We start from the raw sequence: 56,906 nt of genomic DNA on the forward strand, positions 1-56,906 counted from the left end.
TTCGCGATGAAACCCGATGCTCCGGTCGACGACGCCTGGATGACCGACAACATCAACCGCAACTCCCGCACACAGATGGCCCTCATCCGGGACCGCGTCGAGCAGGTCGCCCGCGACCGCCGGGGCGCCTCGGTCCTGCCCGGCTGAGCGCACTCGGCCCCGCACACCCGCACTCCCAGGAAGGAAGGTCCATGCACCACGCTCTGATCGTCGCCCGCATGGCGCCCGGTTCGGCGCCGGCGATCGCCGACGTGTTCGCCGCCTCCGACCGTGGCGAACTCCCCCATCTGGTCGGCGTCTCCCGGCGTCGCCTGTTCCAGTTCGGCGACGTGTACCTGCACCTCATCGAGTCGGAGCAGGACCCGGCGCCGGCCATCGCGAAGCTGACCGGACACCCCGAGTTCCGGGACGCGAGCGAGAAGCTGTCGGCGTTCGTCAGCGCGTACGACCCGAAGACGTGGCGGAGCCCCAAGGACGCCATGGCGCAGTGCTTCTACAGCTGGGAGCGGGACGCAGGTTCCTGATCTCCCGAGCAAACCCGAGGCCGCCCGCCCCGCGAACGACGCGGAGCGGGCGGCCTCGGGTTTCCCTCCTTCGCCTCCCGTCAGGCGGGAACGGTGCACTCGAACGCGTGGAGGTACGCGTTGACCGGCCGGATCTCGCCGATGACGAGACCCGCGTCCGTCAGCCGGTCGACCATGCTCTGCCGGGTGTGCTTCGCACCGCCGACATTGAGGAGCAGCAGCAGGTCCATGGCCGTCGTGAACCTCATCGAGGGCGTGTCGTCCACGAGGTTCTCGATCACGACGACCCGGGCGCCGGGACACGCCGCCTTGCGGACGTTGGCGAGCGCCCTGCGGGTGCTGTCGTCGTCCCACTCCAGGATGTTCTTGATGATGTACACATCCGCCTGGACCGGGATGTCCTCACGGCAGTCGCCTGCCACGACACGGACCCGGGGACTCAGCGCGCCGCCGTCCCGCAGGCGCGGGTCGGCGTTGTCCACCACCCCGGGAAGGTCGAGCAGCGTGCCGTTCAGGGTGGGGTGCCGCTCCAGCAGACTCGCCAGGACGTGCCCCTGTCCCCCTCCGATGTCCGCGACGGAGGAGGCCCCCTGCAGATCGAGCAGGTCGGCGACGTCCCGGGCGGACTGCCGGCTCGACGTGGTCATGGCCCGGTTGAACACGTACGCGGACTCGGGCGCCTCTTCGTTGAGGTAGGTGAAGAACTCCTTCTCGTACACGTCCTCGAAGACGGCGCGGCCCGAGCGCACCGCCTCGTCGAGCTTCGGCCAGACGTCCCACGTCCACGGCTCCGTGCACCACAGGGCGATGTACCGCAGGCTGTGCGGATCGTCCTCGCGCAGCAGTCGGGACATCTCGGTGTGGGCGAACGTGCCGTCGGGGTGCTCCGTGAAGACGCCCTGGCAGGTCAGCGCGCGCAGCAGCCGCCGCAGTGTGCCCGGCTGGGTCTTCACCGCGGCCGCCAGGTCCTCGACGGTCATGGGCGTGTCGGCCAGGGCGTCCGCCACACCGAGGCGGACGGCCGCGCGTACGGCGGCGGCGCGCGCCGCCCCGAATACGAGCTCCCTGAGCCGCATGGGCGGCGGAGGAGCCGGATCGACGGTCGGGGGAACCGGATCAACCGTCTGGGGAACCGGATCAACAGTCGTCATCTGTCGCCTTGTCTGTGCTGTGGTGCCGTGGCTGGGGAAGCGGAGCCGACCGTCAGCACATGCCCGCGGGCTCCGAGACCCCGCAGGTGTTGCCACGGAAGGTGTTGCCCTTGCCGGTGTCCCGGTTGGCGAGGTCGGCCGAGCCGTTGCGGAGTACGACGTTGTCGCGGATCTCGTTGCGCTCGTTGAGGGCGCCCACGAAGCTCTTGAACAGCACGATGCCGCCCGACAGCGGCGAGGCGCCGACGTTGTCCACGATCCTGTTCTCCGCCACCAGCGTCTCCTCGGCGCCGGTGAGGACGATTCCCGAGCCCTGCAGGAAGGGCAGCCGGGGGGTCTTGGGGCAGAGCTTGTTGTTGTCGTGGATGTGGTTCCGGCGCAGGGTCATCGCCCCGGCGCGCGGCGTGGACTCGTCGCCCACCACGAATACGGCGGCACAGTTCCCGGTCGCCTCGTTGCGCTCGACGGTCAGGTTCCGCAGGCGTCGCACGGTGACGCCGATCCGGTTGCCGGACATGCGGTTGTGGCTGATCACCGTCCCCTCGGCGTCGACGGCGCCCGCCTCCGTGTCGGTGGTGTTGGAGACGAACAGTCCGGCGTCGGCGTTGTCCCGGGCGACGCTGTGCGTCAGCACGCTGCGTACGGAGCGCTCCAGGGCGATGCCCCAGTTGCCGTTCTTCTCGGCGGTCACCCGGTGGACCTTCAGCCGGTCGGTCCGCGACGCCCACAGGCCGTTCTTGGTGAAGCTCCTGAGCGTCAGCGAGCGCACGGTGACGCCCTCGACGGGACTGCTGTCCGTGCCGGTCACGCAGATGCCGTGACCGGCCTTGGCGCACACGTCGTCGGCGGCGGCCTTGCCGGGCACGAGGACGGTGGGAAAGACGGTCGAACCCCGCAGGGTCAGGTTCGACGTGGTGATGCGGACGCTCTCACGGTAGGTGCCCGGGGAGAGCACGACGGTGTCCCCGGGCTTCGCGGCGTCCACTGCTTGCTGGATCGATTCGCCCGGCTTGACCCGGTGCACCGTCCGATGGCCGGCCGTCGGAACGGCGGCCCCCATCCCCGAGACCACGAGAGTCACGGTGCATGCCAGGTAGGCGATCTGTCGTCTGGTCATACGGCGAAGCTATGAGCGCGTGTTCCGACCTGCCACCGCTGATCCTCCAGGCGGCCCTGGGCATACCTCCCTGCGGTCCACTCGATGGGCGTGGCGCGCGGGTCCTGGGGGGGAATCGCCGCCGCGCCGTGGAGCATGGGGCCGCCGGGGGCACCTCTTCGGTGCAGCGGGCAGGGAAGAGGTTCGAATGCGTAAGTGGTGGCCCTTGGCGGCGATCTGTCTGGGCACCTTCATGCTTCTGCTGGACGTCACGATCGTGACCGTGGCGCTGCCCGCCATGGCCGCGGACCTCGGCACCACACTCCCCGATGTGGAGTGGGTGGTCGACATCTACGCCCTGGCACTGGCGTCGCTGTTGCTCGGCGTCGGTTCCCGGGCCGACCGGGTGGGCCGCAAGAAGGTGTATCTCGTCGGGCTGATCGTCTTCACCGCGGCTTCGCTGGTGTGCGCGGTCGCCCCGAACGTGGGTGTGCTGATCGGCGCCCGGGCGGTACAGGGACTGGGCGCCGCCGGGATGTTCGGTACGACGATCGCCCTGCTCGGCATGCACTACAGCGGCCGGGAGCGGGGTGTGGCCTTCGCCGTGTGGGGCGCCACCAACTCGGTCGCCGCAGCGGCCGGGCCGGTGGTCGGCGGACTCCTCACCCAGTACCTGGACTGGCGATGGATCTTCTTCGTCAACCTGCCGGTCTGCCTGGCCGCCGTCGTCATGACGCTGCGCTCGGTGCGAGAGGCCAAGGGCCAGGGCCGGCAGCGTGCGGACGTGCTCGGCATGGTCACCTTCACGGTGGCAAGCGGGGCCCTCACGTTCGGGCTGATCCGGGCCCACTCCGACGGCTGGGCGGCACCCTTCACGCTCGGCCTGTTCGCAACGGCGGCCGTCGCCCTCACCCTCTTCGTCGTGGTCGAGACGAGGCACGAGCACCCCGTCCTCGACCTGTCGCTGTTCCGCAGGCCGTCGTTCACCGGCATCATGATCAGCGCCCTGTTCCTGCAAGGCGCCGCGTTCGCCTATCTGTTGTTCGAGTCGCTGTGGATGCAGTCCGTACTGGGGTACGAGCCCGTCGAAGCAGGTCTCTACATCCTGCCCATGTGCGCCTCCGCGTTCGTCGTCTCGGCGCTCACAGGCCGCTTCGGTCCCTGGCCGCCCCGGGCGACCATCGGGGGAGGGCTTGCCCTCATCGCCCTGGGCTCCGGAATGCAGGCCACACTCGACGCGGGGTCTTCGGGGAGCAGCCTCGTGGCAGGGCTCGTCGTCGCAGGCCTGGGCGTCGGGCTCGTGACACCGAGCCTGTCGGCGGCGGCCCTGGCCACGGTACCGCCGGAGCGCGGAGGCATGGTGGGCGGTGCGGTCAACACCTTCCGCCAGTTGGGCTTCGCCTTGGGGATCGCCGGGTTCGGCCTGATCTTTCAGTCGCGGATCGAGAGTGTGCTGAAGGCCGACGGCAGTGTCCCGGACCCGCATGAGGCGGCCGTCGCTCTGAGCGGCGGACAAGCCCGGTCGATCGTCGCCGGCTGGCCGGAAGGTGAACGCGCCGAGATGGCGCACTTGGTGCGTGAGGCGTTCGCGTCCGGCCTGAACGCGGTGCTGGTCGTGGCGGCGGCCCTGGGGGCGGCGGCCTCACTGCTCGTCGTCGCGACGGTGCGCGTCCCCACGGGCGGCGCCGAGCAGCGGAAGCCGGAAGCGGGCGCGAGCCCACACGGACAGGAGACGCGAGCGGACGCCGCCCTGTAGCGGCGGCCCGGGTGTGGGCGGCGGAGTGGATCAGCCCGTCGGGTAGGCGACGGGGTACGGGACGAAGGTGCTGGTGTTCTGGTCGATCCGCAGCGGGCGGCCGAGGGGCGGTGCGGCGCGCTGGGGGCAGTCCAGGCGTTCGCAGACGCGGCATCCCATGCCGATCGGGGTGGCGGCGGCCGTGTTGTCCAGGTCGAGGCCGTCGGAGTACACCAGCCGGTGGGCGTGGCGGATCTCGCAGCCGAGGCCGATGGCGAAGGTCTTGCCGGGCCGGCCCCAGCCGCCGCGGTGCCGGGTGACGGCGCGTGCCGTCCAGAGGTAGCGCTGCCCGTCGGGCATGGCCGCGACCTGGACGTGGATGCGGCCGGGTGCGGCGAAGGCCTCGTACACGTTCCACAGGGGGCAGGTGCCGCCGGAGCGGGAGAAATGGAAGCCGGTGGCCGACTGCCGCTTCGACATGTTCCCCGCCCGGTCCACCCGGACGAAGGAGAAGGGGACACCCCGCAGGCGGGGGCGCTGGAGGGTGCTGAGGCGGTGGCAGACGGTCTCGTAGCCGAGCCCGAAGCGGTCGGTGAGCCGCTCGATGTCGTACCGGAACTCCTCCGCCGCCGCGTGGAACGGCTCGTACGGCAGGATCAGCGCGGCCGCGAAGTGGTTCGCGATGCCGATGCGGGCCAGCCGGTGCGCGGGGCCACCGGGCGGGAAGTCCTCGGCCGCCTGCCGGTCCAGGCCGTCCCCGTACTCCAGGAGCGCCAGCTGGGTGGCCATGCGGAAGGCCCGCTGGCCGGGGCGCAGGAGCGCCGACAGGTGCAGCGAACGGGTGGACTCGTCGTAGTGGTGCAGGCGTTCGCCGCTCTCAGAGGACAGGCGGACCCCGTGGGCGTCGGAGAGCCGGTCCGTCAGGGTCCTGACGACGTCCCCGGGCTTGATGCCGATCTCCGTCGCGAGGGCCTCGGCCGCGCGGTCGGTCTCGTCGAGGTAGTTCTGCCGGCGGTAGAAGAAGTCGCGGATCTCCTCGTGCGGGGAGCGCGGCAGCTCCGGGTCGGCGCCGCGGGGATCCGCGACGTCGGCAAGGCGTTCGCCCAGCTCGTGGTTGCGCCGGCCGAGAGCGACCAGGACCTGTGCGACCTCGGGCATCCGGGAGGCGAGGTCGGACAGGTCGGAGGCGGAGACCCGGGCGGCGGCGAGTTCACCGGCCAGGGCCTCCCGCAGGTCGGCGATGAGGCGGCTGGTGTCGCGCTCGGAGAAGAAGCCCGGGTCGACGCCGAAGGTCTCGGTCAGCCGGAGCAGTACGGGCACGGTGAGCGGTCTGGCGTCGTGCTCCATCTGGTTGAGGTAGCTCGGGGAGATGCCCAGGGACCGCGCCAGCTCGGCCTGGCTCATCCGGCGCTCCTCCCGCAGCCGTCGCAGCCGCGCTCCCGCGTAGGTCTTGCTCACCCGCGTCCTCCCGGTCGGTCCCCCGGCACCCCGGGCCGGATCGGTCCGCGCCCGGGTCAGCGTACGCGGACCCGGGTGCCTTCTTTCTCTTAACAAAGTTGGCAATTGCGGGCCGGAAGATTCGCGGAAGTTGGCAGACGTCCACGATTGATGACACCCCGTGCCGCTGCCAGAGTCTGAGTGCGGCCCGCCGGACGCAGTAGGTCCGGGCCCGGACCCGGGAACCAATTCATGCCCTGATCTCGGCCTTCCCGGTACGGCGCGACCTGGAGCGGCGGGATTGCTCACCTCCGCGTCATCCAGGCACGGGCGGGCCGCACCCCCTATCGAGACACGCAGTGCCACACCCTTCGCGGGCAACCGTTCGGGCTTGGCAAACGCGGCAGATCCAAGGAGACGGTGACGGTCATGGCAGCAGACGCGAGGACGCAGGCGGCCGAGGAGCTGGCCCGGCGCTGGGCGACGGACACGCGCTGGAAGGGGATCGAGCGCACCTACGGGGCCGAGGACGTGGTGCGTCTCTCGGGCAGCGTCCGCGAGGAGCACACCCTCGCCCGGCGCGGGGCCGAGCGGCTGTGGCGGCAGCTGCACGACCGGGACTACGTCCACGCCCTCGGCGCGCTGACCGGCGGGCAGGCGGTCCAGCAGGTCAGGGCCGGCCTCCAGGCGATCTACCTGTCGGGCTGGCAGGTCGCCGCCGACGCCAACCAGGCCGGGCACACGTACCCCGACCAGAGCCTCTACCCGGTCAACTCCGTTCCCCAGGTGGTCCGTCGGATCAACAACGCCCTCCTGCGCGCCGACCAGATCGCCACCGCCGAGGGCGGCACCGACACGACCGACTGGCTGGCCCCGATCGTCGCCGACGCCGAGGCCGGGTTCGGCGGCCCGCTGAACGCCTTCGAGCTGACCAAGGCGATGATCGCGGCCGGCGCGGCCGGCATCCACTACGAGGACCAGCTGGCCTCCGAGAAGAAGTGCGGACACCTCGGCGGCAAGGTCCTCGTGCCCACCGCCCAGCACATCCGCACCCTCAACGCGGCGCGGCTCGCGGCGGACATCGCCGACACCCCGACCGTGATCATCGCCCGTACGGACGCCCTCGCCGCGAACCTCATCACCAGCGACGTGGACGAGCGCGACGCGCGGTTCGTCACCGGCGAGCGCACCGCCGAAGGCTTCTACCGCGTCCGGAACGGCATGGCGCCGGTCATCGCCCGCGGCCTGGCCTACGCCCCGTACGCCGACCTCATCTGGGTCGAGACGGGCACTCCGGACCTCGCCCAGGCCCGGGAGTTCGCCGAGGCGATCCACGCCGAGCACCCGGACCGGATGCTGGCGTACAACTGCTCGCCGTCCTTCAACTGGAAGGCCGCCCTGGACGACGACCAGATCGCCAAGTTCCAGCGGGAGCTGGGCGCGATGGGCTACCGCTTCCAGTTCATCACCCTGGCCGGCTTCCACTCCCTCAACCACGGCATGTTCGACCTCGCCCGCGGCTACGCCGAGCACGGCATGACCGCGTACGTCGACCTCCAGGAGCGGGAGTTCGCCGCGCAGGCGCAGGGGTTCACCGCCGTGAAGCACCAACGCGAGGTCGGCACCGGCTACTTCGACCTCGTCTCCACCGCCGTCAACCCGGCCTCGTCCACCACCGCGCTCGCCGGCTCCACGGAGGAAGAGCAGTTCCACTAGGCCGCTTGACCGCTTGACCGCTTGACCGCCAGACCGCTTGACCGCCAGACCGCCGGTCCGGCGTCCCACCGGCTCGCGTCCCGGACGAACGGGGGGGCGGGCGACCGTCTCCGCCCGCCCTCCCGTTCCCCTCCCAGCTCAGGAGAGTTCGATGACCACCAGCGCACTGACCCGTCGGGTGCGTGTCCTCGCCGCACCGGGCGAGCGCCACGAGCAGATCCTCACGCCCGCCGCCCTCGACTTCGTCGCCCTGCTCGCCGACGCCTTCGCCGAGCGGCGGCAGTGGGTCCTCAAGGAGCGCCGCCGCCGGGCCATCCGCCTCGCGACGGGCACCCCGCTCGACTTCTCGCGCGCCACCTCCCGGATCCGGTCCGACGCGTCCTGGCGGGTCGCGCCGCCCGCCCCCGGACTCACCGACCGCCGCGTCGAGATCACCGGCCCGCCGGAGCGGCGCATGGCCGTCAACGCGCTGAACTCCAGTGCGCGGGTCTGGATGGCCGACTTCGAGGACGCCACCGCACCCACCTGGGAGAACGTCATCGGCGGCCAGCTGGTGCTGCTGGACGCCGTCGAGCGCCGGCTCGACTTCACGAGCCCGGAGGGCAAGGAGTACCGGCTGGGCCCGAATCCCGGCACCATCACGGTCCGGCCGCGCGGCTGGCACCTCGACGAACACCACCTGGAGCTCGGCGGCCGCCCCGCCCCCGCCTCCCTCGTCGACTTCGGCCTCTACTTCTTCCACTGCGCGCAGCGGCAGATCGACGCCGGACGCGGCCCGTACTTCTACCTCCCCAAGCTGGAGAACGCCTACGAGGCCCGCCTCTGGAACGACGTCTTCCTGCTGGCGCAGGACCTCCTCGGCATCCCCCGGGGCACGATCAGGGCCACCGTCCTCATCGAGACGATCACCGCCGCCTTCGAGATGGAGGAGATCCTCTACGAGCTGCGCGAGCACAGCTCCGGCCTCAACGCCGGGCGCTGGGACTACCTGTTCAGCCTCATCAAGACCTTCGGCCACCGCACCGACTTCCTGCTGCCCGACCGGGCCAAGGTCACCATGACCGCCCCCTTCATGCGCGCCTACACCGAACTGCTCGTCCGCACCTGCCACAAGCGCGGCGCCCACGCCATCGGCGGCATGGCCGCCCAGATCCCGAGCAGGGACCCGGAGGCCCGCGCCGCCGCACTGGCCACCGTGCGGCTCGACAAGGAACGCGAGGCCGAGGACGGCTTCGACGGCTCCTGGGTCGCCCACCCCGGACTCGTCCCGACCTGCCACGAGGTCTTCGACGCCGTGCTCGGCGACCGGCCCGACCAGATCCACCGGACCCGCGAGGACGTGGAGGTCACGGCGGCCGACCTGCTCTCCGTCCGCCGGATCAGCGGCCCGCCGACGGACGAGGGGCTGCGGACCAACATCGCCGTCACCCTGCGGTACTACGACGCCTGGCTTCGCGGCCAGGGCGCGGTGGCCCTCCACGGGCTCATGGAGGACGCCGCCACGGCGGAGATCGCCCGCGTCCAGATCTGGCAGTGGCTTCGCCATCGCGTCGTCGACCGCGAGACCGTCCTGCGTCTTCTGGACGCGGAACTGGCCGCGCTCGGGGACGAGTTCCCGCAGGCGGCCTTGGACGAGGTGCGGGAGTTGTTCGAGGAGACCGCGCTCGCGGCCGACCTCCCCTCCTTCTTCACCCCCTCCGCCTACGAGCGCCACCTCGTCCGGACCGCGGAGCCGCGGACATGAGGTCTGCAGACACGAGCGCCGTGGACACCAGCGCCGCGGACATCCGGCGCGTGGGCGTCGTCGGTGGCGGTCAGATGGGCGCCGGCGTCGCCGAGGTCTGCGCACGCGCCGGACTCGACACCATCCTGCGCGAGGTGAGCGGTCCGGCCGCCGCAGCCGCCCGCGAACGGATCGCGGTCTCCCTCGAACGGGCCGTCCAGCGGGGCAAGCTCGACCGGTCCTCCGCCGAGAGCGCGCTCGACCGGATCACCGTCACCTCCGACCTCGGAGACCTGGCGGACCGGCAGCTCGTGGTCGAGGCGGTCGTCGAGGACGCCGACGCCAAGACCGAGGTGTTCACGGCCCTCGACAAGGTCGTCGCCGATCCCGAGGCGATCCTCGCCACCAACACGTCCTCCCTCCCCGTCATGCGCCTGGGCATGGCCACGAGCCGCGCCGACCGGGTCGTGGGACTCCACTTCTTCAACCCGGTCCCGGTGCTCCCCCTCGTCGAGGTCGTGACCACCCTGCACACCGCCGAGACCACGCGGCGGACCGTCACCGACTTCGCCACGACCACCCTCGGCAAGACCGTCATCCGGTCCACCGACCGGGCCGGCTTCGTGGTCAACGCCCTGCTCGTGCCGTACCTCTTGTCCGCGATCCGGATGACCGAGTCGGGCTTCGCGTCGCCGGCCGACGTGGACCGGGGGATGGAACTGGGCTGCGCCCACCCGATGGGACCGCTCCGGCTCGCCGACCTGATCGGCCTCGACACCGTCGCCTCCATCGCCGGCTCGCTCTACGACGAGTTCAAGGAACCGCTGTACGCCCCGCCCCCACTGCTCCTGCGGATGGTCGAGGCGGGCCTCCTGGGGCGCAAGGCAGGACGCGGATTCCATGGATACGACCGGGAGGAGAGACCCGGTACCCCAGGCTGACGACCCTGGGTGGCAGCGCGGGGCACCGGGTGAGGGTCCGGTGCCCCGTGCGGAGGGCGGGTGGCGCTGTGGCGCTGCCCGCCCTCCCGTCATTTCGGGACCCCGTGTTTCTGATTTCATGAACCCGATCCCGCAAGTGGAACGAGAGTTCACCATCAGGCTTCTGGAATGGGAGCACGCCATCATCGCCATGGCGTTTCGAGTTTCGACGCATGAGGTGACCTCGCCTCGGTAGCCGCCGATCCACGGCCAGAGGCGAATCGGTCAATCGGGTCATCCATGTGACCGAAATCGGGTCCGGCACGCCTCGCCGGCTGATCCTGGATCCCGAATTCGGAATTCCGAATCCCGAATTCCGGGGAGGCGTGCCGGAGCGTCAGCGTCGTCCGTCAGGGCTTTCGTACCGCGGCGATGGCCACCGCTCCGATCACACACGCGACGGCCGCCGCGACGTAGGCCAGGTGGTAGCCCGTGAGCTGGTCACCGCTGGTCGCCGCGATCAGGACCATGACCGCCACACCGACGCTGGCGCCGATCTGCTGCGCCACGACGTTCACCGCGCCGGCGACCGCGTGTCGCTCCGGCGGCACGCCGGTGAGCGCGGCGGACGTCATCGAGGGGAAGTTCAGCCCCTGGCCGATGCCGCTGACGACCAGGCCGGGCAGCACGTGCAGCACGTAACTGCCGTCCTGCGGCGTGCTCAGCCACAGTCCCGTTCCCACGCCGATCAGGACGAGCCCGACGGCCATCAGCGTGCGCGGGGTGTGCCGGGCGAGCAGGCGCCCGGTCGCGAAGTTGGCGGTGAGGAACACGGCCACCGACATCGGCACGAGCGCGAGACCGGACTCGAGCGGGGAGTAGTCCAGCATGCCCTGCAGATACAGCGGCGCGAAGAACAACATCCCGACCGAGCCCATGTACTGGAGGAACGCCGCCAGGCTCGCGGCCCGTACCGACGCGATCCGGAAGAGGCCGAGAGGGAGGACCGGGTCGGCGGTGCGGTGCTCGCGCACCACGAAGAACACCAGGAACGCCACCGCGGCGGAGAGCGCGATCCAGGCCGCCGCGCCGCCGGTGCTCACGCCGACGATCAGCAGGGTGAGGCCGAGCGTGCCGGTGATCGCACCGGGCAGGTCCAGGCTGCCGCCGCGCCCGACACCGCCGGGCAGCCCGGCGCGCGTCGCGGCCAGCACGACGAGACCCAGGGCCACCGAGAACCACAACACCGACCGCCAGCCGAAGAACTGGGTCAGCACGCCGCCCAGCAGCACCCCGCCGCTGAAGCTCGCGGCGCCGACCGCCGCGTACACGCTGAATGCCCGGTTGCGCTCCGGGCCGGCCGGGAACACCTCGGTCAGCAGGGCCAGTGCGGCCGGACCCGACAGGGCCGCGCCGATGCCCTGGACCGCCCGCGCGCCGAGCAGCACCGCGGTGTCCGGCGCCACGGCCCCGACCAGCGCGGCCGCCGTGAACAGGGCGACCCCGAACTCGAACACGCGCCGGCGGCCCAGCACGTCGGCCAGGCGGCCGCCCACCAACAGGAAGCCGGCGAACGTCACGGCGTAGGCGATCATGACCCACTGGAGCGTGCTGTCGTCCAGGCCGAAACGCGCTCCGACCGACGGAAGCGCGGCGTTGAGCACCCCGAGACCGCTCACGTCCAGCGCGAGCGCTCCGGCCAGTACGCCGAGTGCCAGGCCCGGCCTGTGCCGTGGCATCACCTCGATACCGGTCATGCGTCACCCGCAACCGTGACAGGCGTGTGCGGGGGACGCCTGAATAAAGCAATGTCGACATCGGCCGAAAACACTTGCCGCACGGTGGCAAGTTCCTTTCGGTGGTTCATGTATTTCATGCCGAGCAGCTTGCAAGGTCGTCCGCCCGCTGTCCAGTCCGCCTCGAATCCCAGGAACTTCCGAACCACTCCACACGCATTGATCGAGTCGATCCGGTCAGCCGGGGCCCAAATCACGCCAGCGCACCATCCGACCCCGGAGGCACCCTTGTCTCGCCTTTCCCAGAGTGGCAGTCTGATGTTGGTCGATCGGGGCAACTACTTCGTCATACGGGCCATTTAAGCCCGCTGGTTCTAGACCTGGGATCGCCGTCGCGGAGCGACGCGACCAGGAGCGCGCGGATGACTCGACATGAGTCATTTCGAGACCGCAGGCCGCGGCCGTGTCCACCGACGCGGCCCGTACGTGCGCCGCAGCCCTCTCCATCGTCCTGCCACGACACAGCTCTGTCGGCCCATACCACCCGCCCTGCTGAGGAGCCGTAATGCCCCAAAAGCATGCAGAACGAGATCGGCATGCCTTAACGGAGTTTCTTCTTTCTCGCATTGTCGAGCTGATGGATCTGCCCAAGGGCTCGGTGGACCGCTGGACACCGATGCACCGATACGGTCTCGATTCACTTAAATTCACCCATCTCGCCACCTCCTTATCCGAATTCGTCGGCTGGAAGGTTCCCGTCACCTGGATGTGGCAATACCCCTCCGTCGACGAGCTGTGCCGGGCTCTCGTGGACGGCCCGCGGGCGGCGGAGCCCACGCCCGGCACCGAGCGCCGTACGGCCTCGCACGAGCCCGTCGCGATCGTGGGCATCGGCTGCCGCTTCCCCGGCGGGCCCGACCCGTCCTCCTTCTGGACGTTCCTGTCCGAGGGCCGCGACGCCGTCGGTCCGGTACCGGCCGCCCGCCGCGACCTGCTGCGCGGCTCGGCTCGCTGGGGCGGGTTCATCGACGGCATCGACCAGTTCGATCCGCTGTTCTTCGGCATCTCCCCCCGCGAAGCCGTCCAGATGGATCCACAGCAGCGCCTGATCCTGGAGCTCGCCTGGGAGGCGCTGGAGGACGCGGGCGTCGCGCCCGACAGCCTCGTCGGCACCGAGACCGGCGTGTTCATGGCCTCCTGCTGGGGCGACTACGCCGCGCTCGCGCACTACCGCGGGCCCGACGTCCAGATCACCCCGCACACCGCGACCGGCATGCACGACGGCATCATCGCCAACCGCGTCTCCTACGTCCTCGGCCTCCAGGGCCCGAGCATGGCCATCGACGCCGCCTGCGCCGGGTCGCTGGTCTCGGTGCACGCGGGTTGCCAGTCGATCTGGATGGGAGAGAGCGAGCTGGTCCTCGCCGGAGGCGTGAACCTGAGCTTCGTCTCCGACTACTACACCGCCATGGACGCGATGGGCGCGCTCGCCCCGGACGGCCGCTGCAAGTCGTTCGACGCCCGGGCCGACGGCTACGTCCGCGGCGAGGGCGCCGGAGTCGTCGTACTCGCCCCGCTGAGCGTGGCCCTCGAACGCGACCTGCCCGTCTACTGCGTGATCAAGGGCAGCTCCTCCCAGAACGACGGTCTGAGCAACGGCATGACCGCGCCGAACCCGCAGGCGCAGGAGCTGATGCTCCGCAACGCGTACCGGCGGGCCGGTATCGCGCCGTCCCTCGTGGACTACATCGAGTGCCACGGCTCCGCGACCCCCCTCGGCGACCCCATCGAGGCCAACGCCATCGGCGCGGTCCTGGGCGGCGACCGCGCCGAGCCGCTGCGGCTCGGCTCCGTCAAGTCCAACGTCGGACATCTGGAGGCGGCGGCCGGCATCGTCGGCCTGGTCAAGCTCGCGCTGTCGATCCGCAACCGCGTGCTGCCGCCCAGCCTGCACTACACCTCCCCGAACCCGCAGATCCTGTTCGACGAGTACAACCTCACCGTCCAGGACCGGCTCACGGCATGGCCCCGGCGGTCGGACGCGCGCCGCGGCGGCGTCAGCTCGTTCGGCTTCGGCGGCGCGATCTGTCACGTCGTCGTCGAGGAACTGCCGCAGCCCGAGGGCACGCTCCTCCTGCTGGCCGAGGACTCACCGGAGGCTCTGGCCGAACGGGCCGCGGCGCTGCGCGACGAGGACGACCTGCGAGCGGTCTGCCGGCGGACTCCCGGCGACGGAACGTTCCGGCTCGCCGCCGCCGCCCGTGACCTGACCGAACTCAGGACGCAGCTGGACGCCTTCACCGGCGGCACGCCGGCCGACGGGCTGAACGTCGGGGAAGCGACCGGACGCAGGCCCCGGGTGGCATTCCTCTTCTCGGGCAACGGCTCGCAGTGGGTGGGCATGGGCCGGCAACTCCTCGCCGGCATGCCCGTGTTCCGCCGGTCGATGATGCGCTCCGACAAGCGGATGCGGGAGCTGCTCGGCTTCTCGCTCGTCGACCAGATGCTGGCGGCCGACGGCCGCATCGACGACATGGACGTCTTCCAGCCGCTGCTGTTCTCGATCCAGGTCGCCCTGGCCGACGCCTGGCGCTCCCTGGGAGTGGAGCCGGACGTCGTCGTGGGACAGAGCGTCGGCGAGTTCGCCGCCTCCCACATCGCCGGCGCGCTCGACTTCGAGGACGCCTCCCGTCTTGCCGCCGGCCACGGCCGGCTGCTCCAGCAGCTCGCCGTCGGACGCGGCGACGGCATCGTGGTCACGACCGGTGCCGACGCCGTCAGGCCGTACCTGACCGGACAGCTCACGATCGCCGGCCACAACGGCCTGCACTCGACGCTGGTCACCGGCACACCGCAGGAGATCGACGGACTCGTCCAGCGGCTGACCGACGAGGGCGTCACGAGCCACCGGGTGCGGATGGGCCATGCACCGCACTCGCCGCTGGTCGACCACGTCCTCGCCCCGCTGAAGGTCGAACTCGACGGCATCACGCCCCGGAGCACCCGCGTCCCGATGGTCTCGACGGTCACCGGCGCACTCGTCGACGGTACGGAGCTCGGGCCGGACTACTGGGCGGACAACCTGCGCGGGGAGATCCGGGTGGTCGACGCCCTGACGGCCCTGCACGACCACGACGTCGACGCCGTCATCGAGCTCAGTCCGCATCCCGTCCTGCTCAAGTCCGTGGCCGAGATCCTGCCGGAGGCGACCACCCTGCCCTCGCTCCGGCGCGGCACCGACGAGGCCTGGACCCTGCTCGGCTCGCTCGGCGCGCTGCACGCCGCCGGCCACCCCGTCACGCCCGGCCCGTTCCTCGCGGGTGACCGGGGACGACACGTCACGCCGAGCCAGGGCGACGCCGCGCCCGACGGGCAGGTGCACCTCGTGCCCGTCACGGCGCGCACAGCGGACGCGCTGGCCGACACCTGCCGCGAGCTGTCCAACCACGTCGAACGCGACGCGGGCCTGCGGGTCTCCGACCTCGCGTACACGCTCGCGACCCGGCGTACCCACCACAACCAGCGGATCGCGCTGTTCGCCCGCAACCGTCAGGACGTCCTGGACGGACTCGCCCGGGTCGCCGCCGGCCGGCCGCACCCCGACGTCGTCACGGGCACGGTCGCCGGCAACAGCGACCGGCGGGTGGCGCTGGTGTTCTCCGGCGGCGGGACGCAGTGGGTCGGCATGGGACGGGAGCTCCTGCGTTCGCACGCCGGCTTCCGTACGTGGATGAACGCCTGCGACGCCGCCGTGCGGGCGGCCGGCGGCTGCTCGGTGCTCGACCAGCTCGACGCCCCGGCCGACGAGGCCCGGTTCGAGGAGATGGACTTCCAGCAGCCCGTGCTGTTCGCCTTGCAGGTCTCGCTGGCGAAGGTCTGGCTCGGACTCGGCATCCAGCCGGCCGCCGTCGTCGGGCACAGCCTGGGCGAGGTCGCGGCCGCCTGTGTCGCCGGGTCGCTGTCGCTGGACGACGCCGCCCGTGTCGTGGTCGCCCGGTCGCACCTGCTCGAACGGAAGGCGGCCGCCGGGGCCATGATCTCGGTCGACCTGCCGGAGCAGGAGCTGCTGCCGAGGATCGCCCCGTACGCGGAGCACGTGGCCATCGCCGTGGTGAACAGCCCCACCAGCGCGGCGGTTTCGGGCTCGCCCGAGGGCATCAACGCCCTGGAGGCCGACCTGAAGCAAGCCGGGATCTCGACCAGGAGGATCCGGGTCGAGCGGCCGGTGCACAGCCCCGGCATGGATCCGCTGATCCAGCCGCTGCGCGAACGCATCGACGGGATCAGCCCGTTGACGAACACGATCGAGTTCCGTTCCACGGCACTGGCCGACACGGTGAACCCGGTCACGGACGTCGACTACTGGGTGCACAACCTGCGCAACCAGGTGCGGTTCGCCGAGACGATCGGTGCGCTGGTCGACGAGGGTGTCGGCACCTTCATCGAGATCGGCCCGCACGAGACGCTGCGCGGCGCGGTCGAGGAGATCGCGCTGACCCGTGGCGCCCGTGTGCACGCGATCAACTCCCTGCGGCGCGACGAGAGCGACGTCCGCTGCCTGCTGGGGGCGGCCGCTTCGCTGTACGTCCGGGGGCTGCCGCTGACCTTCGACTCGTTGTTCACCGACGACGTCGAGGTCGTGGAAACCCCGCTCGTGCAATGGCAGAAGGACCGCTACTGGCTGGACACCGCGCCTGTCCCCCACGTCGCGTCGACACCGACACCGACCGCCGAGAACGTGACCGATTCCGTGGCTGTCACTGTGGCCGGGTCCGTCGTCGAATCCGTGGCGGACAGGCCGCTGAAGGACGTCGTCCTCGGCGAGCTCGCCGACGCGCTGGGTGTGCCGGCCGGCACGCTCGACGCCGGCGCCGAACTGCGGGACTTCGGTCTCGACTCGATGCTGGCGATCCGCCTCGTCAACAGGCTGCAGTCGCTGTTCGGACAGCGCGTGTCGCCGGTGGTGTTCCTGGACGGCCGGACCATATCCGAGGTCGTCGACCACGTCGTCGAGACCATCGGGGGGACGCCGGAACCGCAGGCGAAGGCTGTGGCAAAGCCTGCACCGGCACCCGAGCCCCAGCCGGCCCGGTCGTTCCTCGACGACCTGTCCGAGGTGGACGCCGAGGAGCTGGTGGAGGAGCTGGTCGCTCGCGGGTTCCTGGATCCCGCCGACGCACCGGCGTCGGAGCGGCTGCGGGCCGGCGGTCTCGGTCTCGAACTGGCGCCGGCGTCCCACGGCCAGGCCTCGCTGTGGTTCATGCAGCAGGTCTCACCGGACGCCGTGCCCTACAACTTCATGGTGGCGGCCCGGATCCGTGCCGAGGTCGACGAGAAGGCGCTCGACCTCGCCGTACGGGCCGTGATGGAGCGGCATCCCGCGCTGCGCACGCTCTTCGTCGAGGCCGGCGGCCGGCCGCACCAGGTCATCCTGGACGAGCCGGTGTACGAGTTCCTCGTCGTGGACAGCACGGACCTGGACGACGAACAGGCGCGCGAGGAACTGGCCGAGTACGGGCACGAGCCGCTGGACCTGGACAACGGGCCGTTGGTGCGCGTGGTGTTGATGACACGCGGGCCCGCGGACCACTACCTGCTGGTGCTCGTGCACCACATCGCTTCGGACGCGGCCTCGGCGGACGTGATGATCCGGGAGCTCCAGGAGTTCTACGCGGGCGCCGACCCCGCCGCCCGTGAACCGGTCGCTCCCTACACGGAGTTCGTCGCCTGGGAGCGGGAGTGGCTGGCCGGCCCTGCGGCCGACGCGGCGCTGGAGTGGTGGTCGGGGAAGCTGGCCGACCCGCCCGCCCACCTCGACCTGTCCACCAGGGAGCGGCCCCCGGGCGTCACCTACGAAGGCCGCGACCTGACGCTCCGCTGGAGCGCCGAAGAGGCGCGGCTGCTCAGGGAGTTCGCGGTACGCGAGGGCGTGTCGATCAGCACCGTCGTCCTGGCCGGCTTCTTCGCGACCCTCAACCGCGCGGCCGGGGTCGAGGACTCCGTCCTGGCCACCGCCGTCGCCCAACGCGCCGAACCCGGCTGGGAGTCCGCGATCGGCTATTACCTCAACACGGTGCTGGTACGCGCGGAGCCGTCCGGCGACCGCAGTTTCCGGGACCTGCTGGGCGAGGTCCACGCCTTCTCGCTCGGCCTGGTCGAGCACATGAACTACCCGCTCGACCTGCTGGCATCCCATCTGAAGCCGCCCCGGGCCGAGGGCCGTTCCCCGTGGTTCGACGTGGTGGTGAACTGGCTGTCCTCCGACGCGTTCCCCCGGTCCGTGAAGCTCTTCCACGGCATCGGCGACACCCTCGCGCCCGACGGCGCCCTCCCGCTCGAACCGCTCCAGGTGCGCAGGCACCTCGCCAAGTTCGACCTGGAGATCTCCATGGCCGACATCGACGGCGAGGTCGTCGGCCACATCCAGTACAAGCCGAGCTACCTGGAAAGGGAGACCGTGACGGCCCTGCTCGCGCTCTACCGCACCGTGCTCTTCGCCTCGATGGCCCAACCCGACCTGGCCCTGCGGGACATCGCGGCGAGCGGCCTCCCCGAGGAGTCGGACCAGTGACCGAGACCCTGCACTCCGAGTTCATCGAGCAAGCGGTCAAGAACCCCGGCGCCCCCGCGGTCTACGCCGACGCAGGCGTCCTGACCTACGGCGACCTGGCCGAGCGGTCCCGGGTGCTTGCGGAGCGGCTCGTCGCCGACGGCGCCGGCCCCGGTGTCCCGGTCGGCATCTGTGTCGAGCGCACGCCCGACCTGCTCGTCGCCCTCCTGGCCGTCCTGCGCGCCGGCTCCTGCTACGTCCCGCTGGACCCGAAGTACCCGGCCGAGCGGCTGTCCTTCATGGTCCGGGACAGCGGGACGCGGCTGCTGCTGACCACGCCCGCGTCCCGGGCCAACTGCCCGGCCGGCCCGACCGTGGTCGTCCTGGGCGAGACCGTGACGACCGAGCCCGGCGAGAAGCCCGTACCGGTCGTGCCCGGCGACACGGCGTACATCATCTACACCTCGGGATCCACCGGCGTGCCGAAGGGCGTGGCCATCCACCACGGCGGCTGCGTCGCCATGCTGTCGGAGATGGACCGGATCTTCGACGGCCGCGACATGAGCGGCATCTCGGCGGCGAGCTCGGTCTGCTTCGACATGTCCGTGATGGAGATCTTCCCGGCGCTGTGCCGCGGCGGCGCCGTCGTCCTCGTGGAGAGCGCCGTCCACCTGCCGGACAGCCCGCACGCCGAAAGGATCACCCACCTCAACGTCGTCCCGTCGGTGATGAACAGCCTGCTCGACGCCGGCGCCCTGCCGCCGAACGTGCGCACGGTCGTGTTCGGCGGCGAGCCCCTGCGGCGCAAGCTGGTGGACCGGGCGTACCGGGAGACCGGCGCCGACCGGGTCTACAACGCCTACGGCCCCACCGAGGCGACCGTCTTCACCTCGCACAAGTGGGTGCCGGAGGACGGGACCGACGAGCCCTCGATCGGCACGCCGTCGGCCAGTGCCCGCGCCTACGTCCTCGACGAGAACCTGAAGCCGCTGCCGGCCGGCGTGCCGGGCGAGCTGTACGTCGGCGGCGTCGGCCTCGCCCACGGCTATGTGAACCGGCCGCGCACCACCGCCGAGCGGTTCGTGCCGGACCCGTTCCTGGACGGCGAGCGCATGTACCGCACGGGGGACGTCGTCACGTGCACCGACGACGGCGAGCTCCGGTTCGGCGGCCGTTCCGACCACCAGGTGAAGCTGCGCGGCTTCCGTGTCGAGCTGGAGGAGGTCGAGGCGCGGCTGACCGGCTGCCCAGGGGTGCGGGAGGCCGCCGCCGTCGTACGGGGGAACAAGCTCATCGGTTACGTCGTGCCGGAGAGCAGCTCACGGGACGGCGACTCCCCGGACGGCGACTCCAGGAACGGCGACTCCAGGAACGGCGAGTCCAGGGACGGCGACTCCCGGGACGGCGTCTGGCTGGACGCCGGACTCCAGACCGCCCTCACCGGCGAGCTCGCCGCCGAACTGCCCGACTACATGGTGCCGGGGACCCTCGTGTTCCTGACGGCGCTCCCGCTGGCGCCGGGCGGAAAGCTCGACCGCGCGGCGCTGCCCGATCCGCCGGCCGTCGCTTCCGGTCCTCCGCTGAGGGCCGCCAGTACGCCGACCGAGGTGGCGCTGGCGGAGATCTGGGGCCAGTTACTCGACCTCGAACCGGCGAGCATCGACGTCCAGGCCGCCTTCTACGACCTCGGCGGCGACTCGCTGCTGCTCGTCCGGCTGGCCAGGCTGATGACCCGGAGGTTCGACCGTCGCGTCCGCGTGCCCGACCTGTTCAGTTTCCGTGACATCGCCTCCCTGGCCCGCTGGCTCGACACCGAGACCGGCGCCACCCCCGAGGTGGTCGAGTCGGCCCGCCGCCGCGCCGGCGCCCGGCGCGCCGCGCTGCGCGGCCGCGCCGCCCCCACCGACAGCTGAGCCACGTCGCTCGCCACACGCCACTCGCCACTCGCCTCGAAGCAGGAGCGTTTCCATGACCGACAGCCCCGAGCAGGACTACGACCCGGGTGACGTGGCCGTCATCGGCATGTCCCTCCGGTCGCCCGGAGCCCGCACCAAGGAGCAGTTCTGGGACAACCTCGTCCACGGCAGGGAGTCCGTGTCGTTCCTGGAGAAGGACGACATCCACGTCGACGAGACCCTGATCCACAGCCCGTTCTACGTACGGGCCTGCGGTGTGCTCGACACGTACGACAAGTTCGATCCCTCGGTGTTCGGCATCAGCGACCGCATGGCGGCCGCGATGACCCCGGAGAACCGCCTGTTCCTGGAGAGCGCCTGGGAGACGCTCGAGGACGGCGGCTACGACCCGGACCGGGTCAGGGCCGAGATAGGCATGTACGGCGCCAACAACCCGCAGACCGCAGCCCTTTACAGCTCTCCGCCGGACCGGGTGTCGGTCGGCCCCGAGGCGATCGAGGCGAGTCTGGCGTGGTCGCCGGACACCATGACGTCCAACGCCCTGTACTACATGGGGCTGACCGGCGAGGCCGTCACCGTCGCCGCCGTCTGCGCCGGCTTCCACTACGCGGTGCACCTGGCCTGCCAGTCGCTGCTGCTCGGCCAGACCGACATGGCGATCGCCGGTGGCGCGATGGTCCGGCTGCCGCACCCCCGCGGTCACCTGTGGGAGGAGAACCGCATCCTCTCCAAGGACGGCCACTGCCGCCCGTTCGACGCCAACGGCACCGGCACCGCCCTGTCCAGCGGTGTCGTCACCGTCCTGCTGAAGCCGCTGGCCGAGGCCGTCGCCGACCGCGACCACATCTACGCCGTGGTCAAGGGCTCGGCCGTGAACAACAACGGTGTCAGCGCGATGGCCTACGGCCTGGCCCAGCCCGAGCGGCTGAGCGCGTGCATCGCCGCCGCCATGGAGGTCGGCGGCGTCACCCCGGACACCGTGTCCATGTACGAGGCCAACGGTCTCGGTCTGCCGATGACCGACGAGCTGGAGGTGCACGCGGCGAGCATGGCGTTCGGCAAGCAGACCGCCACCACGTCGATCGGCGGGGTCAAGGGCAACGTGGGTCACGGCGGCGTGGTGTCGGGCGGCTTCGGCGCGATGAAGGCCGCGCTGGCCCTCTTCCACAAGAAGCTGCCGGCGACGATCAACCTCACCGACGTCAACCAGGACCTCGACTTCCCCAGCACCCCGTTCGTACCGCAGCTGGAGACGACGGACTGGGCGGCGGAGTCCGGCATCCGCCGTGCGGGCATCACCTCGATCGGCGGCGGCGGCTACAACGCGCACCTGGTCCTCGAGGAGGCGCCGACAGTCGCCGAGCGGGCCCCCGAGGCCGACGGCAGGCCGCGGCTGGCCACGCTGTCCGCCCTGGACGACGAGGCGCTGGCCCGTCAGCGCGCCCGCCTGAGGGAGTGGCTGATCGCCCGCCCCGACCTGCGGCTTGACGACATCTGTTTCAGTCTCAACCTGGGCCGCAAGGTGATGGACCGCCGGTGGGCGGCCGTGGTCCGCAGCCGTACGGAGCTGATCGAGGTACTGGCCGCCGACTCCGCCGGGGGCCCGGCCGTCACGACGGGTGCGGCGCCGCGGGTGGACGTGGACTCCTTCCGCCGCAACGACAACGGCATCGTGGAGTCCGGCCGGGACCCGGAGGCGCTGGCCGATGTGGCCGCGGCCTGGGTGACCGGCCGGCGGGTGGACTTCGACTCCCTGCACCTCGGGGAGGCCAGCCGTCGCGTGCCCCTGCCCACGTACCCCTTCCGGCCGCGCCGCTTCTGGCGTACGGACTGGTGACCGTGAGCACGACGGCACGGGACACCGTGGACCTGGGCGACCCGGGCACCTTCGCAGACCAGGACCTCGGCGCGTTCTGGCGCACCCTGCGGGACACCGCACCGGTGCACTGGAACCCGCCGGCCGGCGGCCGCAAGGGCTTCTGGGTGCTCTCCCGGTACGACGACATCATGGCCACCTACCGCGACGACGTGAACTTCACGTCCGAGCGCGGCAATGTGCTCGTCACGCTGCTCGAGGGCGGCGACGCCGGGGCCGGCCGGATGCTGGCCGTCACCGACGGGCACCGGCACCACGAGCTGCGCAAGATCCTTCAGCGGGTGCTCTCGCCGAGGGTGCTCGACGAGGTCGCGCGGACGGTACGGGTCAACACCCGGCGGTGGATCCGCGAGGCGGTCGAAGGCGGCGGGTGCGACTTCGCCGAGGAGATCGCCGGCCGGATTCCGATGACGACGATCTCCAGCCTGCTCGGAGTACCCGAGGAGGACCGGGAGTTCCTGCTCTCGCTGACCAAGGCCGCACTGTCGACCGAAGACGAGGGCGCCGGCGAGGCCGACTCCGAGCTGGCCCGCAACGAGATCCTCATGTACTTCATGGACATCGTCGAGGAGCGGCGCGAGTCGCCGGGCGACGACGTGATCAGCATGCTGGTCGGCAGCTCCGTCGACGGTGTGCCGCTGTCCGACGAGGACGTCGTGCTCAACTGCTACAGCCTGATCATCGGCGGCGACGAGACCAGCCGGCTCACGATGATCGACTGTGTGCGCACGCTCGCGGCCCAGCCCGAGCAGTGGCGGCGACTCAAGGACGGCGAGGTCGCGATCGACACCGCCGTGGACGAGGTGCTGCGCTGGGCATCACCCACGATGCACTTCGGGCGCAGCGTCGTCCGCGAGACCGAACTGCACGGCGTACGGCTGCGGCCGGGCGAGATCGTCACCCTCTGGCACGCCTCCGGCAACCGGGACGAGCGGGTCTTCGACTCGCCGGGCACGTTCGACCTGGGCCGCACGCCCAACAAGCACCTGGCCTTCGGCTACGGCCCGCACTTCTGTGTCGGCTCGTACCTGGCCAAGGTGGAGATCGCCGAACTCCTCATGGCGTTGCGGGACTTCACCACCGGATTCGAGCAGACCGGCGAGGCGCTGCCCATCCGGTCCAACTTCCTGACCGGGTTCTCCACTCTGCCGGTGCGTTTCCGCCCCGATCCCTCCGGACCGAAAGAGGTCGAGCGCGCGTGAACATCTATCTGTCGGGACGAGGAGGCTTCGCGGTGCAGGTCGCGGACGCCCTGCTGGACGAAGGGCACAAGATCGTCGGCGCGGCCGCCCCCCGGCTGCGCAAGGGGCAGTCCGACGAGGGCAACGCGATGTGCTGGGACCGCCTTCGCTCCTGGGCGTTCCCCAGGAACGTCCCGTGGACGGACTCGGCCGAGCTCCGTGCGATGCACGTCCCGGACGGGGTGGACATCATCCTCGCCGCGCATTCGCACGCCTTCCTCGGCCGCCGTACGCGGGCCAGGGCGGGCGTCGCCACCATCGGCTACCACCCCAGCCTGCTGCCGTTGCACCGCGGCCGGGACGCGATCCGGTGGACGATCCGCGACGGCGACAAGGTGACGGGCGGGAGCGTCTACCACCTCACGGAGCGCACCGACGGCGGTCCGCTGGCCGCTCAGGAGCACCTGCTGGTGCCCCCGGGCTCGACGGCGCAGACCCTGTGGCGCGAGCATCTGGCGCCGCTCGGTGTGCGGTTGCTCCTGAAGGTGGTCGCCGACCTCGCCGCGGGCCGGCGGATCGAGGTCCCGCAGGACGAAAAGCTGGCGACCTGGGAACCGGCGATGGACACGCAGCCGCTGTTCAAGCCCGAACTGATCGCGTTGCCCGGATCGGTGGACGTCGACGGCAGCAAGTGGGCGCTGCACGCGGACTAGAACTGCCGGAGGGAACGTCAGAAGGGAACGACCCAGATCGGGTTGGAGTAGAACCACAGGTCCTGCCACGGATCGACGCCGCCCCGTACGTCCATGGCAGGGCCGTGGGGATCGACGGCCGCACCCCGGAGGCCCGTGGCGCCGCGGTTGCCGTCGGTCCCGCGCAGCCGTACGTACACGGGCCGGTCCAGGCGGCCGAGATCGTACGTCAGCCGCACCGTACGCGCGGAGCTGTCCACCTCGAAGGACCGGACCACCTTGGTGCCGGGTGCGCAGAAGGCGTCGGGATCGTCCGGAGTCCCGGTCACGTCACCCTGGACGACGTCCACGCGGGCCAGGCTCGGGATGCTCCCCGTCCAGTTGGGGGCGGTCGCCGGAGCGACGTCGACGACGAGCTCGACCCGGTCGCCCCGTCGCACGGTCAGCGTCTCGCCGAGGCCGGCCGTGCGGTCGTCCGCCCGGAGCCGCGCGTGGAGTCCGCTCAGCAGGCCGCCGTGGTCGACCCAGACCCGGCCGGCCCGGAGGCCGTCCATCACGGCCTGGTAGCAGAAGGCGTCCGCCCCGACGTGCGTACGGCTGTACTGGCCCGGCCAGTGGTCGCCGATCACCCGGTTCGGCTCTCCGCCGTAGACGGGATCGGCGTGGCGGCCGTCGCCGGCGAAGTCGCTGCCGGGACCCCGTACCGACGTGTCGCCGAAGACGTCGTGCGCGTCGGAGTTCACGGTGATCCACCAGGGCCGGCCCTCGGCGAGGAGGCTGTCCCACAGCCCGCCCACGGTCGCGGTCATCCAGTCGAATCCGCCGAACGTCCGGTAACTCTCCGGAGGGTAAAGGGGGTGGGAGTCCGGTCCCGGAGTCCGGCTGTAGTTGCCGCGGTACGCACCGGGCCCGCGCGACGCGGGCAGCCCGGCGGCCTGGTGGCCCGGCGCGCCCTCCATCCCCACGGCGATGTGCGGCTGGGCGTCGCGCCAGTTCCTGATGTCGTGTGGAGCGTCGAGGCCCCGGCGCGAGGGGTGGTTGGCGAGGAAGAGGGCGTCGTCGACGCGCCTGTCCGTCAACGCGTCCGCCAGGAAGCCGAGTCCGGAGAGGGCGAGCGCCTTGTGGGCGTCGGTGACGGCGGTGGAGCCCGTCACCCCGCCGTCGTAGCGCGACTCGAACTCCTTGAGGACGGCGACCTCGTCGCGCCCGGGATGGACGAAGACCGTGGCGTGTTCCGCGGCCGGGACGTTCCACTCCAGGCCCTGGAAGACCAGCATGTCCGGATGGGCCTCGCGGGCCTGGAGGATGTCCGGATTCACCTTCTCCACACCGAGCTTGGCGTGGGTGGTGCCGCCGTGGTCGGTGATGACGATCCAGCGCAGGCCGTGCGCCCGGGCCTGGTGTACCTGGTCGATGACCCGGTACTTGCCGTCGCCGCTGTACTGGGTGTGGACGTGATGGTCACCCGCCAGCCACATCGCGCAGCCCCCTTCCCCCGGCATGGAGTCCCGAAGCATATCCAGGAGGCGGACGGGTCAGGGGCTGGTCGTGGAAACCGCGTAGACGCGGGGGAACGCCGGGTCCGTGAGGTCGACCGTGATGTCGGTGGTCGGGCGGGGTTCCTCGCGCTTGACCGTGGTACCCGCCCAGGTCATTCCCTCGGCGAAGGACCAGCCGGCGATCTCGGCGTCGCGGTCGCCGACGGTGATCCGCCCGGACGTGAGCTGCGCCCGGGAGGTGCCGGAGTTGGCGAGGAAGGCATCAAGCCCGTAGGCGTCCGTCGTGAACTGGACGTAGAGCCTGCTGGTCTTCCAGTTGCTGGTCTCGTAGTACGCGACGTCCCAGGCCCCGCCGGGAATCGGGACCTCGAAGACCCGCCGCTTCATCTTGGAGGGCGGATTGGTCTGGAGGCCGGCCGCGGAGGACTCGCGTTCCTTGTCGCGGCCGCTGTCGCGGCTCTGGCCCGCGGAGACGACGAGGTATCCGGCCGGGATGCCGACGAGCAGCACGATGATGACGGCCGTGATCCAGCGGCGGCGGATCATGTGCCGGCGCTCCTCCGGCAGCTTTCCCTCGGGCGGATGAGGCGAGTGGGGCGGGCGGGACGGGTGGGGCAGGGTCATGAAGAGGGGTCCTCGGGAGTACGGGGGGCCCGGGCCGAGGTGCCGGTGCGCAGGGCCTGGGCGTACCGCTCGTAGCGTTCGTACCGCTCGACGCGGCGCCGGTTGGCGCGGCGGAAGCGGCGGGCGACGAGCCGGGCGAGGTCGGCGGCGCCGACCATGCCGGCCTCGGGGCCGAGCTGGGCGCGGACGATGCGGGCCTCGGGGCGGTAGCCGCGGCCGGTGAGGTGGCGGCGGAAGGCGTCGCGGGCGGGGCCGATGAGGAGGTCGTCGGCGGCGGAGACGCCTCCACCGATGACGAAGCAGGAGGGGTCGAGGGCGGCGGCGAGGTTGGCGATGCCGACGCCGAGCCACTGGCCGATGTCCTGGAGCAGCTCGATGCTCATGGCGTCGCCCTCGCGGGCGAGCTCGGTGATGAGCGGTCCGGTGATGTCGGGGATGTGGCCCTTGACCCGCTCGATGATCTCGTACGCCACCGGGGAGTCGGCGGCGGCCAGCTCGCGGGCCTCGCGGACGAGGGCGTTGCCCGAGCTGTACTGCTCCCAGCAGCCGCGGTTGCCGCAGGGGCAGCGGTGGCCGCCGGGGACGACCTGCATGTGCCCGAACTCGCCGGCGACGCCGTACTTGCCGCGCTTGACCTGGCCGTCCTCCAGGATCGCGCCGCCGATGCCCGTACCGAGGGTGATCATGACGAGGTGGTCCTCGCCGCGCCCGGCGCCGAAGCGCCATTCGGCCCAGGCGGCGGTGTTGGCGTCGTTGTCGACCATGACGGGGACGGCGAGCCGGCCCTGGAGGGCGTCCCGGAGGGGTTCGTTGCGCCAGGCGAGGTGCGGGGCGAAGAGGACCCGGGCCCGGTCGGCGTCGACCCAGCCGGCCGCGCCGATGCCGACGGCGTGCACGTCGTGCCGGTCGGCGAGGTCGAGGACGAGCTCGACGATGGTGTCCTCGACGACCTTGGGGCTCTTGGACTTGTCCGGCGTCTCGGTGCGGAGCTTCTCCAGGATGTTGCCGTCCGCGTCGACGACACCGGCCATCACCTTCGTACCGCCGATGTCGATGCCGACGGTCGGCACGCGGGGCGCGGTCAGGTGGGAGCGCCGCTCCCGGGTCCCGACGGTCCGCAGCACCGTGCCCCGGGCGTATCGGGGGGTCCCCCCTGCTCGGAGAGCCTGGGGGAGGGCGAGGTCGCGGTAGGTACTCATCGGCTCCGATTCTGCCAGGCGGGAGGTGAAGGGGCCGTTACGCTCCGGACGGCCGCTCCAGTTCGTGGCGGAGGTCCTCCAGCTCGGTGCCGCCGGCCATCTGGCGGGTCAACTCGTCGAGCGTGACGGAGCTCTTGGTGTGGCTGCCGGCCATCACGCCCCGCTTGAGCAGGACGAACCGGTCGCCGACGAGGTAGGCGTGGTGGGGGTTGTGGGTGATGAGGACCACGCCGAGGCCCTGGTCACGGGCGGCGGCCACGTACTTCAGGACGACCCCGGACTGCTTGACTCCTAGCGCGGCGGTCGGCTCGTCGAGGACGAGGACCTTGGCGCCGAAGTGGACGGCGCGGGCGATGGCCACGCACTGGCGCTCGCCGCCGGAGAGGGTGCCGATGGGCTGGTCGACGTCGCGCAGGTCGATGCCCATGCGGAGCAGCGCCTCGCGGGTGGTGGTCCGCATGAGGTCGACGTCGAGCCGCTTGAAGGGGCCGGAGCCCTTGGTGGGCTCGGAGCCGAGGAAGAAGTTCCGCCAGACCGGCATGAGGGGGACGACGGCGAGGTCCTGGTAGACGGTGGCGATGCCCCGGTCGAGGGCGTCGCGCGGGTTGGCGAGGGTGACCTCCTCGCCCTCGATGCGGAAGGTGCCGGCGTCGTGCCGGTGGAGTCCGGCGACGATCTTGATGAGGGTGGACTTGCCGGCGCCGTTGTCGCCGAGGACGCAGGTGATCTCGCCCGCGTCCACCCGCAGGGAGACCCCTTCGAGGGCGCGGATGTTGCCGTAGTACTTGCTGACGTCGTCGAGCTCGACCAGCGCGGTGGCTTCCGTCGTCACTTGGTGGCCTCCACACGCTTGCGGATCCAGGCGTTCAGCAGGGTCGCCAGGAGGAGCATCGCTCCCAGGAAGAACTTGAACCAGTCGGGGTTCCACTCGGCGTACACGATGCCCTTGCTCGTCATGCCGAAGATGAGGGCGCCGACGGCCGAGCCGATGGCGGAGCCGTATCCGCCGGTGATCAGGCAGCCGCCGATGACGGCCGCGATGATGTAGATCAGCTCGTTGCCGACGCCTTCGCCCGACTGGACGACGTCGAAGGAGAAGAGCAGGTGCTGGCCGGAGATCCAGGCGCAGAAGGCCACGCCCATGTAGAGGCCGATCTTCGTCCGGTAGACCGGGACGCCGACCGCGCGGGCGGCGTCGGCGCCGCCGCCGACGGCGAAGATCCAGTTGCCGAAGCGGGTGCGGAGCAGGATCCAGGTGGCGAGGGCGACGAGGCCGAGCCACCACAGGATGGTGACCTTGAGCTCGACGCCGCCGACGGTCACCTGGGAGGCGAAGAGCTTCCGGGCGGAGGGGAAACCCTCCATGTCGGCGATGGTCTTGGTGGAGACGGTGCCGCTGATCAGCTTGGTGAGGCCGAGGTTCAGGCCGGTCAGCATGAGGAAGGTGCCGAGCGTGATGATGAAGCTGGGCAGTTTGGTGCGGGTCAGCATGAAGCCGTTGAAGGCGCCGATCGCGAGGGTGACGAGCAGCGAGACGCCGACGCCGACCCAGACGTTCGCCGTCAGCTGGTAGCTGACCATCGAGGAGACGAGCGCGGAGCTCGTGACCATGACACCGGCGGAGAGGTCGAACTCGCCGCCGATCATCAGCATCGCGACGGGGACCGCCATGATGCCGATGGTGGAGGCCGCGTAGAGCACGGTGCCGAGGCTGGCGGGGCGCAGGAAGCTGTCGGCGGCGACGGAGAAGAAGACGAAGACGGCGATCGCGCCGACGACGGAGCCCAGCTCGGGCCGGGCGAGGAGCTTCTTCAGCGGGGTGGTGCGCAGGAGCCGTTCGTCGACGTGGTCGACGCCGTCGGACGGTGGGGCGGTGGAGCTCATCGGGTACCCCGCTCCGCGTACTGCTTGAGCGCGCCCGCCTGGTCCTTGGTGATGATCTGGGGGCCGGTGAGGACCGGCTTGCCGCCGCCGAGGACGTCGGCGTTGTAGCGGTACAGCCAGAGCAGGTCGACGGCCTCGTACCCCTGGAGGTAGGGCTGCTGGTCGACGGCGAAGCCGAGCGTGCCGTCCTGGAGGGCGGTCGCGACCTTGGCGTTCAGGTCGAAGGTGTCGATCTCGGCCTTGCTCCCGGCGCTCTTCGCGGCCTGGACGGCGGTGTCGGCGAAGGGTGCGCCGAGGGTGACGACGGCGTCGATGGCCTTGTCGGACTGGAGCTTGGCCTCGATGGAGGCCTTGACGTCGGGCATGTTGGTGCCGTCGACGTAGAGGTTCACGAGCTCGCCGCCGAAGGTCTTCTTCGCGCCGGCGCAGCGCTGCTCGTGGCCGATGTTGCCCTGCTCGTGCAGGACGCAGAGGGCCTTCTTCTTGCCGCGCTCGTCGAGCTCGTCGCCGACGGCCTCGCCGGCGACGGCCTCGTCCTGGCCGATGTGGGTGAGGGCGCCGTAGGCCTTGGACTGCTCGGCGCCGGAGTTCACGGTGATCACCGGGATGCCGGCCTTGACGGCCTTCTCGACGGAGGCCTTCATCGCGTCGGGCTTGGCGAGGGTGACGATCAGGCCGTCGACGCCCTTGGCGACGTACGAGTCGATGAGCTGGGCCTGCTGCTGGGCCTCGTCGCTGTGGGCGTAGAGGAAGTTGATGTTGTCCTTGACGGCGGCCTGCTTGGCGCCGTTCTGGACGATGTCCCAGAAGGTGTCGCCGTCACCGGAGTGGGTCACCATGGCGAAGGTCCAGCGGGGGGTGTCGACGGCCGCCCTGCCCTGCGCCGCCGCGGCCTTGCGGGCGTCCTCCGCCCGCTTCCCACCGGTGCTGCTGCACCCCGCGAGCGCTCCTGTGAGCGCGAGCGCGAGCACGGCGCCGATGACGGCCCGTACCCCTCCTGTCCGAAGCCTGGTCACGAGGCCGTGCCCTCCTTTGTGTCCTTCTGCGTGCATTGCAGTATCGGTCATGCGGGTCGTGGCACTGGTCAGCGGGGGCCTGTGTGGTCAGGTACGCGGTCAGGGGCGGACCATCAGCTGGAGCTCGAAGGAGTAGCGCGCGGCCCGGTAGAGGTGCGAGCCGTACTCGACGGCGCGGCCCGTGTCGTCGTAGGTGGTGCGTTCCATCGTGAGCAGCGGGGCACCCTCCCGCTCGTCCAGGAGCGCGGCCTCCTCGGCGGTCGCGGCGCGGGCGCCGATGGACTGGCGGGCGCTGTGCAGGGTGAGCGCGGCGGAGCGGAGCATGCGGTAGAGGCCGGTGGTCTCCAGGCGCTCGGTATCGGGGTCGACGAGCCCGGCGGGCAGGTGGTTGCGCAGGTACGCCATGGGCTCGCCGTACGCGGTGCGCAGCCGCTCCAGGTAGTGGACGTCGCTGCCCTCGGGCACGCCGAGCGCGGCCGCGACCGGTGCGGTGGCGGGTTCGAGGCGGTTGGTGAGGACGCGGGTGGCGGGGCGGCGGCCCGCGGCCTCCAGGTCGTCGTAGAGGCTGCTGAGCTCCAGCGGGCGGCGGACCCTGCTGTGGACGACCTGGGTGCCGACGCCCCGGCGGCGGACGAGGAGGCCCTTGTCGACGAGGGTCTGGATGGCCTGGCGGACGGTGGGGCGGGAGAGGCCGAGGCGGGCGGCGAGTTCGATCTCGTTGCCGAGGAGGGTGCCCGGGGGCAGCGTCCCGTTCTCCACCGCGCTCTCCAGCTGCCGGGCGAGCTGGAAGTAGAGCGGGACCGGGCTGGTGCGGTCCACGGAGAGCGGGGGCAGGGGTGAGCCGGACTGCTTGGACACGGGGGGAGCGTAACCGGGCGCGCTGATGACCGGAAGCCGACGGCGGGAAGCGGATGACGTGACGTCGTGACGTCCGGTTGTCCTGACACATCCTTGACACCGCGGTCGTCCGGATCCACGGTGGGGCCATGCGCATCGGACTCATCGGTACGGGACGGATCGGGAGCTTCCACGCGGGGGTGCTGGCCCGCCACCCGGAGGTCGAGTCGCTGGTCGTGGCGGACGCGGACGCGACCCGGGCGGCCGGGGTCGCGGGGGCGCTCGGGGCGGAGGCGGCGCCCGATGTGGCGGCACTGCTCGGGCACGCCCTGGACGCGGTGGTGATCGCCTCGGCGACGGCCGCGCACGCGGAGCTGATCGCCCGTGCCGCCGGCGCGGGTCTTCCGGTCTTCTGCGAGAAGCCGATCGCCCTGGACGTGCCCGGCACGCGGGCGGCGCTGGCGGCCGTGGCGGAGGCGGGCACCGCGCTCCAGCTGGGGTTCATGCGCCGCTTCGACACGGGTTACCGGGCGGCGCGCGAGGCGGTGCGGTCGGGGCGGCTCGGCCGGCTGCACACCGTACGGGCGGCGACGTCCGACCCGGAGCCGCCGCCCGCCGCGTACCTGCCGCTCTCCGGCGGACTCTTCCGGGACTGTCTGGTGCACGACTTCGACATCGTGCGCTGGGTGACCGGGCGGGAGGTCGTGGAGGTGTACGCGACAGGCTCGGACGCGGGTCCGGCGATGTTCCGGGAGGCGGGGGACGTGGACACGGCCGCCGCGCTCCTCACCCTGGACGACGGCACGCTGGTGACGGTGACCGGGACGCGGTGCAACGGCGCCGGGTACGACGTGCGGATGGAGCTGGCGGGCGACCGGGACCAGATCGCGGTGGGCCTGGACGACCGGACGCCGCTCACCTCGGTGGAGCCGCAGGGGCCGCCGGCGCCGGGGAAGCCCTGGCAGGGGTTCCTGGAGCGGTTCGCCCCCGCGTACGAGGCGGAGCTCGATGCCTTCGTCCGCCTGGTGCGCGGCGAGGCCGCCAATCCGTGCGACGGCGTCGAGGCGCTGGCGGCGCTCCGGATCGCGGAGGCGTGCGAGCGCTCGCGCGGAGAGCGGCGTCCGGTGCGGGTGGACGCTCTCTGAGGGGTGCGTGTTCACCACCGGACCGGGAGGTGGCGGACTCCGCGGATGAGGAGGCCGGGCACCCACTCCCAGGGGTCGCCCTCGGGGTCGAGTTCGAGCCGGGGGAAGCGGTCCAGGAGCGTACGGAGGGCGATCCGGCCCTCCAGGCGGGCGAGCGGCGCGCCCAGGCAGTAGTGGATGCCGTGGCCGAAGGCGAGGTGGCCGCGGGTGTCGCGGCGGATGTCGAAGCGGTCGGGGTCGGGGAAGCGGGCCGGGTCGCGGTCGAGCGCGCCGATCGCCACGAGGACGCTCGCGCCCGCCGGGATCTCGGTGCCGCCGAGGGTGAACGGCTCCCGGGTGAAGCGGAAGGTGCTGGTCTCGACCGGCCCGTCGTACCGCAGTGACTCCTCGATCGCACCGTCGAGGAGGCCGGGGTCGGCGCGCAGGGCGGCGAGCTGCTCGGGGTGGGTGAGCAGGTTGCGGACGGTGTTGGCGATGAGGTTGACGGTGGTCTCGTGGCCGGCGATGAGCAGCAGGTAGGCCATGGCGCGGAGTTCGGGGCCGGAGAGCCGGTCGCCGTCCTCGGCGCGGGCGGCGATGAGGCCGGAGAGCAGGTCGTCGGCGGGGCCCGCGGCGCGCTTGTCCTCGATGAGCGCGTCGAGGTAGCCGCCGAAGCCTTCCAGGGCGCCGAGGTAGCCGTCCTCGCCCGCGGGGGTGACGAGCTCGTTCGACCAGTTGCGGAAGGTGTCGCGGTCCTCGGCGGGGACCCCGAGGAGTTCGCAGATGACGGTGATCGGCACGGGGAAGGCGTACGCGTCGACGAGGTCGGCGCGGCCGGCCGGCTCCATCGCGTCGGCGAGTTCCCGGGTGAGCCGCTCGATGCGGGGGCGCAGGGCCTCGACCCGGCGGCCGGTGAACACGCCCGCGACCAGGCGGCGGAGCCGGGTGTGGTCGGGGGCGTCCGCCGCGAGGAGGTGGACGCCGATGACGTCCTCCTCCGGCGGCCGTACGCCGATGACGGACGGGGACTTGGCGAGCCGGGGGTCGGCGAGCGCGGCGCGCCCCTCCTCGTGGCCGACGACCAGCCAGAACTGGTAGCCGTCGGGCATGCGTACCTCGTGGACCGGGCCGGACGCGCGGAGCTTGGCGTAGTAGGGGTACGGGTTCGCGGTGAAGTCCGCGCCGTACTCCCCCAGTTCGATGACGGACATCCCGGCAGACTATCCGACTACTTCTCCTCGTCCAGGAGGCCCGCGTCGTGCACGAGGAGGGCGATCTGGACACGGTTGTTGAGGCCGAGCTTGGCGAGGACGCGCGAGACATGGGTCTTGACCGTGGGGACGCTCATGTACAGCTCGGCGGCGATCTCCGCGTTGGAGCGGCCCCGGCCGACGGAGACGGCCACTTCCCGTTCGCGTACGGCCAGTTCGGCGAGGCGCGTGGTGAGCGCGGCGCGCCGCGCCTCCTCCCGCCGGTCCGGCCGGTCCGCCTCCCCCGCGACATGGGTCATCAGCTGGCGGGTGACGGCCGGGGAGAGCACCGGGTCCCCGGCGGCGACCCGGCGGACGGCGGCGACGATCTCGGCGGGCGGGGTGTCCTTGAGGACGAAGCCGGCGGCGCCCGCCCGCAGGGCGCGCAGCACCTGCTCGTCGGCGTGGAAGGTGGTGAGGACGACGACCTCGGGGGCGCCGGGGAGCGCGCGGAGGCGTTCGGTGGCGGTGAGTCCGTCCACGTGGGGCATGCGGATGTCCATGAGGACGACGTCCGGGGCGAGCCGGTCGACGAGCTCGGGGACCTCGCGGCCGTCGGCGCCCTCGCCGACGATCTCCAGGTCGTCGGCGCCGCCGAGCATGAGGGTGAGGCCCGCGCGGACCAGGGGGTCGTCGTCGACGATGATCAGCCGGATGGTCATGCGGGCCACGGTAGCCAGGCGTGGAGGGCGAAGCCGCCGTCGGGGTCGGGGCCGTGCTCCATCCGGCCCCCGGCGAGGGCGGCGCGCTCGGTGAGCCCGATGAGGCCCTGGCCGGAGCCGGGGACGTGCGGGACGGGTCCGGCGGGGGCGGGGTTGCGGACGGTGACGTCGAGGCCGTCGCCGGGGCGGCCGCTCACGGTGACGGTGACCTTGGTGCCGGGGGCGTGCTTACGGGCGTTGGTCAGGCCCTCCTGGGCGATGCGGTAGGCGGTGCGGCCGGTGGAGGCGGGGACGGTGGGCGCGCCCTCGGCGGTGTCGACGTCGAGCTCCAGGACGACGTCGGCGCCGGCCTCGCGGGACTCGGCGACGAGCGCGTCCAGGGTGGCGAGGGTCGGCTGGGGCCGGTCGCCGCCGCCGTCGCCGTTCTCCCCGGGCGCGCGCAGGACGCCGATGATCTCGCGCAGGTCCTGGAGCGCCTCGTGGGCGCTGTCGCGGATGACACCGGCCGCGCGGGCGACCTGCTCGGGCGGGGCGTCGGGCCGGAATTCCAGGGCTCCCGCGTGGACGCTGAGCAGGGTCAGCCGGTGGGCGAGGACGTCGTGCATCTCGCGGGCGATGGCCTCGCGGGCGAGCCGCTGGGCCTGGGCGGCGCGGAGTTCGGCCTCGGCCTCGGCGCGGCGGGCCCGCTCGCGGAGGGCTTCGACGAGCTGGCGGCGGGAGCGGACGAGCATGCCCCAGGCGGTGACGAGCAGGATGAGGACGAAGCCGAGGAGGATCGCGATCCCGGCATTGAGGGTGGGGTCGGGGCGGACGAAGACCTGGACGGTGGAGGCGGCGACGGCGAGCGCGCCGAGCCAGGCGACCTCGCGGAAGGGACGGCGTACGGCGACGCTGAACAGGGCCGCGAGGACGGCACCGCCGGCGACCGGGGCGACGACGCTGACCAGGGAGAGGGCGACGGCCAGCCCGACGGGCCACCGGCGGCGGAGCCAGAGCGCGCAGCAGGCGGCGGCGCCGACGAGCTGGTCGAAGAGGATGACGGGCTCGCTGCTGTACTGCGCGCCGGCGTCGGCGGCGACGAGGCCGACGAGGGCCGCGAGGAGGAAGAGCGAGGTGTCGACGATCCAGTCGCGGACGGTACGGCGGGGCCTGCCCGTGCCGCTCTCGCCCGGTTCGACCAGGTGGGAGGGGAGCAGCCAGCGCTGCCGTTCCGTACGGGTCATGTCGGCAATGTACGCAGCCGGGGCCCCCGAGCGGGTGAGGGGCGGGCCGGGACGCTACCGAAGTCGCACGGGTCGATACTTCGGTAGCGGTGGGCATGGACCGGAGTCGGACGCGGCGGGAACCGCCACCCGCTCATGATCGAATCATGAAGAGATTCCTGGAGGTCACCGGTTTCCTGCTCGTCGTGTTCGGTGTCTGCGGGGTGATCCGCGAGCTGACGGACGGCTGGTTCAGGCTGATGGGCCTGACCCGCTTCCTGACCGAGAACGTCTGGTTCATGGAGGGCCGGGAGTTGTTCGTCAACATCGTGATCGCCGTGCTCGGCCTGGTCCTCCTGATCCTGTCGGACCGGGTGCGGAAGTCCTGACCGGGCGGGCGCCCCGGGCGGTCAGACGCTCGCGGCGTCCAGCCGGGTCCTCTCTGCGTGGTGCTCGGCCGCCCGGTGGGCGGAGGAGCCGATGGCGGTGAGGACGGAGCCCGCCACGGCGAACGGCAGCGAGGCGCCGAGGTAGCCGAGGAGCCTCGGCCAGTCGCGCGCCTCCGCGCAGACCCGCGAGGTGTCGTGGAGGTCGTCGGCGGTGATGCGGGCGTGGCACGTCGTCGTGACGTAGTTGTGCTCCACCTCGTACGGGGTGAGGAGCAGGACCGCGAACCCGATCCAGAGCAGGCCGGCCACCGTGAGGAGGCCGAGGCCCCAGCCCTGGGTGCGCCGGGCACGGGCGCGGAACCCGGCGTCATAGGCAAGTGAACTCATGATCGGAAAACCTACCGGGCGTCCTCGTCGGCCGTGCGGCGGCCCCAACTGGTGCCCGCCAGAACGAGGATCGCGCCCACGAGGCCGAGGACTCCGGGGCGGTCGCCGGCGAGGGCGATGCCCGCGGCGGCGGCCCAGAGGGGCTCCGTACCGAGGAGGAGGCTGACCCGGGACGGGGAGCTGCGGCGGACGGCCCACATCTGCACGAAGAAGGCGAACAGCGTGCAGAAGACGGAGAGGAACAGCAGCCCGGCCCATTCGCGGGGGCCGAAGTCGAGGGCCGTGGCCCACGGCGAGGCGCCCGTGCCGGGGAAGGCCGCGATGACGGCGAAGACGGCGACGGCGGAGCCGAGCTGCACGGTGGTGAGGGAGAGCGAGTCGGCCGACCGGACCGCCTTGATCCGGGACATGGCCAGGACGTGGACGGTACGGGCGACGGCGGCGAGCAGCATGAGGAGGTCGCCGAGGGAGGGGGCGGTGAAGCCACCGCCCTGGGTGAGCAGGACGACGCCCGCGACGGAGAGCGCGGCGGCGGCGAGGAAGGCGCGGGGCGGCCTGACCCGGGTGACGGCGGCCTCGGCCAGCGGGGTGAGGATCATGGTGAGGCTGATGATCAGGCCCGCGTTGGTGGCGGAGGTGTGGACGACGCCGTACGTCTCCAGGAGGAAGATCCCGCTGAGGATCAGCCCGAGGGTGGCGGCGCCGCGCCACTGGGGCGCGGTGAGCGCGCGCAGCTTGCGCCATCCGGCGACGACGAGGACGGGCAGCACCACCGCGAAGCGCAGCACGAGGACCGCGATGACGGTGTGGGTGGTGGTGATGCCCTTGGCCGCGAGATAGCTGGCGCCCCAGACGACGGCGACGAGCAGGACGGGCAGATCGGTGAGCCAGGCCCGGCGCGGGGCGCCGAGGGACACGGGTGCGGCGATCGAAGACGAAACCGACATTGCGGGCCGTTTCTCCAACTCTTGTGGCGGGGTGGAGACTTCAGTGGCTCGCACGCGGAGCGATCACCGTACCCGGACCGGCCGGTGGTGGCTACACCTTTCCGGGGCTTTTCCGCTGGTCAGTAGCTGCCGTAGGTGGGGCGCCCGCCGAGCTCGTACGTGAGGATCGCGACGCCCGAGCCGGTGGTGCGCGCATCGGTCTGCCGGAAGGCGGTGGGGCGCACCCCGTCGGTGAAGAGGCGGCGGCCGGTGCCGAGGATCACCGGGAAGACGAGCAGGCGGAGGGTGTCGATGAGGTCGTGGTCGAGCAGGGTCCGGGCGAGGCCGCCGCTGCCGTGCATCTGGATCTCCCCGTCGAGGCTCTCCTTGAGGTCGGCGACCTCCTTCACGACGTCACCGCGGAGCAGGGTGGTCCCGGCCCAGTCGGCGGTGTCGAGGGTGGTGGTGGCGACGTACTTGGGGAGGGCGTTGAGCTTGCCGGCGATGGGGTCGTCGGGGTCGGTGTGCTTCGGCCAGTAGCCCGCGAAGATGTCGTACGTGCGGCGCCCGAGGAGGAAGGCGGTCGGGCGGGTGAAGACCTCGTTCATGAACTGTCCGAAGTCCTCGTCGCCGTACGGCACGGACCAGCCTCCGTGCTCGAACCCGCCGCTGGGGTCCTCCTGCGGGCCGCCGGGCGCCTGGTGGACGCCGTCGAGGGTGAGGAACTGGGTGAGGCTGAGCGTGGCCATGACGAGTGCCTTTCTGGTCCTGTCCATCGTGTCTCAGAAGCTCGGATCCATCGTGTCTCAGAAGCTCGGACCGCACCGCTCGACGGAACTCATCGGCGATCGGGTCGCCGTCCGATTCCCGCCGGTGCCCGACCGCCCTGCCGAGTTTCATTGAACCCGCAACGACCAAGCATTTCTGACGGAGGTTTCGGGATGTCCACGATGAACGGCACGGCGGTTCTGGTGACGGGCGGCAGCCGCGGGATCGGCGCGGCCACGGCCGTCCGCCTGGCGCGGGAGGGCGCCGATGTGGCCTTCACCTACGTACGGGACGAGGCGGCGGCCAAGGAGGTCGCCGCGCGGATCGAGGCGGCGGGACGCAAGGCGCTGCCGCTGCGCGCCGACGCGGCCGACGCCGGGGACGCGGCGGGCGCGGTGGAGTGGGCGGCGGACGCCCTGGGCCGGCTCGACGTCCTCGTGAACAGTGTGGGCGCCGGGGTCCTCGGCCCGCTGGAGTCGCTGACCCTGGCGGACGTGGACCGGGTCCTCGCGGTGAACGTCCGCGCGGCCTTCCTCGCCTCGCAGGCGGCGGCCGCGCGGCTGCCGGAGGGCGGGCGGATCGTCACGATCGGCACCTGCATGACGCAGCGGGTCCCCGGGCCGGGAGGCACGCTGTACGCGACGAGCAAGGCGGCGCTGATCGGGCTGACGAAGGCGCTCGCCCGGGAGCTGGGCGGGCGCGGCATCACGGCGAACATCGTCCACCCCGGTCCGATCGACACCGACATGAACCCGGCGGACGGCCCGTACGCGGAGGGCCAGGCGGCGATGACGGCCCTGGGCCGCTTCGGCACGGCGGACGAGGTGGCGGCGATGGTCACCTTCCTCGCGGGGCCGGAGGGCCGGTACGTGACGGGGGCGGAGTTCGCGGTGGACGGCGGCCACGCCGCGTAACCGCGGGGAGAGAGGCCGTCACCCACGGGACCGGCGAGTGAGCCGAAGGGGCGCGGCCGGGGGAACAGCGCCGAGCGCGCGGAGGCCCCGACGAAGGAGGGGTCGAGCACGGTCGGGGCTGTGAGCCCGGCTTGAGCGCCCCGTGGGGGTCCCCCCGGCGAAGGTAGGGGGAGAACCGAGCCCAAAAAAAAGGGGGCGCGAGGGCGCACCGGTGCTGTCGGTCGGTGCGCCCTCGCGGGCCGGGCGGGGTGTCGTGCCCGCCCAGTTCAGGGGGAGGGGCGGCCGTCAGCCGCCCAGGTCCCGGTCGTGGGCCGTCAGCCGCCCAGCTCCTGGTGGCGGGCGGTCAGCCGTGCCGCGCCGGCCTCGGTGAGGGAGCCGAAGAGGCGGAGGCGGGAGATGCCGCCGTCCGGGTAGATGTCGATCCGGATCCGGGAGCCGACGGCCGGGGTGTCGAGGACGAACCGGTGGTTGGTGTCGGGCTGGAGGCGGGTCCGGGGCAGGATCTCGGCCCAGTCCTCGGAGCCTTCGGCGGCGACCGAGAGCGCGGCCCAGCCCGCGCTGTTGCCCTTGAGGTACGCGGTGTCGATCTCGACGGCGCGGATCTCGGACTCGGCGACGAGCTGGTAGCGGATCCAGTCGTTGCCCTTGTCGCGGCGGCGGCGGGTCTCCCAGCCGTCGTCCATCTTGCGGGAGCGGCCCGGCTGGATGGTGTTGGTGGCCGGGGAGTAGAAGCGGTCGGAGGCGTCCTCGACCTGGCCGCCGTTCTCCAGGGCCGCGAGGTCGAAGGTGCCGAGGACGGCGAGCCAGCGCGGGTCGGGGGCGACTTCGCCGTAGACGCGGAGGCGGGCGATGCCGCCGTCGGGGTGCTGGTTGACGCGCAGGTGGGTGAAGCGCTGCTCGACGTCGACGGCGAAGCCGTTGGCGGCGTGGCCGCCGACGGCGGTGCGCGGGACGAGCGTCGTCCACTTGACGTCGTCGGCGAGGAGCTCCTCGGGCGAGGGCGAGCCGGCGACGGAGGTCGCCTCGACGGAGACGGCCTGCGGGTAGTTGCCGCGGAAGTGGGCGGTGTCGAGGACGATGCCGCGGACGACGCCGGGGGCGCCGAGGCGTACGAGCGCCCAGTCGTGGTCGTCGTCGGTGGGGTGCGGCTGCTGGGCGGAGATGCCACGGCGGCGGCGGGTCTCCCAGCCGTCCATGATCTTGCCCTTGTGGCCGAAGTGCTCGGGGTCGAACTCGGCGGCCTCGGGCTTCAGCAGGTTCTCGCGCTCGGCGAAGAACTCGTCGTTGGCCGCGACCACGCCCGCGCCGAGACGTCGGTCGGCGAGGTCGGCGTACTGGGTGAAGGGGAAGTCGGCGGTCCGGTAGTCGGCGTACGGGTCGCCGCCGCCGTAGGGGCTCGCGTCACCGGTGAAGCTCGGTATGGCGGAGGACACGTCAGTTGTTCCTTTCGAGGAGGCGGCCGGAGGGCTCGGCGAGGGTGCCGTGGTCGACGATCCGCTCTCCGCGCAGCCAGGTGGAGGCGACGACGCCGCTGAGGGTCTTGCCCGCGTAGGCGGTGATGCGGTTGCGGTGCTGGAGTTCGGCCGGGTCGACGGTGAAGGTCGCGTCCGGGTCGATGACGGCGAAGTCGGCGTCACGGCCGGCCTCGATGGCGCCCTTCCGCGACAGGCCCGCGAGTCGTGCGGGGGCCTCGGACATCCAGCGGACCACGTCCTCCAGGGAGTGGCCGCGGCGCCGGGCCTCGGTCCAGATCGCGGGGAGGCCGAGCTGGAGGGAGGAGATGCCGCCCCAGGCGGAGGAGAAGTCGGGGGTCTTCAGGTCCGCGGTCGACGGCGAGTGGTCGGAGACGATGCAGTCGATGACGCCGTCGGCGAGCCCCTGCCACAGGGCGTCCTGGTTGGAGGCCTCACGGATGGGCGGGCAGCACTTGAACTCGGTCGCGCCGTCCGGGATCTCCTCCGCGGTGAGCGTGAGGAAGTGCGGACACGACTCGACGGTGACCTTGACGCCGTCCGCCTTCGCGGCGGCGATCAGCGGCAGCGCGTCGGAGGAGGACAGGTGCAGGACGTGGACGCGGGCGTTCAGCCGTCGGGCCTGGTTGACCAGGTTCTCGATCGCCGTGTTCTCGGCGTCCCGGGGACGGGAGGCGAGGAAGTCGGCGTACTCGGCGGAGGACTTCTGCGGCGCGGCCGCGAGGTGGTGGGGGTCCTCGGCGTGCACGATCATCAGACCGTCGAAGCCCGCGATCTCGGCGAGAGAGTTCGCCAGCTCCTCCTGGTCCAGCGACGGGAACTCGTCCACGCCGGACGGCGACAGGAAGCACTTGAATCCGTAGACCCCGGCGTCGTGCAGCGGGCGCAGGTCCTTGACGTTGTCGGGCAGCGCGCCGCCCCAGAAGCCGACGTCGATGTGCGCCTTCGGGCGGGCGACGTCCTGCTTCACCCGCAGGTTCTCCACCGTCGTGGTCGGCGGGATGGAGTTCAGCGGCATGTCGAGCAGCGTGGTGATGCCGCCGGCGGCCGCCGCGCGGGTGGCGGTCCAGAAGCCCTCCCACTCGGTGCGGCCCGGGTCGTTCACGTGCACGTGGGTGTCGACGAGGCCCGGCAGGACGACGTCGTCGCCGACGTCCTCCAGGCGAGCGCCGGCCGGTACCTCGGCGTCGTACGGCAGCACGGCCGCGATCGTCCCGCCGGAGACGGCGATCGACGCCGGGCGGGTCCCCTCGGGGGTGATCACGCGAGTCGAGCGCAGGACCAGGTTGACGTCCACCCGTACCCCTTCTTCAAGCGATTCACTGAGGAACCGGGAAATTCAACGAACTGTTGAAGGAGTCTTCACTTCCGGACGACATGTCGTCAAGGGCACACTTCCAGCATCGACCCTCGACGAACCCGACTTAGATGTTTCCACAAAGTGGAATGGAAATTCCGTACAGTAGAACGTAGCTCCACACATGTGGGGCGGAGCCGGACCACGCCGAGCCCTCCCCGACACCGGACAAACACCCCCTGACCGGCCCGTACGCCGGTACCGGCACCAGGTGTCCCGGCCGGTGGCCCGGTAGGCTGCTGACTTGCCCGCCTGCCTCGAAAGGACCGTTGACGTGCCGACGTCCAGCGCCAGCACCACCGACGCCGCCAAGCCCGCAGCCGCGAGCGGTGGCGTCCAGTCCCTTGAGCGTGCCTTCGACCTCCTTGAGCGGATGGCCGACGCCGGGGGCGAGGTCGGGCTGAGCGAGCTCTCCGCCAGCAGCGGACTGCCGCTCCCCACCATCCACCGTCTGATGCGCACCCTCGTCGCCTGCGGCTACGTGCGCCAGCAGCCCAACCGGCGGTACGCGCTCGGCCCCCGCCTCATCCGGCTCGGCGAGTCCTCCTCCCGCCTCCTCGGCACCTGGGCCCGCCCCTACCTGGCGCGGCTCGTCGAGGAGACCGGCGAGACGGCCAACATGGCGCTGCTCGACGGGGACGAGATCGTGTACGTCGCCCAGGTGCCGTCCAAGCACTCGATGCGCATGTTCACCGAGGTCGGCCGGCGGGTCCTGCCGCACTCGACCGGTGTGGGCAAGGCGCTCCTCGCCGACACCCCGGCGGAGGAGGTGCGCGCGCTGCTCGCCCGCACCGGCATGCCGGCGGCCACCGAGAAGACCATCACCACGCCGGACGGCTTCCTCGACGCGCTCGAAGCGGTCCGCGCGACGGGGTACGCGGTCGACGACAACGAGCAGGAGATAGGAGTCCGCTGCCTCGCGGTGCCGGTCCCCGACTCCCCCACCGCCGCGGCGATCTCGATCTCGGGCCCGGCGGGCCGGGTCACCGAGGCGGCCACGGAGAAGATCGTCCCGATCCTCCAGCAGGTCGCCCGCGAACTGTCGGCGGCCCTCGCCAACACGACGGGCAACGGCCAGGGCTGACACCGTCGTGGGGGCCGACATCGACGGGCTGATCGAAGTGCGCGGGCCCGGTGGCCGCTGGGAGTTCTCGCTCGGCCTGCCGGACTCCGCGCTCCGGCGCGACCGGCACGCCCGGGAGTGCCTCTTCGGCTACGGCGGAGCCCTCCAGGTGGAACGGCCCCTGTTCGACCTCCGAGGCGTCCCGGACGACGCCTCGGACCCGGTCCCGAGCACGTACGACGAACACCACCACGGCCACTCGTACGCCACCTGGGCCGAGATCGCGGCGGTCGACTGGGACGCGCCGCTCTGCGACGGTCCCGACGGCAACCACATCGGCGCATGGCGGCCCGGCCCGGACGGCGTGCTCGTCCTCCACGACGTGCTCTGGACCCCGATCGAGGTACTCGACGCGGCGGAGAAGCTCTTCGGCGAGGACCTGATGCCACCGGAGTGGCCACCCGGCGGCGAGGTCCACCGGAACGGGGCCGTGTACCGCCCGGTGACCTTCACGCCCGGCATGTTCGTCCCGCCGGACGGTGACTGGGGCCCGGTGTGGGCGGCGATGCGCGACCGGGCGGCCGTCCACGGGGGAGAGAACGTCCGCCTGGTCGTCTGGTTCGGCTGACCCCCCGACAGCGGGCCGCCCGACCCGGGGCTCAGGCCGTCACCGACTCCGTCAGCCGGCCGTCCCGGACCGTCACCGTGCGGTCCGTGCGGGCCAGATGGGTCCTGTCGTGGGTCACGAGCACCGTCGCCGTGCCCCGCTCGGCCGTCAGGCCGGCGAGCAGGTCCATGACCGCCGCCCCCCGCTCGTGGTCCAGGGCGCTCGTCGGCTCGTCGACCAGGAGCACGGACGGCTCGTTCATCAGGGCCCGCGCGATGTTGATCCGCTGCCGCTGACCGCCCGACAGCTGGTGCGGGCGGCGGTGCGCCTGGTCCGCGAGGCCCACCGCGTCGAGCAGCTCCATCGCCCGGCCCCGTACCGACTTCGGCGCGCGCCCCGACAGGTGCGCCATCACCTGGAGCTGTTCCGCCGCGCTCAGCGAGGGCAGCAGGTTGGGCTGCTGGAAGACGATCCCGATGTGCTCGCGCCGCAGCTCGGCGCGGGCGGCGGGGGTGAGCGGCCCCGTGTCCGTACCGGCGACGACGACCTGGCCCCGGTCCGGGGTCACCAGGGTCGCGGCCACGGCCAGCAGGCTGGACTTGCCGGAGCCGGAGGGGCCGACGACGGCCGTGAGGGTGCCCGCGGGGACGGTCAGGGAGACGGCGTCGAGCGCGGTGAGCCGGCCGTCTCCGTCGGGGTAGGTCAGGGTGACGGCGTCGAGGACGAGGCTCATCGGGCGCTCCCGAGGGCGGTGAGGGGGTCGACGGCGGTGATCCGCCGGATGGACAGGGCGGCGCCGAGCACCCCGAGCACGATGATCACGGCGGCGGGCCCGAGCACGGTGAGCGGCTCCAGGACGAAGGGCACGTTCCCGCCGCTGACCAGCGCGCCGATGCCGACCGCGAGGGCGGTGCCGAGCAGGGTGCCCGCGGTGAGCATGAGGACGGCCTGCCCGAGGGCGTCCTTGAGGAGGTACGGCGTGGAGGCGCCGAGAGCCTTGAGGACGGCGACGTCGCCGCTGCGCTGGATCGTCCAGACGGTGAAGAACGCTCCTATGACGAGCGCGGAGATCGCGAAGAGGAAGCCGCGCATGAGCTGGAGCGAGCCGTTCTCGGCCTGGTAGGACCCTATGGCGGTGAGCGCGCCGTCGATGGTCCGCGCCTCGGTCCCGGCGGCCTTGTCGCCGGCCGCCCAATCAGCCGCGTCACCGCTGAGCGCGATCACGGTCGCCTGCTCTTCCGGGGTGGTGCCGCTGTGCCCGAGCTTCTGCCAGTCGTCGAGGGAGGTCCACACGACCGGGGTGTGGCTGTACGAGGCGTCGCCGGAGACGGCCGTGACGGTGGCCTCCAGGGGGCCGAGGCGCAGCGCGTCGCCGACGCCCACGCCCAGTTCCTCCGCCGCGGACTCGGAGAGGACCGCCTTGCCGGCGCCGAGCCGGCCGCTCTCCGGCGCGAGTCCCGTCCCCGGCTCCGTACCGAAGGCGGAGACGGCGGCGGTACGGTCCCCGGCGGCGGCGTTCAGCGTACGGATGCCGAGCGGCGCGGCCTCGGTCACGCCGGGCTGCTCCGCCCACTCGTTCCACTGCTCTTCCGTCACCGTCGAGTTGGTGAAGGACGCCGACTGCCCGGACGGCGGCGCCGCGAAGGCCAGCCGGTCGGCGGGCAGGCCGGTGATCGCGGAGATGTTCTCTCGCGCGAGCCCGGCCGTCAGCCCGGACAGCAGCCCCACGAGCAGGGTGATCAGGACGATCACGGTGCCCATGAGGGCGAACCGCCCCTTGGCGAATCTCAGGTCTCTCCATGCCACGAACATGCTGACCAGGGTGGTCCGAGGGGGGCCGTCCGGGCATCGCGCCACGGATGGCTCCACAATCAAACTTTCGGTTGAGTCCGGATTGTCCGATCCCCGTCAGCCCGCTGTCTACGCTGGAGGGGACATGGATCCCCGCACTCTCACCCCCGCCCTGCGCGTACTGCGCCTCTGCCTGCATCTGCTGATGGCGGGCCTGCTCGTCCTCGCGGCGGTACGGGCCGACTCGGCCGCCGGGACGGCGATGGCGGTGGTCGTGGGCGCGGTCTACGCGGCCGGCTCGCTGCTCCCGTCCGTGGGCCGCTCGCAGCGGGCCGCCGCCGTCTGGCTGGGCGTCCTGGGCGCGTCCTGGCTGGGACTGCTCTGGCTGACCCCCGACGCGCTCTGGGTGGCCTTCCCGCTCTACTTCCTCCAGCTGCATCTGCTGCCCACGCGCTGGTCGCTGCCGGCCGTCACGCTGACGGCGGGCGCGGCGATCCTCTCGTACGTGGGGCACGGCGCCGCGCTCAACCCGGGGGTCTTCATCGGGCCGCTGCTCGGCGGTGCGGTCGCGGTGGCGACGGTCCTCGGCTACCAGGCCCTGTACCGGGAGAGCGAGCGGCGGCGCCGGCTCATCGAGGAGCTGATCGAGACGCGGGCGGAGCTGGCGGCGGCGGAGCGGCACGCGGGGACGCTCGCCGAGCGCGAGCGGCTCGCACGGGAGATCCACGACACGCTGGCGCAGGGCCTGTCCTCGATCCAGCTGCTGCTGCGCGCCGCCGAGCGGGCGCTGCCGCCGGACTCCCCTGCCGCCGGGCACATCGACCGGGCGCGGCAGGCGGCGCAGGACAACCTCGCGGAGGCGCGGCGCTTCGTCAGGGCTCTGTCGCCGCCTGACCTGGAGCACGGCTCGCTGGCGGCGGCCCTGGAGCGCCTGTGCGAGCCGGGGGCCGGTTCGGGTCCTGACGGGTCCTACGGCGCCTACGGACCGGGGGCGGGGCCGCGGGTCCGGTTCTCGGTGAGCGGCACACCGGCCGAGCTGCCCACCCCGTACGAGGTGGCGCTGCTGCGCATCGCGCAGTCCGCGCTCGCGAACACCGTGCGGCACGCCTCGGCCTCGCGGGCCGAGATCACGCTGTCGTTCATGGGCGCCTCGGTGACCCTGGACGTGGTCGACGACGGCAAGGGCTTCGATCCGGGCTCCGTACGGCAGTCCTCGGAGGGCGGCTTCGGGCTTCCGGCGATGCGCTCGCGCGCCGAGTCGCTGGGCGGCACGTTCACCGTCGAGTCGGCACCCGGCCAGGGCACGGCGGTGGCCGTGTCCCTCCCTCTCCCCGCTGGAGTCTCCGCATGACCGTCGATCCGGCCGGCGCCCCGGCCATCAGGCTTCTCCTCGCCGACGACCACCCGGTGGTACGGGCGGGCCTGCGCGCGGTTCTCGACACGGAGCCGGGCTTCACCGTGGTCGGTGAGGCCGCCACGGCCGAGCGGGCCGTGGAGCTGGCCGCCGCCGGGGGCGTTGACGTGGTCCTGATGGACCTGCAGTTCGGCTCCGGGATGCACGGTTCGGAGGCGACGGCGGCGATCACCGCGGCCCCCGGCGGGCCGAAGGTGCTGGTCCTGACGACGTACGACACGGACGCGGACATCCTGGCGGCGGTGGAGGCGGGTGCCTCCGGCTACCTCCTGAAGGACGCGCCGCCGGAGGAGCTGGCGGCGGCGGTACGGACGGCGGCGGCCGGGCAGTCGGCACTCGCCCCGGCGGTGGCCCACCGGCTGATGGACCGGATGCGGACACCGGCGGAGGCGCTGACGAAGCGGGAACTGGAGGTGCTCCAGCTGGTGGGCGAGGGCCTGTCGAACCAGCAGATCAGCAAGGCGCTGTTCCTCAGCCAGGCGACGGTGAAGTCGCACCTCGTGCACATCTTCGCGAAGCTGGGCGTGGATTCGCGGACGGCTGCGGTGGCGGCGGCGACGGCCCGGCGGCTGATCAGGCGGTAAGGGGGCCGTAAGACGGCGGCCGGTCAGACTGCGGGGCCCTGCGGCGGCGTACCGAAGTGCTCGACCGCTCGGCGGACGGCGGCGAGCCCGTCGGCGAACGCGCTCACGGAGCCGATGGAGCCGGCGATCAGCAGCAGCGAGCGGCGCAGCCGGCGCACCTCGGGGACACCGCTGAGCGCCATGGCGTCCAGCGCGGCGAGCTCGTCCTCGGCGATGCCTCGATCGGCGAACTCGGCCCGATGACCCGCCAGGTCCCGACGGAGCCGGGACACGGCCGACCGCAGTTCGGCCACCCTGGGGTCCACACCCTCGCCGGTCACTCGCCTCTGCCCCACGCTTCGCAACACGGTTCTCCCCCTCGCACGACACTGTGCGCAGAACACTCCGAACACGCCACGACGACCCGCCGGGCGGCGGTCGGGCGCCGGGAGCCGCGGCCAGTTAACTCCTTCGCCACCCCACCGCGCCACCCTCCTCGGACGGAATTCAGGCGACCGTGTCATTCCGCGTCATGAGGTATGCAGTCCCCATGACGTCGACTGAAGATCGAACCCCGCTCGTCGCCGGACTGCTGCTCGCCGCGGGAGGCGGGCGGCGGCTCGGGGGGCGGCCCAAGGCCCTTCTGTCCCACCGGGGGCGCCCCCTCGTCGAGAACGCGGTGCGCGTGCTGCGCGAGGGCGGCTGCGAGGTGGTGCACGTCGTGCTCGGCGCGGCGGCCGGGACCGTACGGGAGCGGGCCGAGCTGCCCGGGTGTGTGCTGGTGGAGAACCCGGAGTGGGCCGAGGGGATGGGTTCCTCCCTGCGTGCCGGGCTCGCGTCGCTCGCCGCGGATCCGCGCGGGGTGGACGCGGCGCTGGTGTTCCTGGTGGACCAGCCGGGGATCGGACCGGTGGCGGTGGCCCGGGTCCGTGCGGCGTACCGATCGCGGGAATCGCTCGCGGCGGCCTCGTACGACGGGGACCGGGGTCATCCGGTGCTGTTCGGCGCCGGCCACTGGGCGGGGATCGCCGAGGGGGCGGTCGGCGACCGGGGCGCACGGGACTATCTGGCGGCGCACCGGGATGCGATCACGCCGGTGGACTGTTCGGATGTGGCCGAGCCCTACGACATCGACACGGAGGCGGATCTGGCCCACCTGGAGTGACGGGCGCGGTACCCGGCGTGGCACGGAGCGCCACGTTCTGTCGATCCGGAGAATCTCGACATCAACAAACCATTGAACTTCCACCATGAGGAAACTAGTATCCACTGTTCAGAAGCGCCTGCCAGTTCAGAGGGCGCTCGCGGTCGTATCTCGGCGCCTGCGGCACTCCGTGCCGTCCCGCGACGCCCGGCGGCCGCCTGGCACCGCCCGTGAAGTTCGCTGAAGGAAGTGACAGTTCATGTCCGCACCAGCGCCGTCCCCCCTGGCCGTCGTCGATGCCGAGCCCCTGCCGCGACAGGAGGAAGTGCTCACCGAGGCCGCTCTGGCCTTCGTCGCCGAACTGCACCGGCGGTTCACTCCGCGCCGGGACGAGCTCCTCGCCCGCCGGGCGGAGCGTCGCGCCGAGATCGCCCGCACGTCCACGCTGGACTTCCTCCCGGAGACCGCCGCGATCCGCGCCGACGACTCCTGGAAGGTCGCACCGGCCCCGGCGGCCCTGAACGACCGCCGTGTCGAGATCACCGGTCCGACCGACCGCAAGATGACGATCAACGCGCTCAACTCCGGCGCCCGCGTGTGGCTCGCCGACTTCGAGGACGCCTCCGCGCCGACCTGGGAGAACGTGGTCCTCGGCCAGGTCAACCTGATCGACGCGTACGCCCGGAACATCGACTTCACGGACCCCCGTTCCGGCAAGTCGTACGCCCTCAAGCCCGCCGACGAGCTCGCCACGGTCGTCATGCGGCCCCGCGGCTGGCACCTGGAGGAGCGTCACCTGACGTTCGACGGCCGCCCGGTCCCCGGCGCGCTCGTCGACTTCGGCCTGTACTTCTTCCACAACGCCCAGCGTCTGATCGACCTCGGCAAGGGCCCGTACTTCTACCTCCCGAAGACGGAGTCGCACCTGGAGGCCCGCCTCTGGAACGACATCTTCGTCTTCGCCCAGGACTACGTCGGCATCCCGCAGGGCACCGTCCGCGCCACGGTCCTCATCGAGACCATCACGGCCGCGTACGAGATGGAGGAGATCCTCTACGAGCTCCGCGACCACGCCGCCGGCCTGAACGCGGGCCGCTGGGACTACCTCTTCTCCATCGTCAAGAACTTCCGTGACGGCGGCGCCAAGTTCGTCCTCCCGGACCGCAACGCGGTCACGATGACGGCCCCGTTCATGCGCGCCTACACCGAACTCCTCGTCCGCACCTGCCACAAGCGCGGCGCGCACGCGATCGGCGGCATGGCGGCCTTCATCCCGTCCCGCAAGGACGCCGAGGTCAACAAGGTCGCGTTCGAGAAGGTCAAGGCCGACAAGGACCGCGAGGCCGGCGACGGCTTCGACGGCTCCTGGGTCGCGCACCCGGACCTGGTCCCGATCGCGATGGCCTCCTTCGACGCCGTCCTCGGCGAGAAGCCGAACCAGAAGGACCGCCTCCGCGAGGACGTCTCCGTGGCGCCCGGCGACCTGATCGCGATCGACTCGCTCGACGCGAAGCCCACGTACGACGGCCTGGTCAGCGCCGTCCAGGTCGGCGTCCGCTACATCGAGGCGTGGCTGCGCGGCCTCGGCGCCGTCGCCATCTTCAACCTGATGGAGGACGCGGCCACCGCCGAGATCTCGCGCTCGCAGATCTGGCAGTGGATCAACGCGGGCGTGGTCTTCGAGAACGGGCAGACGGCGACTCCGGAGCTGGCCCGCAAGGTCGCCGCCGAGGAACTGGCATCGATCCGCGCGGAGATCGGCGAGGAGGCCTTCGCGGCCGGCAAGTGGCAGCAGGCGCACGACCTGCTCCTGCACGTCTCCCTCGACGCGGACTACGCGGACTTCCTGACGCTCCCCGCGTACGAGCAGCTGGTCGGCTGACCTCGTAGAAGAACCGGCTGATCCGGCTGCCCGCACAGCTGCCGAACAGCCTCCCGTACGACCGCTGGACAGGGCTCCGCCCCCGGTGCGCGCACATGCGCCGGGGGCGGAGCCCTGTTCTGTCACAGGCGACGTGACGCAACCGAGATATGCAGCTACCTAGCGGTAACAAGCCACGCCGTGCGAGATTCCGCCTGCCACCGGCCGGCGGCTGTCCCCCACGTCACTGCGCATCGCATACCGCAGGAGCACAGCCATGCCTTCGACCCCCCACCGTGCACTGCGCGGATTCCTGGCTCTGTGTACCGCCGCCGGGCTCGCCTCCGTCGCCGCTCCCTCCGTCGCCCACGCCTCCCCCGGCACCGGGCCCACCGCCGTCGTCGCCATGGGCGACAGCTACATCTCCGGCGAGGCCGGACGCTGGCTGGGCAACAGCCTGACCAATTCCGGCAGCCGCAACGGCACCGACCGGGCCTGGACGGGCAGCGCCTACGACCCGTCCCGGGTGTACGGAGCCACCGCGGGCGGCTGTCACCGCTCGGACACCTCGGAGGTGAAGAGCGCGGGCGCGATCGCCTCCTCCCTCGTCAACCTCGCCTGCTCCGGGGCGACCACGGAGAACGTCATCCGGGCCTCCCAGGGCGGCCAGGCCTACAAGGGCGAGGCCCCGCAGGCCGACCAGCTGGCGGCCGTGGCCGCCTCGCACGACGTGGAGCTCATCGCGCTCTCCATCGGCGGCAACGACCTGGGCTTCGCCGACATCATCGCCACCTGCGCGAAGGACTACATCGTCTGGTACTCGTACTGCCACGACGACCAGCAGGCCGAGGTCGACGCGAAGATCGACGGCGTGATGGCGGACGTCGGCCGGTCGGTCGACGAGATCCGGGCCGTGATGACGGCCGCGGGATACACGTCCTCGGACTACCGGATCGTGCTCCAGTCCTACCCCTCCCCCATTCCGCGCGCCGCCGAGAACCGGTACGCGGAGAGCGGCTGGGCCCGCACGAACACCGGCGGCTGCCCCTTCTGGAACGCCGACTCCACCTGGGCGCGGGACTCCCTCGTCCCCCAGCTCGCGAACCGGCTGAAGGGGGTCGCCGCCGCCAAGGGCGTGCAGTTCATGGACCTGCGGGACGCGCTCCAGGGACGCGAGGTCTGCGCGAAGACGAGCAAGCAGGTCTCGTCGACCGTGCCGGCGTCGGCGACGACGAGCGAGTGGGCGCGCTGGATCGACAGCCAGAGCACGCAGGGGCTCGTCCAGGAGTCGATGCACCCGAACGCCTACGGCCAGCAGGCCCTGGGACGGTGCCTCGCCCTCGTCCACGCCCGCCCCACCGGGAACCACAGCTGCAAGAACACGGCGGGTTCCGGAGCGTCGGGGATGTACCTCACCGCGGGGTAGGAAGGCGCCTCAGGGCAGGGTGACGCCGAGCGGGCCGAGGACCCGGGCGGTCTCGTGGCGGTCCGCCTCGGCCATCGCCCGGACCAGGCCGGCGGAACCGCCGGGCCAGGCGGCCGCCGCCGCGTCGAACGCGGCGCGGCGGGACTCCAGGGGCCCCTTCTTGCCGGGCAGTCCGTCGAGGACGTACAGCGCCCGGGCCGAGGTGGGGACCTGGAGGTGGTCGGCTCGCTCGCCCCTGGCGCGCAGGATCTCGTGGGCGTACTCGCCGATCACGGGGTCGCGCAGGGCGCCGCGGAGGGCCTCGGCCGGGGCGGCGGCCGTGTCGAGGACGCCGAGGAAGCCCCTGGCGGCGGCCGCGTCGGCGGTGCCCGCGTGGACGGTGCCGAGGGCGGTGAGCAGCTGGGACCAGGCCTCGGCGGTGTCCACGCGCGCGTGGAGCCAGTCGGCGAGGACGCGCGCGGCGGACGACACGGACCAGCCGGTGGCGGCGGCGACCAGGGCCGACGCGTCCCAGGCGGCGGTCTCGGCCGCGACGGGAGCGGCGATCCCCCGCACCCGGAGCAGGTAGCGCACGACGCCCGCGCCACGCGGGGTCAGCCCGAAGGCGTCGCCGGTGCGGAAGAGGAGGCCGGTGGCGGCGAGCCGGTCGACGACCGCGGCGAGGTCGCGGGCGGGTCCGGTGAGCCGTTCCCGGTCCGCCTCGGTCAGCTCCGGCGTCCCCAGGAGCCGTACGAGCTCCGCGAGAGGCGGGGTGGTGTACGCGGGGGGCGCCTCGTCCGGTACCGGCACGGGCAGGTCCTCCAGGGCCGGGTCGACGCTCCAGTCCTCGTACTCGGCGGCCTTGCGGGCGACGGACTCGGCGGAGCAGCCGCGCTGGTAGACCACGTACAGCAGGTGGGCCGCCTCGCCGCCGTAGGGGCCGGACTCCTCCTCGGACAGGCTCTCGACGGCGGCGGCGAGCGCGTCGGCGTTCTCCTCGACGGCCCCGGGCCCGGTCGGCGCCTCGACGGCGGGCGGCGGTGGGACGGGGTCGGCGGTGTCGCCGTAGTAGTCGAGGTGCTCGTCGAGGAGGGCGTCGGCCAGGACGAGGTGGGGGAAGGAGTCGGGGCCGGGGGCGAAGCGGGCGTACGGCCCGGCGAGCTGTTCGGCCAGCCCGGCGGCGGTCCACCGGTCCAGGAGCGCGGCGGCCACCTGTCCGATGCCGGTGGCGACGGCGTGGTCCGTGAGAAGCGGGCCGGCGGCCGGGGAAGTCTCGGCGTCCCGTACGTACGCCCGGGTGAGCGCCTCGGCGAGCAGCACCTCGGCGAGGGCCGTACGGCCCATGAGGTCGGCCCTGCGCACCCCGTCGGGGAGCGGCGCGCCGTCGAGGGCGGCGAGCCGGCGGCGTACGTCCTCGGGGTCGGCGAGATCGGTGCCGCAGGCCCGCAGGAGGGAGGCGTACCAGCGGTTCCAGGTGAGGTTTCCGGGGTCGGTCATGGCGCGCTCGAAGTCGGGCGCGGCCTCCGCGACCACGGCGACGACCCGCTCGCCCCGCCCTCCGTCGAACCGCGCGGCGAGCGCCGCGAGGACGGCGGGATACGCGCCGAGCTCCCCTGGCGCCGCGTACACGAACGTCGGCAGGTCCTCCACGAGGAGGTGCCGCACGAGCCCGGGCGTCGGCTCCGGCAGCCCGCTCCCCCGGTCCGCCCCGCGCAGGGCGAGCAGTCCCAGCACCGCTTCGGCGGCGCGCGTGAAGACGGGGTCGCGGCGCTCGGGCGTTCCGTCGAGGAAGCTGTCGAGCCCGGTGTTGGTGAGAACGGTCTCGGCCACGCTTCCCAGGGTAATTCCGGGGAGGGGATTCCGGGCATGCGAGACATTCGGGTCAGCGCACTCCGCGCGCTGCCGCTCAGCGGACCACCACCACGCGGGGTGCCGAGAAGTCGCCCCAGGTGCCGTCGGGGAGGCGGGCGCGGAGGGTCACGGTGTAGCGGGTGCCCGGGGGGTCCTGGACCGGGAAGGTGTAGGTGGCGCGGCCGGGGGGCGGGGTGGTGCCCCAGACGATGGTGGTGGCGAACCGGCCGTCGAGGTGGAGTTCGTGGTGGGTGACGGGGGCTCCGGTGTCCGGCGGGGTCCAGGTGAGGGTGATCTCGCCCTCGGCGGCCGTGGCGGTGAGGCGCTCGGGCGCGGTGTTCGGGGGTGCGCCGGGCGCGGGGGTGGTGGTGAGCTCGACGCGGGGGCTGTCCGGGGAGGAGTTCTCGGCGGCGTCGCGGGCGCGGACCGTGAACGCGTAGGCGGTGCCGGGGCGCAGGCCGGTGACGCGGGCGGTGGTGGCGGTGCCGGGGGCGGTGTGGACGCGGGTGTCCGCCTGGTAGACGTCGTACGCGGTGACGCGGGTGTCGTCGCGGGACGGGGTCCAGGTGAGGGTGGCGGCGCGGCTGCCGTCGGCGGTGGCGCGGAGCACCCTCGGGGCGGTGGGGGGCGTGCGGTCCTCGGTGTCCGCGGGGAGGGTGGTGGCGGCGACGGTGGCGCTCGGGGGCGAGACGTTGCCGGCGGCGTCGCGGGCGCGGACGGTGAAGGCGTGCGGGGTGGCGGGCGCGAGTCCGACGACGTCGGTCATCAGGGTGGTGGCGGGGAGGTCCCTGACCTTGCGGCCCGCGCGGTAGACGGCGTAGCCGGTGACCGCCCGGTCGTCGGTGGCGGCGCTCCACATGACATGGACGGTGGTCGCGCTGCCCGCGGTGGCGGTGACCCCGGTGGGGACGGTCGGGGCGCTCGTGTCCTTCGGAGGGGGTTCCGGGGCGCCCGAGCAGGCGGCGAGGGTCAGCAACATGGCAGTCAACAGGCTTGCGGCGAGCGGGCGTTGCACGGGAAGCCCTCCGTCCGTCGAAAAGGTCCAGACCTATATCGCACAGTCGGGCCGACCCCGGCAAGAGGTCGTTGTCAGTGGCGTGCGCTTCACTGGAATCGTCACGCTGAGTAGTCAATTCTGGGGGAATCATGACGGACCGTACGACCTATGTGACGCTCACCGGCGTGCGCCGCCGCGGCTGGACCGACTCGATGGTCCGGGACCTGCTCGGCTCGCCCGACGTGCAGGGCCGCGACCCGCGCCGCTGGTCCCTCGCGCCCGTGCGGCTCTATCTCCTGGTCCGCGTGGAGACGGTGGAGCGGACGGCCGAGTTCGCCGCGGCCTCCCTGCTGTCGAAGGCCAGGTCGGCGGCCGCGGGGGTGTACGCGGCGCGGCGGCGGGCCGCCGTGCTCACCGCGATCCGTGCCGCGCCGATCGAGGTGCCGCTGCTCCCCGGCCCGGAGCTGGAGCGGCGGGCCGTCCGCCACCGGCATCTGCTGGGCGGCGGCCGGAGCCCGGGAAGGACCGGGCCGGAGCCGGACGGGGCGCTGACTGACGGGACGTTGACTGACGGGGCGCTGACGCGGTGGCAGGTGAGCTACCTGCGGCATGCCCTCTCGCGGTACGCGTCGCTGCTCGACGGGCTGTACGGGGAGACCGGTCGCGGGGATGCCGAGCGGTTGCTGCGGCGGCGGCTGTACGAGGCGATCGCCGCGGCCTACCCGGCCCTGGCCCACGAGTGCCTGCGGCGGATCGCGGTGGAGCGGTGAGGAGGCGTCAGCCGGCCAGCAGGCGGGAGAGCGCGCGGCAGGCCGCCGGGATCGGGGCGACGACCTCGACCGCGCACCGGGCGCGCAGCTCCTCGGCGGCCTCGCCGAGCGGACCGCCGCCGATGACGACGGCGCGCGCCCCGTCCCGTTCGGCGCAGGCCCGGACCGCCCGCTCCAGCCGGTCGAGGAGCAACGACGGGTCGGCGGAGAGGCGTTCGGGGGTGCCGGCGGTGAGCCGGATGCCCGTGTACCGGTCGGCGAGGCCGAGCGCCGCCACGCGCTCGGCGATGGCCTCGGCCAGGAGCGGCGTGGTGGTCGCCACGCCGAACGGCGCGCCGCCGGCGGCGGCCTCCAGGAGGGCCGCCTCCCCGAGCCCCGCCACGGGCAGGCCGGTCGCGGCGCGCAGCGCCTCGAGGCCGGGGTCGCCGAAGGCCCCGACGAGGAGCGCCGCGCAGTCGCCCTCGGCCGCGGCCCGCAGTCCGGCGGCGAGCACCTCGGGGGCGGCGGCGCGCAGGGCGGCGGGGTCGGTGAGCATGCCGGGGCCGCGGGAGACGGTGACCCCGCGGACCGCACGGCCCTCCGGGCGGGCCCCCAGCGTCCGTTGGGCGATGGCGGTCATCATCGCGGTCGTCGCCGTGGAGGTGTTGGGGTTGATCAGCACGACGGCCCCGGGCCCCGCGGCGTGCGCGGGGACCGGGGCGGTCGGTGGGGCTACGAGCGGGTTCAGTGGACGTGCGCCGCCTTCGCCGTGGCGCTGCCGGAGATCTCCTCGCCCGGCTCCATCGGCGCGGTGACCTGGTCGTCGTCCCGGCCTCCGCCCAGGTGGTTGAATACCACGTTGAGCAGGACGGCCGCGACACAGCCGGTGGAGATGCCGGAGTCCAGGATGATCTTCGCGGTCTCCGGGAAGGCGTGGTAGAAGTTCGGCGCCGTGATGGGGATGATGCCGACGGCCAGCGAGACGGCCACGATCAGGACGTTGTTGTCCTTCTCCAGGCCGGCCTTGACCAGGGTCTGGATGCCGCTGGCGGCGACCGAGCCGAAGAGGACGACGCCCGCGCCGCCGAGGACCGGCCGGGGCACGACCGAGATCAGCGAGGCGGCGACCGGCGAGAGCCCCATCAGGACCAGGAAGCCACCGCCGCAGGCCACGACGAAGCGGCTGCGGATCCTGGTCATGGCGACCAGACCGATGTTCTGGGCGAAGGCGCTGCACATGAAGCCGTTGAAGAGCGGGCTGATCGCCGAGCCGAGGGTGTCGGCGCGGAGGCCGGCCGCGATGGTCTTCTCGTCGGCGGGGCGCTCCACGATCTCGCCGAGCGCCAGCATGTCGGCGGTCGACTCGGTCATGGAGACCAGCATGACCACGCACATGGAGATGATCGCGGCGAGCGCGAACTGCGGGGCGCCGAAGTGGAACGGGGACGGGAAGCCGACGATGTCCGCCTCGGTCACCGGGGAGAAGTCGGTGACCCCGAACGGTATGGCGATGAGCGTGCCGATGACGAGGCCGACCAGGACGGCGACCTGCTTGAGGAAGCCGCGGGTGAAGCGGCGCAGCAGCAGGACCACGACGAGTGTGATGGCGGCGAGGGTCAGGTACGTGGTCGAACCGTAGTCCTTGGCCGTGGGGTTGGGCCCTTGGGCCCAACCGAAGGCGACCGGGAGGAGGGAGAC

48 protein-coding genes (2 of these 48 only partly in view) are annotated in these 56,906 nt (G+C 72.2%); 22 read left to right on the plus strand and 26 right to left on the minus strand.

Annotation, left to right across the window (positions count from 1 at the left end):
- Positions 1-147: the final stretch of an SRPBCC family protein gene (locus OG357_RS07675; RefSeq protein ID WP_329620428.1), read on the plus strand. The gene continues 333 nt to the left of window position 1, outside the view; 147 of the gene's 480 nt are visible here — the last part of the coding sequence; the start codon falls outside the window, past its left edge; its stop codon occupies positions 145-147.
- 44 nt (positions 148-191) lie between these two features.
- On the plus strand, positions 192-524 hold the full coding sequence (locus OG357_RS07680; RefSeq protein WP_329620429.1) for a TcmI family type II polyketide cyclase: 333 nt from the start codon (positions 192-194) through the stop codon (positions 522-524).
- 80 nt (positions 525-604) lie between these two features.
- On the opposite strand, the gene OG357_RS07685 is transcribed toward OG357_RS07680, so the two are convergent.
- Positions 605-1,675, minus strand: coding sequence for a methyltransferase (locus OG357_RS07685; protein ID WP_443066639.1), 1,071 nt, complete (start codon positions 1,673-1,675; stop codon positions 605-607).
- Positions 1,676-1,727: 52 nt separating this feature from the next.
- Positions 1,728-2,792: a right-handed parallel beta-helix repeat-containing protein gene (locus OG357_RS07690; RefSeq protein WP_329620431.1), complete on the minus strand. Its 1,065-nt coding sequence runs from the start codon at positions 2,790-2,792 to the stop codon at positions 1,728-1,730.
- A gap of 187 nt (positions 2,793-2,979) precedes the next feature.
- Here OG357_RS07690 and OG357_RS07695 point away from each other — a divergent pair, with 187 nt between their 5' ends.
- Complete coding sequence (locus OG357_RS07695; protein ID WP_329620432.1) at positions 2,980-4,527, plus strand: MFS transporter; 1,548 nt, start codon at positions 2,980-2,982, stop codon at positions 4,525-4,527.
- A 30-nt stretch (positions 4,528-4,557) separates the two neighbouring features.
- On the opposite strand, the gene OG357_RS07700 is transcribed toward OG357_RS07695, so the two are convergent.
- Positions 4,558-5,964 carry a short-chain fatty acyl-CoA regulator family protein gene (locus OG357_RS07700; RefSeq protein WP_329620433.1) on the minus strand — a complete coding sequence of 469 codons (1,407 nt, stop codon included), beginning with the start codon at positions 5,962-5,964 and terminating at the stop codon, positions 4,558-4,560.
- A 408-nt stretch (positions 5,965-6,372) separates the two neighbouring features.
- Here OG357_RS07700 and aceA point away from each other — a divergent pair, with 408 nt between their 5' ends.
- From aceA to OG357_RS07715, 3 genes are all read left to right on the plus strand, one after another.
- Positions 6,373-7,659 (plus strand): isocitrate lyase, encoded by a 1,287-nt coding sequence (gene aceA, locus OG357_RS07705; protein ID WP_329620434.1) that lies wholly within the window; start codon positions 6,373-6,375, stop codon positions 7,657-7,659.
- 151 nt (positions 7,660-7,810) lie between these two features.
- Complete coding sequence (gene aceB, locus OG357_RS07710) at positions 7,811-9,403, plus strand: malate synthase A (RefSeq protein WP_329620435.1); 1,593 nt, start codon at positions 7,811-7,813, stop codon at positions 9,401-9,403.
- Positions 9,400-10,323 carry a 3-hydroxybutyryl-CoA dehydrogenase gene (locus tag OG357_RS07715; RefSeq protein WP_329620436.1) on the plus strand — a complete coding sequence of 308 codons (924 nt, stop codon included), beginning with the start codon at positions 9,400-9,402 and terminating at the stop codon, positions 10,321-10,323. The genes aceB (OG357_RS07710) and OG357_RS07715 overlap by 4 nt, the downstream gene beginning before the upstream one ends.
- A gap of 389 nt (positions 10,324-10,712) precedes the next feature.
- Here OG357_RS07715 and OG357_RS07720 read toward each other — a convergent pair whose 3' ends face one another.
- Positions 10,713-12,059, minus strand: a complete 1,347-nt coding sequence (locus OG357_RS07720; protein WP_329620437.1) for an MFS transporter — start codon at positions 12,057-12,059, stop codon at positions 10,713-10,715.
- Between the two features lie 544 nt (positions 12,060-12,603).
- On the opposite strand from OG357_RS07720, the gene OG357_RS07725 reads away from it, so the two are divergent.
- Genes OG357_RS07725 through OG357_RS07745 form a run of 5 tightly spaced genes read left to right on the plus strand, consistent with a single transcriptional unit; the run spans position 12,604 to position 24,274 of the window.
- Complete coding sequence (locus tag OG357_RS07725) at positions 12,604-18,609, plus strand: polyketide synthase (RefSeq protein WP_329620438.1); 6,006 nt, start codon at positions 12,604-12,606, stop codon at positions 18,607-18,609.
- Entirely contained in the window at positions 18,606-20,501 is a 1,896-nt protein-coding gene (locus OG357_RS07730; RefSeq protein WP_329620439.1) for a non-ribosomal peptide synthetase, read from the plus strand. The genes OG357_RS07725 and OG357_RS07730 overlap by 4 nt, the downstream gene beginning before the upstream one ends.
- A gap of 55 nt (positions 20,502-20,556) precedes the next feature.
- Positions 20,557-22,341 (plus strand): type I polyketide synthase, encoded by a 1,785-nt coding sequence (locus tag OG357_RS07735; RefSeq protein WP_329620440.1) that lies wholly within the window; start codon positions 20,557-20,559, stop codon positions 22,339-22,341.
- Positions 22,338-23,582 (plus strand): cytochrome P450, encoded by a 1,245-nt coding sequence (locus OG357_RS07740; protein WP_329620441.1) that lies wholly within the window; start codon positions 22,338-22,340, stop codon positions 23,580-23,582. The genes OG357_RS07735 and OG357_RS07740 overlap by 4 nt, the downstream gene beginning before the upstream one ends.
- Positions 23,579-24,274 (plus strand): formyltransferase family protein, encoded by a 696-nt coding sequence (locus OG357_RS07745; protein ID WP_329620442.1) that lies wholly within the window; start codon positions 23,579-23,581, stop codon positions 24,272-24,274. Before OG357_RS07740 ends, OG357_RS07745 begins: the two co-directional genes overlap by 4 nt.
- Before the next feature lie 17 nt (positions 24,275-24,291).
- On the opposite strand, the gene OG357_RS07750 is transcribed toward OG357_RS07745, so the two are convergent.
- The 7 genes from OG357_RS07750 to OG357_RS07780 all read right to left on the minus strand — a co-directional run bounded on the left by OG357_RS07750 (position 24,292) and on the right by OG357_RS07780 (position 31,294).
- The gene (locus OG357_RS07750) at positions 24,292-25,755 is read right to left on the minus strand and encodes a PHP domain-containing protein (protein WP_329620443.1); all 1,464 of its coding nucleotides are present in this window, start codon (positions 25,753-25,755) and stop codon (positions 24,292-24,294) included.
- A gap of 33 nt (positions 25,756-25,788) precedes the next feature.
- Positions 25,789-26,376, minus strand: a complete 588-nt coding sequence (locus tag OG357_RS07755) for a hypothetical protein (RefSeq protein ID WP_329620444.1) — start codon at positions 26,374-26,376, stop codon at positions 25,789-25,791.
- A complete protein-coding gene (locus OG357_RS07760; RefSeq protein WP_329620445.1) occupies positions 26,373-27,575 on the minus strand; it encodes an ROK family glucokinase in 1,203 nt (400 codons plus the stop codon). Before OG357_RS07760 ends, OG357_RS07755 begins: the two co-directional genes overlap by 4 nt.
- A 37-nt stretch (positions 27,576-27,612) precedes the next feature.
- Positions 27,613-28,407 (minus strand): ATP-binding cassette domain-containing protein, encoded by a 795-nt coding sequence (locus tag OG357_RS07765; RefSeq protein WP_329620446.1) that lies wholly within the window; start codon positions 28,405-28,407, stop codon positions 27,613-27,615.
- Positions 28,404-29,459, minus strand: coding sequence for an ABC transporter permease (locus OG357_RS07770; RefSeq protein ID WP_329620447.1), 1,056 nt, complete (start codon positions 29,457-29,459; stop codon positions 28,404-28,406). Before OG357_RS07770 ends, OG357_RS07765 begins: the two co-directional genes overlap by 4 nt.
- The gene (locus OG357_RS07775; RefSeq protein WP_329620448.1) at positions 29,456-30,475 is read right to left on the minus strand and encodes a sugar ABC transporter substrate-binding protein; all 1,020 of its coding nucleotides are present in this window, start codon (positions 30,473-30,475) and stop codon (positions 29,456-29,458) included. The genes OG357_RS07770 and OG357_RS07775 overlap by 4 nt, the downstream gene beginning before the upstream one ends.
- Positions 30,476-30,574: 99 nt before the next feature.
- Complete coding sequence (locus OG357_RS07780; protein WP_329625517.1) at positions 30,575-31,294, minus strand: GntR family transcriptional regulator; 720 nt, start codon at positions 31,292-31,294, stop codon at positions 30,575-30,577.
- A gap of 167 nt (positions 31,295-31,461) precedes the next feature.
- Between OG357_RS07780 and OG357_RS07785 the strand changes: the two genes are divergently transcribed.
- Positions 31,462-32,457, plus strand: a complete 996-nt coding sequence (locus tag OG357_RS07785) for a Gfo/Idh/MocA family protein (protein WP_329620449.1) — start codon at positions 31,462-31,464, stop codon at positions 32,455-32,457.
- 11 nt (positions 32,458-32,468) lie between these two features.
- Here OG357_RS07785 and OG357_RS07790 read toward each other — a convergent pair whose 3' ends face one another.
- From OG357_RS07790 to OG357_RS07800, 3 genes are read right to left on the minus strand one after another with little or no spacing between them, the layout of a single operon-like run.
- Positions 32,469-33,647 (minus strand): cytochrome P450 family protein, encoded by a 1,179-nt coding sequence (locus OG357_RS07790; RefSeq protein ID WP_329620450.1) that lies wholly within the window; start codon positions 33,645-33,647, stop codon positions 32,469-32,471.
- Positions 33,648-33,664: 17 nt separating this feature from the next.
- Positions 33,665-34,348 (minus strand): response regulator transcription factor, encoded by a 684-nt coding sequence (locus OG357_RS07795; RefSeq protein ID WP_329620451.1) that lies wholly within the window; start codon positions 34,346-34,348, stop codon positions 33,665-33,667.
- Positions 34,345-35,571 carry a sensor histidine kinase gene (locus tag OG357_RS07800; protein ID WP_329620452.1) on the minus strand — a complete coding sequence of 409 codons (1,227 nt, stop codon included), beginning with the start codon at positions 35,569-35,571 and terminating at the stop codon, positions 34,345-34,347. Before OG357_RS07800 ends, OG357_RS07795 begins: the two co-directional genes overlap by 4 nt.
- Positions 35,572-35,717: 146 nt before the next feature.
- Between OG357_RS07800 and OG357_RS07805 the strand changes: the two genes are divergently transcribed.
- Positions 35,718-35,939, plus strand: a complete 222-nt coding sequence (locus OG357_RS07805; RefSeq protein ID WP_329620453.1) for a hypothetical protein — start codon at positions 35,718-35,720, stop codon at positions 35,937-35,939.
- A gap of 21 nt (positions 35,940-35,960) precedes the next feature.
- Here OG357_RS07805 and OG357_RS07810 read toward each other — a convergent pair whose 3' ends face one another.
- The 3 genes from OG357_RS07810 to OG357_RS07820 all read right to left on the minus strand — a co-directional run bounded on the left by OG357_RS07810 (position 35,961) and on the right by OG357_RS07820 (position 38,001).
- Positions 35,961-36,326 carry a hypothetical protein gene (locus tag OG357_RS07810; protein ID WP_329620454.1) on the minus strand — a complete coding sequence of 122 codons (366 nt, stop codon included), beginning with the start codon at positions 36,324-36,326 and terminating at the stop codon, positions 35,961-35,963.
- 11 nt (positions 36,327-36,337) lie between these two features.
- Positions 36,338-37,273: a DMT family transporter gene (locus OG357_RS07815; RefSeq protein ID WP_329620455.1), complete on the minus strand. Its 936-nt coding sequence runs from the start codon at positions 37,271-37,273 to the stop codon at positions 36,338-36,340.
- Positions 37,274-37,392: 119 nt separating this feature from the next.
- Entirely contained in the window at positions 37,393-38,001 is a 609-nt protein-coding gene (locus OG357_RS07820) for a dihydrofolate reductase family protein (protein WP_329620456.1), read from the minus strand.
- A gap of 192 nt (positions 38,002-38,193) precedes the next feature.
- Between OG357_RS07820 and OG357_RS07825 the strand changes: the two genes are divergently transcribed.
- The gene (locus OG357_RS07825) at positions 38,194-38,934 is read left to right on the plus strand and encodes an SDR family NAD(P)-dependent oxidoreductase (protein ID WP_329620457.1); all 741 of its coding nucleotides are present in this window, start codon (positions 38,194-38,196) and stop codon (positions 38,932-38,934) included.
- A gap of 314 nt (positions 38,935-39,248) precedes the next feature.
- Here OG357_RS07825 and alc read toward each other — a convergent pair whose 3' ends face one another.
- Complete coding sequence (gene alc / locus OG357_RS07830; protein ID WP_329620458.1) at positions 39,249-40,367, minus strand: allantoicase; 1,119 nt, start codon at positions 40,365-40,367, stop codon at positions 39,249-39,251.
- Position 40,368: 1 nt separating this feature from the next.
- Entirely contained in the window at positions 40,369-41,703 is a 1,335-nt protein-coding gene (gene allB, locus OG357_RS07835) for an allantoinase AllB (RefSeq protein WP_329620459.1), read from the minus strand.
- Positions 41,704-42,037: 334 nt separating this feature from the next.
- Between allB and OG357_RS07840 the strand changes: the two genes are divergently transcribed.
- Both OG357_RS07840 and OG357_RS07845 read left to right on the plus strand, forming a co-directional pair.
- Positions 42,038-42,847 (plus strand): IclR family transcriptional regulator, encoded by an 810-nt coding sequence (locus tag OG357_RS07840; RefSeq protein WP_329620460.1) that lies wholly within the window; start codon positions 42,038-42,040, stop codon positions 42,845-42,847.
- A gap of 7 nt (positions 42,848-42,854) precedes the next feature.
- Complete coding sequence (locus OG357_RS07845) at positions 42,855-43,454, plus strand: hypothetical protein (protein ID WP_329620461.1); 600 nt, start codon at positions 42,855-42,857, stop codon at positions 43,452-43,454.
- 31 nt (positions 43,455-43,485) lie between these two features.
- Here OG357_RS07845 and OG357_RS07850 read toward each other — a convergent pair whose 3' ends face one another.
- Together OG357_RS07850 and OG357_RS07855 are read right to left on the minus strand one after the other, a co-directional pair.
- Entirely contained in the window at positions 43,486-44,166 is a 681-nt protein-coding gene (locus OG357_RS07850; RefSeq protein WP_329620462.1) for an ABC transporter ATP-binding protein, read from the minus strand.
- Positions 44,163-45,245: an ABC transporter permease gene (locus tag OG357_RS07855; RefSeq protein ID WP_329620463.1), complete on the minus strand. Its 1,083-nt coding sequence runs from the start codon at positions 45,243-45,245 to the stop codon at positions 44,163-44,165. The genes OG357_RS07850 and OG357_RS07855 overlap by 4 nt, the downstream gene beginning before the upstream one ends.
- A gap of 124 nt (positions 45,246-45,369) precedes the next feature.
- Between OG357_RS07855 and OG357_RS07860 the strand changes: the two genes are divergently transcribed.
- Both OG357_RS07860 and OG357_RS07865 read left to right on the plus strand, forming a co-directional pair.
- Positions 45,370-46,575: a sensor histidine kinase gene (locus tag OG357_RS07860; RefSeq protein ID WP_329620464.1), complete on the plus strand. Its 1,206-nt coding sequence runs from the start codon at positions 45,370-45,372 to the stop codon at positions 46,573-46,575.
- A complete protein-coding gene (locus OG357_RS07865) occupies positions 46,572-47,222 on the plus strand; it encodes a response regulator transcription factor (protein WP_329620465.1) in 651 nt (216 codons plus the stop codon). The genes OG357_RS07860 and OG357_RS07865 overlap by 4 nt, the downstream gene beginning before the upstream one ends.
- 23 nt (positions 47,223-47,245) lie before the next feature.
- Here the strand turns inward: OG357_RS07865 and OG357_RS07870 are convergent, their stop codons facing one another.
- Positions 47,246-47,569, minus strand: coding sequence for a DUF5955 family protein (locus OG357_RS07870; RefSeq protein ID WP_329620466.1), 324 nt, complete (start codon positions 47,567-47,569; stop codon positions 47,246-47,248).
- Positions 47,570-47,751: 182 nt separating this feature from the next.
- Between OG357_RS07870 and OG357_RS07875 the strand changes: the two genes are divergently transcribed.
- From OG357_RS07875 to OG357_RS07885, 3 genes are all read left to right on the plus strand, one after another.
- Positions 47,752-48,366: a nucleotidyltransferase family protein gene (locus tag OG357_RS07875; RefSeq protein WP_329620467.1), complete on the plus strand. Its 615-nt coding sequence runs from the start codon at positions 47,752-47,754 to the stop codon at positions 48,364-48,366.
- A 238-nt stretch (positions 48,367-48,604) separates the two neighbouring features.
- On the plus strand, positions 48,605-50,227 hold the full coding sequence (aceB, locus tag OG357_RS07880) for a malate synthase A (RefSeq protein ID WP_329620468.1): 1,623 nt from the start codon (positions 48,605-48,607) through the stop codon (positions 50,225-50,227).
- 256 nt (positions 50,228-50,483) lie between these two features.
- On the plus strand, positions 50,484-51,632 hold the full coding sequence (locus tag OG357_RS07885; protein ID WP_329620469.1) for a GDSL-type esterase/lipase family protein: 1,149 nt from the start codon (positions 50,484-50,486) through the stop codon (positions 51,630-51,632).
- A 9-nt stretch (positions 51,633-51,641) separates the two neighbouring features.
- Here OG357_RS07885 and OG357_RS07890 read toward each other — a convergent pair whose 3' ends face one another.
- Positions 51,642-53,441 (minus strand): hypothetical protein, encoded by a 1,800-nt coding sequence (locus OG357_RS07890; RefSeq protein ID WP_329620470.1) that lies wholly within the window; start codon positions 53,439-53,441, stop codon positions 51,642-51,644.
- Positions 53,442-53,517: 76 nt separating this feature from the next.
- Positions 53,518-54,477 carry a fibronectin type III domain-containing protein gene (locus tag OG357_RS07895; RefSeq protein ID WP_329620471.1) on the minus strand — a complete coding sequence of 320 codons (960 nt, stop codon included), beginning with the start codon at positions 54,475-54,477 and terminating at the stop codon, positions 53,518-53,520.
- A gap of 131 nt (positions 54,478-54,608) precedes the next feature.
- Here OG357_RS07895 and OG357_RS07900 point away from each other — a divergent pair, with 131 nt between their 5' ends.
- The gene (locus tag OG357_RS07900; RefSeq protein ID WP_329620472.1) at positions 54,609-55,229 is read left to right on the plus strand and encodes a hypothetical protein; all 621 of its coding nucleotides are present in this window, start codon (positions 54,609-54,611) and stop codon (positions 55,227-55,229) included.
- A 7-nt stretch (positions 55,230-55,236) separates the two neighbouring features.
- On the opposite strand, the gene OG357_RS07905 is transcribed toward OG357_RS07900, so the two are convergent.
- Both OG357_RS07905 and OG357_RS07910 read right to left on the minus strand, forming a co-directional pair.
- Positions 55,237-55,890 (minus strand): aspartate/glutamate racemase family protein, encoded by a 654-nt coding sequence (locus OG357_RS07905; RefSeq protein WP_329620473.1) that lies wholly within the window; start codon positions 55,888-55,890, stop codon positions 55,237-55,239.
- A 62-nt stretch (positions 55,891-55,952) separates the two neighbouring features.
- Positions 55,953-56,906, minus strand: partial view of a nucleobase:cation symporter-2 family protein gene (locus OG357_RS07910; RefSeq protein ID WP_329620474.1) — the 3' portion only. Its footprint extends 396 nt past the window's final position; 954 of the gene's 1,350 nt are visible here — the last part of the coding sequence; the start codon falls outside the window, past its right edge — the gene reads right to left on this strand; it ends in the stop codon at positions 55,953-55,955.

The sequence above is a fragment of the Streptomyces sp. NBC_01255 genome, assembly GCF_036226445.1.
Classification (GTDB): domain Bacteria; phylum Actinomycetota; class Actinomycetes; order Streptomycetales; family Streptomycetaceae; genus Streptomyces.

What these genes read in the sequence shown, in the direction of transcription:
- OG357_RS07865 (WP_329620465.1), top strand. Translation starts at nt 46,572, where the DNA reads ATGACCGTCGATCCGGCCGGCGCCCCGGCCATCAGGCTTCTCCTCGCC.
- OG357_RS07795 (WP_329620451.1), bottom strand. Translation starts at nt 34,348, where the DNA reads ATGACCATCCGGCTGATCATCGTCGACGACGACCCCCTGGTCCGCGCG.
- OG357_RS07820 (WP_329620456.1), bottom strand. Translation starts at nt 38,001, where the DNA reads ATGGCCACGCTCAGCCTCACCCAGTTCCTCACCCTCGACGGCGTCCAC.
- OG357_RS07885 (WP_329620469.1), top strand. Translation starts at nt 50,484, where the DNA reads ATGCCTTCGACCCCCCACCGTGCACTGCGCGGATTCCTGGCTCTGTGT.
- OG357_RS07695 (WP_329620432.1), top strand. Translation starts at nt 2,980, where the DNA reads ATGCGTAAGTGGTGGCCCTTGGCGGCGATCTGTCTGGGCACCTTCATG.
- OG357_RS07690 (WP_329620431.1), bottom strand. Translation starts at nt 2,792, where the DNA reads ATGACCAGACGACAGATCGCCTACCTGGCATGCACCGTGACTCTCGTG.
- OG357_RS07755 (WP_329620444.1), bottom strand. Translation starts at nt 26,376, where the DNA reads ATGACCCTGCCCCACCCGTCCCGCCCGCCCCACTCGCCTCATCCGCCC.
- aceA (WP_329620434.1), top strand. Translation starts at nt 6,373, where the DNA reads ATGGCAGCAGACGCGAGGACGCAGGCGGCCGAGGAGCTGGCCCGGCGC.
- aceB (WP_329620468.1), top strand. Translation starts at nt 48,605, where the DNA reads ATGTCCGCACCAGCGCCGTCCCCCCTGGCCGTCGTCGATGCCGAGCCC.
- OG357_RS07850 (WP_329620462.1), bottom strand. Translation starts at nt 44,166, where the DNA reads ATGAGCCTCGTCCTCGACGCCGTCACCCTGACCTACCCCGACGGAGAC.
- OG357_RS07750 (WP_329620443.1), bottom strand. Translation starts at nt 25,755, where the DNA reads ATGCCGGGGGAAGGGGGCTGCGCGATGTGGCTGGCGGGTGACCATCAC.
- OG357_RS07770 (WP_329620447.1), bottom strand. Translation starts at nt 29,459, where the DNA reads ATGAGCTCCACCGCCCCACCGTCCGACGGCGTCGACCACGTCGACGAA.
- OG357_RS07805 (WP_329620453.1), top strand. Translation starts at nt 35,718, where the DNA reads ATGAAGAGATTCCTGGAGGTCACCGGTTTCCTGCTCGTCGTGTTCGGT.
- OG357_RS07825 (WP_329620457.1), top strand. Translation starts at nt 38,194, where the DNA reads ATGTCCACGATGAACGGCACGGCGGTTCTGGTGACGGGCGGCAGCCGC.
- OG357_RS07735 (WP_329620440.1), top strand. Translation starts at nt 20,557, where the DNA reads ATGACCGACAGCCCCGAGCAGGACTACGACCCGGGTGACGTGGCCGTC.
- OG357_RS07900 (WP_329620472.1), top strand. Translation starts at nt 54,609, where the DNA reads ATGACGGACCGTACGACCTATGTGACGCTCACCGGCGTGCGCCGCCGC.
- OG357_RS07715 (WP_329620436.1), top strand. Translation starts at nt 9,400, where the DNA reads ATGAGGTCTGCAGACACGAGCGCCGTGGACACCAGCGCCGCGGACATC.
- OG357_RS07810 (WP_329620454.1), bottom strand. Translation starts at nt 36,326, where the DNA reads ATGAGTTCACTTGCCTATGACGCCGGGTTCCGCGCCCGTGCCCGGCGC.
- OG357_RS07685 (WP_443066639.1), bottom strand. Translation starts at nt 1,675, where the DNA reads ATGACGACTGTTGATCCGGTTCCCCAGACGGTTGATCCGGTTCCCCCG.
- OG357_RS07720 (WP_329620437.1), bottom strand. Translation starts at nt 12,059, where the DNA reads ATGACCGGTATCGAGGTGATGCCACGGCACAGGCCGGGCCTGGCACTC.
- OG357_RS07815 (WP_329620455.1), bottom strand. Translation starts at nt 37,273, where the DNA reads ATGTCGGTTTCGTCTTCGATCGCCGCACCCGTGTCCCTCGGCGCCCCG.
- OG357_RS07875 (WP_329620467.1), top strand. Translation starts at nt 47,752, where the DNA reads ATGACGTCGACTGAAGATCGAACCCCGCTCGTCGCCGGACTGCTGCTC.
- OG357_RS07785 (WP_329620449.1), top strand. Translation starts at nt 31,462, where the DNA reads ATGCGCATCGGACTCATCGGTACGGGACGGATCGGGAGCTTCCACGCG.
- aceB (WP_329620435.1), top strand. Translation starts at nt 7,811, where the DNA reads ATGACCACCAGCGCACTGACCCGTCGGGTGCGTGTCCTCGCCGCACCG.
- OG357_RS07800 (WP_329620452.1), bottom strand. Translation starts at nt 35,571, where the DNA reads ATGACCCGTACGGAACGGCAGCGCTGGCTGCTCCCCTCCCACCTGGTC.
- OG357_RS07725 (WP_329620438.1), top strand. Translation starts at nt 12,604, where the DNA reads ATGCCCCAAAAGCATGCAGAACGAGATCGGCATGCCTTAACGGAGTTT.
- OG357_RS07790 (WP_329620450.1), bottom strand. Translation starts at nt 33,647, where the DNA reads ATGTCCGTCATCGAACTGGGGGAGTACGGCGCGGACTTCACCGCGAAC.
- OG357_RS07760 (WP_329620445.1), bottom strand. Translation starts at nt 27,575, where the DNA reads ATGAGTACCTACCGCGACCTCGCCCTCCCCCAGGCTCTCCGAGCAGGG.
- OG357_RS07855 (WP_329620463.1), bottom strand. Translation starts at nt 45,245, where the DNA reads ATGTTCGTGGCATGGAGAGACCTGAGATTCGCCAAGGGGCGGTTCGCC.
- OG357_RS07860 (WP_329620464.1), top strand. Translation starts at nt 45,370, where the DNA reads ATGGATCCCCGCACTCTCACCCCCGCCCTGCGCGTACTGCGCCTCTGC.
- OG357_RS07680 (WP_329620429.1), top strand. Translation starts at nt 192, where the DNA reads ATGCACCACGCTCTGATCGTCGCCCGCATGGCGCCCGGTTCGGCGCCG.